This is a genomic window from Streptomyces sp. NPDC056128 (assembly GCF_042263835.1).
GTDB lineage: Bacteria > Actinomycetota > Actinomycetes > Streptomycetales > Streptomycetaceae > Streptomyces.
Genome location: NZ_JBHJVQ010000026.1, coordinates 54,921 through 107,060, shown reverse-complemented (window position 1 = coordinate 107,060; position 52,140 = coordinate 54,921). Strand labels below are relative to the sequence as shown.

51 protein-coding genes, 1 pseudogene and 1 riboswitch are annotated in these 52,140 nt (G+C 72.9%); of the genes and pseudogenes, 24 read left to right on the top strand and 28 right to left on the bottom strand.

The genetic code is table 11. The features are described from left to right. The coding region (locus ACFC1X_RS32020) for an RICIN domain-containing protein (protein WP_376360432.1) at positions 1–879 on the top strand (879 nt) is incomplete at its 5' end. Between the two features lie 18 nt (positions 880–897). On the opposite strand, the gene ACFC1X_RS32015 is transcribed toward ACFC1X_RS32020, so the two are convergent. The 3 genes from ACFC1X_RS32015 to ACFC1X_RS32005 form a co-directional block, all read right to left on the bottom strand. Further along, positions 898–2,946 (bottom strand): ATP-binding protein, encoded by a 2,049-nt coding sequence (locus ACFC1X_RS32015; RefSeq protein WP_376360429.1) that lies wholly within the window; start codon positions 2,944–2,946, stop codon positions 898–900. Beyond that, complete coding sequence (locus ACFC1X_RS32010) at positions 2,943–3,638, bottom strand: DUF4255 domain-containing protein (RefSeq protein WP_376360426.1); 696 nt, start codon at positions 3,636–3,638, stop codon at positions 2,943–2,945. Before ACFC1X_RS32010 ends, ACFC1X_RS32015 begins: the two co-directional genes overlap by 4 nt. 169 nt (positions 3,639–3,807) lie before the next feature. Next, positions 3,808–4,494: a LuxR C-terminal-related transcriptional regulator gene (locus tag ACFC1X_RS32005; RefSeq protein WP_376360423.1), complete on the bottom strand. Its 687-nt coding sequence runs from the start codon at positions 4,492–4,494 to the stop codon at positions 3,808–3,810. Between the two features lie 354 nt (positions 4,495–4,848). Here ACFC1X_RS32005 and ACFC1X_RS32000 point away from each other — a divergent pair, with 354 nt between their 5' ends. Then, the gene (locus ACFC1X_RS32000) at positions 4,849–8,190 is read left to right on the top strand and encodes an AAA family ATPase (protein WP_376360421.1); all 3,342 of its coding nucleotides are present in this window, start codon (positions 4,849–4,851) and stop codon (positions 8,188–8,190) included. Positions 8,191–8,209: 19 nt separating this feature from the next. Here the strand turns inward: ACFC1X_RS32000 and ACFC1X_RS31995 are convergent, their stop codons facing one another. The 5 genes and pseudogenes from ACFC1X_RS31995 to ACFC1X_RS31975 form a co-directional block, all read right to left on the bottom strand. Beyond that, positions 8,210–9,091, bottom strand: a complete 882-nt coding sequence (locus ACFC1X_RS31995) for an aminoglycoside phosphotransferase family protein (RefSeq protein ID WP_376360419.1) — start codon at positions 9,089–9,091, stop codon at positions 8,210–8,212. Between the two features lie 67 nt (positions 9,092–9,158). Then, positions 9,159–10,661 (bottom strand): MFS transporter, encoded by a 1,503-nt coding sequence (locus ACFC1X_RS31990; RefSeq protein ID WP_376360416.1) that lies wholly within the window; start codon positions 10,659–10,661, stop codon positions 9,159–9,161. A 64-nt stretch (positions 10,662–10,725) separates the two neighbouring features. After that, on the bottom strand, positions 10,726–11,706 hold the full coding sequence (locus tag ACFC1X_RS31985) for a zinc-binding dehydrogenase (RefSeq protein WP_376360413.1): 981 nt from the start codon (positions 11,704–11,706) through the stop codon (positions 10,726–10,728). A gap of 69 nt (positions 11,707–11,775) precedes the next feature. Continuing rightward, positions 11,776–12,252, bottom strand: a pseudogene (locus tag ACFC1X_RS31980) (FAD-dependent oxidoreductase); the annotation flags it as partial. Further along, the gene (locus ACFC1X_RS31975) at positions 12,230–13,714 is read right to left on the bottom strand and encodes an RNA-guided endonuclease InsQ/TnpB family protein (protein WP_376360411.1); all 1,485 of its coding nucleotides are present in this window, start codon (positions 13,712–13,714) and stop codon (positions 12,230–12,232) included. The pseudogene ACFC1X_RS31980 and the gene ACFC1X_RS31975, both read right to left, overlap by 23 nt. A gap of 6 nt (positions 13,715–13,720) precedes the next feature. On the opposite strand from ACFC1X_RS31975, the gene ACFC1X_RS31970 reads away from it, so the two are divergent. Further along, entirely contained in the window at positions 13,721–14,413 is a 693-nt protein-coding gene (locus tag ACFC1X_RS31970) for a pentapeptide repeat-containing protein (RefSeq protein WP_376360408.1), read from the top strand. 22 nt (positions 14,414–14,435) lie between these two features. On the opposite strand, the gene ACFC1X_RS31965 is transcribed toward ACFC1X_RS31970, so the two are convergent. Next, positions 14,436–14,936 (bottom strand): hypothetical protein, encoded by a 501-nt coding sequence (locus ACFC1X_RS31965; RefSeq protein ID WP_376360447.1) that lies wholly within the window; start codon positions 14,934–14,936, stop codon positions 14,436–14,438. Between the two features lie 40 nt (positions 14,937–14,976). On the opposite strand from ACFC1X_RS31965, the gene ACFC1X_RS31960 reads away from it, so the two are divergent. Continuing rightward, entirely contained in the window at positions 14,977–15,948 is a 972-nt protein-coding gene (locus ACFC1X_RS31960; RefSeq protein WP_376360405.1) for a GNAT family N-acetyltransferase, read from the top strand. A 21-nt stretch (positions 15,949–15,969) separates the two neighbouring features. On the opposite strand, the gene ACFC1X_RS31955 is transcribed toward ACFC1X_RS31960, so the two are convergent. Beyond that, positions 15,970–17,373, bottom strand: a complete 1,404-nt coding sequence (locus tag ACFC1X_RS31955; RefSeq protein ID WP_376360402.1) for a M1 family metallopeptidase — start codon at positions 17,371–17,373, stop codon at positions 15,970–15,972. Between the two features lie 92 nt (positions 17,374–17,465). Beyond that, the gene (locus ACFC1X_RS31950; protein ID WP_376360399.1) at positions 17,466–18,032 is read right to left on the bottom strand and encodes a heme-binding protein; all 567 of its coding nucleotides are present in this window, start codon (positions 18,030–18,032) and stop codon (positions 17,466–17,468) included. 245 nt (positions 18,033–18,277) lie between these two features. On the opposite strand from ACFC1X_RS31950, the gene ACFC1X_RS31945 reads away from it, so the two are divergent. Together ACFC1X_RS31945 and ACFC1X_RS31940 are read left to right on the top strand one after the other, a co-directional pair. After that, a complete protein-coding gene (locus ACFC1X_RS31945; RefSeq protein ID WP_376360396.1) occupies positions 18,278–19,504 on the top strand; it encodes a sensor histidine kinase in 1,227 nt (408 codons plus the stop codon). Beyond that, on the top strand, positions 19,501–20,169 hold the full coding sequence (locus tag ACFC1X_RS31940; RefSeq protein ID WP_376360393.1) for a response regulator: 669 nt from the start codon (positions 19,501–19,503) through the stop codon (positions 20,167–20,169). Before ACFC1X_RS31945 ends, ACFC1X_RS31940 begins: the two co-directional genes overlap by 4 nt. A gap of 70 nt (positions 20,170–20,239) precedes the next feature. On the opposite strand, the gene ACFC1X_RS31935 is transcribed toward ACFC1X_RS31940, so the two are convergent. Continuing rightward, entirely contained in the window at positions 20,240–20,815 is a 576-nt protein-coding gene (locus ACFC1X_RS31935) for a TerD family protein (RefSeq protein ID WP_361735019.1), read from the bottom strand. Positions 20,816–20,973: 158 nt separating this feature from the next. On the opposite strand from ACFC1X_RS31935, the gene arfB reads away from it, so the two are divergent. Beyond that, positions 20,974–21,411 (top strand): alternative ribosome rescue aminoacyl-tRNA hydrolase ArfB, encoded by a 438-nt coding sequence (gene arfB, locus ACFC1X_RS31930; RefSeq protein ID WP_376360389.1) that lies wholly within the window; start codon positions 20,974–20,976, stop codon positions 21,409–21,411. 93 nt (positions 21,412–21,504) lie between these two features. On the opposite strand, the gene ACFC1X_RS31925 is transcribed toward arfB, so the two are convergent. Continuing rightward, positions 21,505–21,975: a GNAT family N-acetyltransferase gene (locus ACFC1X_RS31925; protein WP_376360386.1), complete on the bottom strand. Its 471-nt coding sequence runs from the start codon at positions 21,973–21,975 to the stop codon at positions 21,505–21,507. 223 nt (positions 21,976–22,198) lie between these two features. Beyond that, positions 22,199–22,798: a flavin reductase family protein gene (locus ACFC1X_RS31920; RefSeq protein ID WP_376360383.1), complete on the bottom strand. Its 600-nt coding sequence runs from the start codon at positions 22,796–22,798 to the stop codon at positions 22,199–22,201. Between the two features lie 313 nt (positions 22,799–23,111). On the opposite strand from ACFC1X_RS31920, the gene cdgB reads away from it, so the two are divergent. Both cdgB and ACFC1X_RS31910 read left to right on the top strand, forming a co-directional pair. Next, a complete protein-coding gene (gene cdgB / locus ACFC1X_RS31915) occupies positions 23,112–24,776 on the top strand; it encodes a diguanylate cyclase CdgB (RefSeq protein WP_376360380.1) in 1,665 nt (554 codons plus the stop codon). Between the two features lie 117 nt (positions 24,777–24,893). Further along, positions 24,894–25,871, top strand: coding sequence for a CBM35 domain-containing protein (locus tag ACFC1X_RS31910; protein ID WP_376360377.1), 978 nt, complete (start codon positions 24,894–24,896; stop codon positions 25,869–25,871). A 16-nt stretch (positions 25,872–25,887) separates the two neighbouring features. Here ACFC1X_RS31910 and ACFC1X_RS31905 read toward each other — a convergent pair whose 3' ends face one another. The 3 genes from ACFC1X_RS31905 to ACFC1X_RS31895 form a co-directional block, all read right to left on the bottom strand. Beyond that, on the bottom strand, positions 25,888–26,820 hold the full coding sequence (locus ACFC1X_RS31905; RefSeq protein WP_376360374.1) for a 1-phosphofructokinase family hexose kinase: 933 nt from the start codon (positions 26,818–26,820) through the stop codon (positions 25,888–25,890). A gap of 105 nt (positions 26,821–26,925) precedes the next feature. Further along, a complete protein-coding gene (gene nagA / locus ACFC1X_RS31900; protein WP_376360371.1) occupies positions 26,926–28,071 on the bottom strand; it encodes an N-acetylglucosamine-6-phosphate deacetylase in 1,146 nt (381 codons plus the stop codon). After that, complete coding sequence (locus tag ACFC1X_RS31895) at positions 28,071–29,003, bottom strand: ROK family protein (protein ID WP_376360444.1); 933 nt, start codon at positions 29,001–29,003, stop codon at positions 28,071–28,073. Before ACFC1X_RS31895 ends, nagA begins: the two co-directional genes overlap by 1 nt. A 185-nt stretch (positions 29,004–29,188) precedes the next feature. Between ACFC1X_RS31895 and ACFC1X_RS31890 the strand changes: the two genes are divergently transcribed. From ACFC1X_RS31890 to otsB, 3 genes are read left to right on the top strand one after another with little or no spacing between them, the layout of a single operon-like run. Continuing rightward, positions 29,189–30,406, top strand: a complete 1,218-nt coding sequence (locus ACFC1X_RS31890) for an extracellular solute-binding protein (RefSeq protein WP_376360441.1) — start codon at positions 29,189–29,191, stop codon at positions 30,404–30,406. A gap of 38 nt (positions 30,407–30,444) precedes the next feature. After that, positions 30,445–30,678: a DUF3263 domain-containing protein gene (locus tag ACFC1X_RS31885; protein WP_125494788.1), complete on the top strand. Its 234-nt coding sequence runs from the start codon at positions 30,445–30,447 to the stop codon at positions 30,676–30,678. A 46-nt stretch (positions 30,679–30,724) separates the two neighbouring features. Next, positions 30,725–31,594 carry a trehalose-phosphatase gene (otsB, locus tag ACFC1X_RS31880; protein WP_376360367.1) on the top strand — a complete coding sequence of 290 codons (870 nt, stop codon included), beginning with the start codon at positions 30,725–30,727 and terminating at the stop codon, positions 31,592–31,594. 160 nt (positions 31,595–31,754) lie between these two features. Here the strand turns inward: otsB and ACFC1X_RS31875 are convergent, their stop codons facing one another. Continuing rightward, entirely contained in the window at positions 31,755–33,143 is a 1,389-nt protein-coding gene (locus ACFC1X_RS31875; RefSeq protein WP_376360365.1) for a trehalose-6-phosphate synthase, read from the bottom strand. Positions 33,144–33,289: 146 nt separating this feature from the next. Between ACFC1X_RS31875 and ACFC1X_RS31870 the strand changes: the two genes are divergently transcribed. Next, positions 33,290–33,970, top strand: a complete 681-nt coding sequence (locus tag ACFC1X_RS31870) for a hypothetical protein (RefSeq protein ID WP_376360362.1) — start codon at positions 33,290–33,292, stop codon at positions 33,968–33,970. Between the two features lie 3 nt (positions 33,971–33,973). Here ACFC1X_RS31870 and ACFC1X_RS31865 read toward each other — a convergent pair whose 3' ends face one another. After that, complete coding sequence (locus ACFC1X_RS31865) at positions 33,974–34,918, bottom strand: glucosyl-3-phosphoglycerate synthase (protein ID WP_376360360.1); 945 nt, start codon at positions 34,916–34,918, stop codon at positions 33,974–33,976. Between the two features lie 152 nt (positions 34,919–35,070). After that, a riboswitch (SAM riboswitch) is annotated at positions 35,071–35,218 on the top strand. A gap of 17 nt (positions 35,219–35,235) precedes the next feature. Between ACFC1X_RS31865 and thrC the strand changes: the two genes are divergently transcribed. The 7 genes from thrC to ACFC1X_RS31830 all read left to right on the top strand — a co-directional run bounded on the left by thrC (position 35,236) and on the right by ACFC1X_RS31830 (position 43,181). Beyond that, complete coding sequence (gene thrC, locus ACFC1X_RS31860; RefSeq protein ID WP_376360357.1) at positions 35,236–36,537, top strand: threonine synthase; 1,302 nt, start codon at positions 35,236–35,238, stop codon at positions 36,535–36,537. Between the two features lie 88 nt (positions 36,538–36,625). Beyond that, positions 36,626–36,901, top strand: a complete 276-nt coding sequence (locus tag ACFC1X_RS31855) for a MoaD/ThiS family protein (RefSeq protein ID WP_122619603.1) — start codon at positions 36,626–36,628, stop codon at positions 36,899–36,901. A 438-nt stretch (positions 36,902–37,339) separates the two neighbouring features. Next, positions 37,340–37,543, top strand: coding sequence for a cold-shock protein (locus ACFC1X_RS31850; protein WP_004929928.1), 204 nt, complete (start codon positions 37,340–37,342; stop codon positions 37,541–37,543). Between the two features lie 331 nt (positions 37,544–37,874). Next, a complete protein-coding gene (gene groL, locus ACFC1X_RS31845; protein ID WP_376360353.1) occupies positions 37,875–39,500 on the top strand; it encodes a chaperonin GroEL in 1,626 nt (541 codons plus the stop codon). A gap of 222 nt (positions 39,501–39,722) precedes the next feature. Next, the gene (locus tag ACFC1X_RS31840; protein ID WP_376360351.1) at positions 39,723–40,853 is read left to right on the top strand and encodes an NADH:flavin oxidoreductase; all 1,131 of its coding nucleotides are present in this window, start codon (positions 39,723–39,725) and stop codon (positions 40,851–40,853) included. A 43-nt stretch (positions 40,854–40,896) separates the two neighbouring features. Next, positions 40,897–42,432, top strand: a complete 1,536-nt coding sequence (locus ACFC1X_RS31835; RefSeq protein ID WP_376360349.1) for a carboxylesterase/lipase family protein — start codon at positions 40,897–40,899, stop codon at positions 42,430–42,432. Continuing rightward, positions 42,429–43,181: a translation initiation factor IF-2 gene (locus ACFC1X_RS31830; protein WP_376360346.1), complete on the top strand. Its 753-nt coding sequence runs from the start codon at positions 42,429–42,431 to the stop codon at positions 43,179–43,181. Before ACFC1X_RS31835 ends, ACFC1X_RS31830 begins: the two co-directional genes overlap by 4 nt. Positions 43,182–43,196: 15 nt before the next feature. On the opposite strand, the gene ACFC1X_RS31825 is transcribed toward ACFC1X_RS31830, so the two are convergent. Both ACFC1X_RS31825 and ACFC1X_RS31820 read right to left on the bottom strand, forming a co-directional pair. Further along, entirely contained in the window at positions 43,197–43,388 is a 192-nt protein-coding gene (locus ACFC1X_RS31825) for a DUF397 domain-containing protein (RefSeq protein ID WP_376360343.1), read from the bottom strand. After that, a complete protein-coding gene (locus tag ACFC1X_RS31820) occupies positions 43,372–44,211 on the bottom strand; it encodes a Scr1 family TA system antitoxin-like transcriptional regulator (protein WP_376360341.1) in 840 nt (279 codons plus the stop codon). Before ACFC1X_RS31820 ends, ACFC1X_RS31825 begins: the two co-directional genes overlap by 17 nt. 119 nt (positions 44,212–44,330) lie before the next feature. Between ACFC1X_RS31820 and ACFC1X_RS31815 the strand changes: the two genes are divergently transcribed. Then, positions 44,331–44,720 carry a hypothetical protein gene (locus ACFC1X_RS31815; RefSeq protein WP_376360338.1) on the top strand — a complete coding sequence of 130 codons (390 nt, stop codon included), beginning with the start codon at positions 44,331–44,333 and terminating at the stop codon, positions 44,718–44,720. Between the two features lie 252 nt (positions 44,721–44,972). On the opposite strand, the gene ACFC1X_RS31810 is transcribed toward ACFC1X_RS31815, so the two are convergent. Further along, the gene (locus ACFC1X_RS31810) at positions 44,973–45,593 is read right to left on the bottom strand and encodes a TetR/AcrR family transcriptional regulator (RefSeq protein WP_376360335.1); all 621 of its coding nucleotides are present in this window, start codon (positions 45,591–45,593) and stop codon (positions 44,973–44,975) included. Between the two features lie 95 nt (positions 45,594–45,688). Here ACFC1X_RS31810 and ACFC1X_RS31805 point away from each other — a divergent pair, with 95 nt between their 5' ends. After that, entirely contained in the window at positions 45,689–46,441 is a 753-nt protein-coding gene (locus ACFC1X_RS31805; protein WP_376360333.1) for an SDR family NAD(P)-dependent oxidoreductase, read from the top strand. A gap of 9 nt (positions 46,442–46,450) precedes the next feature. Here ACFC1X_RS31805 and ACFC1X_RS31800 read toward each other — a convergent pair whose 3' ends face one another. The 4 genes from ACFC1X_RS31800 to ACFC1X_RS31785 form a co-directional block, all read right to left on the bottom strand. Then, on the bottom strand, positions 46,451–47,035 hold the full coding sequence (locus tag ACFC1X_RS31800; protein WP_376360330.1) for a TetR/AcrR family transcriptional regulator: 585 nt from the start codon (positions 47,033–47,035) through the stop codon (positions 46,451–46,453). 1 nt (position 47,036) lies between these two features. Beyond that, the gene (locus ACFC1X_RS31795; RefSeq protein WP_376360327.1) at positions 47,037–47,606 is read right to left on the bottom strand and encodes a hypothetical protein; all 570 of its coding nucleotides are present in this window, start codon (positions 47,604–47,606) and stop codon (positions 47,037–47,039) included. Positions 47,607–47,662: 56 nt separating this feature from the next. Beyond that, the gene (gene murQ / locus ACFC1X_RS31790) at positions 47,663–48,598 is read right to left on the bottom strand and encodes an N-acetylmuramic acid 6-phosphate etherase (RefSeq protein ID WP_376360324.1); all 936 of its coding nucleotides are present in this window, start codon (positions 48,596–48,598) and stop codon (positions 47,663–47,665) included. 103 nt (positions 48,599–48,701) lie between these two features. Then, complete coding sequence (locus ACFC1X_RS31785) at positions 48,702–49,658, bottom strand: MurR/RpiR family transcriptional regulator (RefSeq protein WP_376360321.1); 957 nt, start codon at positions 49,656–49,658, stop codon at positions 48,702–48,704. Between the two features lie 55 nt (positions 49,659–49,713). On the opposite strand from ACFC1X_RS31785, the gene ACFC1X_RS31780 reads away from it, so the two are divergent. Together ACFC1X_RS31780 and ACFC1X_RS31775 are read left to right on the top strand one after the other, a co-directional pair. Next, a complete protein-coding gene (locus ACFC1X_RS31780) occupies positions 49,714–50,094 on the top strand; it encodes a hypothetical protein (RefSeq protein WP_307013266.1) in 381 nt (126 codons plus the stop codon). Between the two features lie 10 nt (positions 50,095–50,104). Next, positions 50,105–50,407, top strand: coding sequence for a DUF4031 domain-containing protein (locus tag ACFC1X_RS31775; protein ID WP_376360318.1), 303 nt, complete (start codon positions 50,105–50,107; stop codon positions 50,405–50,407). Here the strand turns inward: ACFC1X_RS31775 and ACFC1X_RS31770 are convergent. Further along, the gene (locus ACFC1X_RS31770) at positions 50,389–51,456 is read right to left on the bottom strand and encodes a GNAT family N-acetyltransferase (RefSeq protein ID WP_376360315.1); all 1,068 of its coding nucleotides are present in this window, start codon (positions 51,454–51,456) and stop codon (positions 50,389–50,391) included. The two genes, ACFC1X_RS31775 and ACFC1X_RS31770, sit on opposite strands and share 19 nt — an antisense overlap. Before the next feature lie 10 nt (positions 51,457–51,466). Further along, positions 51,467–52,129: a hypothetical protein gene (locus ACFC1X_RS31765; protein ID WP_376360312.1), complete on the bottom strand. Its 663-nt coding sequence runs from the start codon at positions 52,127–52,129 to the stop codon at positions 51,467–51,469. Positions 52,130–52,140: the final 11 nt, after the last annotated feature.

The window sequence follows — 52,140 nt, the reverse complement described above, 5'->3', positions numbered from 1 at the left end:
CGTCCCTACACGCTGTCGGTGAAGCGGTCCGGGACGGATCCGACGGACGTCGAGGGGACGTACGTCCAGCGTGGGTTTCTGCCGCGCTGGCTGGCGACCTTCTTCGGTATCTTCCTGGCGCTGGCGATCGCGTTCGTGATGATCTGGATCGCCTACAAGCCGCAGGTCCGCACGAGTGCCACCGAGCAGACGGAGCAGGCCGGCGCCGCTCTCGCGCCCAGTCCCAGCGCGTCCCCGGAAACCCTGCCCAGCCAGGCCGAATCACCCGCGGCCGCCGAGCAGCCGCAGCCGCAGCAGTCGGTCACCCAGGAGCCGAAGGGCGATGGCGGAGGCGGCGACAAGGGCGGCGGCGAGTCCAAGGAGCCCGAGAAGCCCAAGAAGCCGACGGTGAAGCCGCTGGTGCCCGCCAAGAACGTCATGCTGCGCAACGCCACCACCAAGATGTGCGCCGAGCTCCCGGGCCGCGAGAAGGGCGAGCTCAACGGCCGGGTCCAGCAGTCGGACTGCAACGAGGTCGGCGACAATCAGATCTGGGACCTTGAAGTGAAGTACGCGAAGGGCGGACCCAACGGGGTGCCGCTCTTCCAGATCGTGAACGTCAAGGACCGGCTCTGCATGGACCTGGCGGGCTACGGCGCCGCGCCCGTCACCACCGACATCACCGAGTTCACCTGCGACGGCACGAAGGCCGACAACCAGCTCTGGTGGGCCGACAAGCAGGAGAGCGGTGACTACTGGATCCGTAACTTCGCCAGCGAGAACAAGTGCCTGGACGTGAGTGGCTACAGCACCGGTGAGGCGTGGGAGAAGCTGACGCTCTACCACTGCAGCAACAGTGACGACCAGGAGTGGAAGATCATCAAGCTGACGGAGAAGTGACGGCCGGGGGAGGCGGGATCACCAGTCGCCTTCCCCCGGGACCAGCCGTCCGGCCTTGCGGTACTCACGGCGGGCGCCCTCCAGGAGGTCGTCCGCCGTCACCGTTCCCGCGCGTCCGGCGGCGAGATAGGCGGCGGTGACCACCGCGCTGCGGATCGAACCGCCCGCCAGCTCGAAGTCCCGGGCGAGGTCGGCCGGGTCGATGCCGTCGACGGACGGGACGTGCGACAGGCCGTGCCGCCACAGCGCGAGGCGCTGATCGGCGTCCGGGAACGGGAAGTCGACCACCAGGTCCAGGCGCCGGGTGAACGCCTCGTCGATGTTGGCGCGCAGGTTGGTGGTGAGCAGGGCGATGCCGTCGAAGGACTCCAGCCGCTGGAGCAGGTAGGCGCTCTCCATGTTGGCGTACTTGTCGTGCGCGTCCTTGACCTCGGAGCGCTTGCCGAAGACGGCGTCGGCCTCGTCGAAGAGCAGTACGGCGTCGGTGCGGTCGGCCTCCGTGAAGATCCGTTCGAGGTTCTTCTCGGTCTCGCCGACGTACTTGTCCACGACCGACGACAGCTGGACCACGTAGAGGTCGAGGCCCAGGTCGGCCGCGACCACCTCGGCCGACAGGGTCTTGCCGGTGCCGGACTCGCCGGCGAACAGGCCGAGCACGCCCCGGCCGCGTCCGCCGCCCGCGCTGAGCCGCCATTCCCCCAGGACCTGGTCGCGGTGGCGGGCGCGCAGGGCGAGTTCGCGCAGCTGGGTGAGGGGCTTGTCGGGCAGGACCAGGTCCGTCCAGTCCACGTCGGGCCGGATCCGCCGGGCATGGCTCTCCAGGCCGGAGGCGGACTGACGGCGGGCGGCGAGCCGGACGTGCTCGGCGGTGAGCGGGGTGCCGTCGAAGGCGGCGAGGGAGCGGGCGGTGAGCGCGGCCCGCTGGATGCGGTCCCCGCCGAGCCGGTACGGGGCGACGGCGGTGGCCAGGTCGAACCCGTCGGCGTCGGCGCCCAGCGCGGCCCGCCAGGCGGCCGCGCCCCCGGCCCGGCGGCCCGGGGCGTCCAGGACCAGCGGGTCGGCCGGGGACCACTGCGGGTCGTAGGGGCGGGGGTCGGTCATCAGCACGGTGACGTCCGTCGCCGCGGTCAGCTCCCGCACCAGGGGCCCCGGCTTCTCGGGCAGGCCCGACACCACGACCGCCCGGCCGCTGAGGCGGGCCTCGCGCAGCAGCTCGGGGACGTGGTTCTCGGGCGAGGAGCAGCGCAGCGCGTCGGTCTTCGCGGCCTCCAGCACCGAGGCCAGGGCGGCCAGGCCGTCGCCCTCGCGCGGTTCGCGCAGGTAGGCGGTGAGCGGGCCGTCGTGCAGCCGGGCGGTGAGGCGGCTCACGAAGTCGTCGCTGCCGGCGGCCGTCGAGGGCAGCGGCCGCGGCATCGGCTGGAGCAGCCCGAGCAGGGCGGCGTCGGGGGTGTCGTCGCCCAGCAGGTGGCCGATCAGGCGGTCGGGGACCCGCAGCGAACGGGTGAGGAAGGGCCGCTCGGGCTCCTCCACCTCCAGCAGGCCCAGGGCGCACAGCGGTGCCGAGGCGTGGAACCGGGCCCGGGCCGCGGGCAGGTGCGCGGGCACCCCGCACAGTTCGAGGGCGAGGCTCACGGTGGCGCGGCGGCGGCTCACGTCGTTGTTGAGGTAGCCGTAGAGCGGCTCGAAGGTGCGGTCGACGTCGGGTGCCAGGGCGATGAGCAGGACCGAGCTGTCCAGTTCGGTCAGCCTGGTGCGCCCGGCCAGCCACGCCAGCCGGTCCCCGGGGCCCGTGGGACCGCCCACGGCGACCGGTTCGCCGGTCCCGGGCTCCTGCTCGCCGGACGGCCAGGTGCGCAGCAGGTGGTCGACCGCCTCGTCCGACAGGTACAGGCCGCGCAGCGGGTCGTCGGCCGTCGGGTCGGCGGCGGCGCGGTGCTCGACCAGCGCGGTCACCCGCTCCCGCAGCGCGGCCAGGCGGACCGTCAGCACCTCGGCGGGATGGTCGTACGGGTCGGTCGCGGAGCCGGTACGGGCGGTCTCCGGGGCGTCGGTGTAAGGGGCGTTCATCGCCTGCCCGTACGGGTGTCCGTCGGGTCCTTGCGTTCCAGGGCGTCCTTGCGGGCGGCACGGGCCGCGGCCACCTGGTGCGGCCGGTGGGAGCGCCCGGTGGACATCGGCGGGTCGCCGTCGATGCCGCCGACCAGGACCGTCGCGCCCTCGGTGACCGGGGGCCCGGCGTCGTACTCGGGGAACGCCGGGAACGGCACGGTCACCACCAGGTCGAGGGACGGCTTCAGTTCGCCGCCCAGGGCGGACCAGATCTCGGCGAGGGAGCGGGACTCGGTCTGCACGCCGGCCACCGTTAGCGGCACCGACAGGTCGAGCGCGGCCAGGGAAGGGGGGAGTTCACCGGGCGCCAGGAGTTCGCGCGGCAGCAGGGTCGCCAGTACGGCGGACAGCAGCCGGTGTTCGTCCTGCGGGGTCTTCGTCCAGGCCGTCACCAGGTACGACAGCTTGAACCAGCGCGGCGGGCGGCGGCGCCGCACCACGATGTTCCGGTCGTCGTGGACGGGCATCTTCCCGCTCTGGCGCCGGGCCGTGTCCTCCCGGATGTCGTACAGATACGCGTTGACCACGGGGCCGTTGCGCCGCGCCGCCCAGTCACGGGTGGGCGCCTCGAAGGCCACGTCGATGCCCGAGCCGGCCAACGCCCCACTTTTGATGAGGCCCTTGAGGACCTCGTCCACCTCGTGGATCACGCCAGCACTCCCGCCCTGCCCGTACTTGAGTCCGGCCGGCCCTGCCGCTGCCGCCTGTCACCGATCGTGTCCCGGCCGCCGTCCCGCCCGCAGGCGCGTCGGGGACGACGACGGGGCAGGGCATGCTGCCCGCGCGGCCCCGAGGGTCCGCTCTCGATTGCCCGTTCGGTCAGATGTAGCCTTCCCGGAGGGCATAGGCCACGGCGTGCGCGCGGTTGCGCAGGTGCAGTCGCGTGGTGAGTCCGTGCATGACGTTCTTGACGGTCCGTTCGGAGTAGGACAACTTGCCTGCGATCTCTCCGGTGTCGAGACCCTCGGCGACCAGGCGCAGGACGTCCACCTCACGGGGTGCGAGGCCCAGCGAGGGGGCGCCGGGGCGGCCCGCCGCGCCCCGGTGCAGCGTGCCCACCTGGCTGATGAGCCGGCCGAGCAGGTCCGCGGGCAGGTCTCCGTCGCCGCGCGCCGCGGCCAGCACCGCCTGCACCAGCCGGTGCGCGGTGGCCTCGTGCCGCCAGACGATGGCGCCGACGCCGCACTCGACGACGTCGAGCAGTTCGCTCTCGCGGATCGCGCCGACCACGAGCACGGCACGCGCGCCCTCGCTGCGCACGATCCGGCGCAGCCGGGTGAGCGCCGCCTCGTCCAGCGTGTCCTCGATGAGCAGGGCCACCGTGCCGGGCCCCGAGTCCTCGCGCAGGTCGATCTCCGGATGCCGCCGCAGCTGGCTGACCGCGCCCTCGCGGCTGATCGGGTCCGGAGCGGTCACCGCCACCGGCACGCGCCGGTCGGTGACGCCGACGGCTCCGCCGGAGCCGCGGGTGGACGTGGTGATGGTGGTCCGGGGTGAGTTGAGCAACCGTTTCCCCCCTGTTCACGAGCCCGTTACGCGGCGCAAGCCGGTAGCGGATGAGCGTGTTCCACACTTCTGTGACAAGTGGGACTTCGCAATCGTGGAGCACCACGAGGCACACCACGAGACCAGCGCGGCCACCACCACGAACCGCCGACGCCAGGACGTTTCAGCAGGTCACAAGGGTGCACGCAAGGAAGCGTGGGCCCGTGGGGGTGGCCGCGGACCACCGTGAGCCCCGACACAGCCACCGCCGGGTCCGAGGACGCGGCGCGGCGATATCGGCGAGTTCATGCCACCCATCAGCCCATTCAGACGTCTCACACACCGGGGGAGCACCATCCACCACAGGAGGCACCGATGACCGGACCGCTGCGCGAACGCGATGACGCCCACGCGCTGCTCGCGGCCGAGATCGAGCGCGCGCGGGCCGGCACCGGCCGCCTCGTCCTGCTGCGTGGTGCGAGCGGCACCGGCCGCACCGCCGTCCTGGAGACCGCCGCCCGGCACGCCGCCGACCGCGGCCTGCGGGTGCTGCGCGTGCGGTGCTCGCCCGAGGACACCGCGGTGCCCTTCTCCGCCGTCCTCCATCTCCTCGGCCCGGTCCCCGAGTTCACCGACGTGGCGCCCGGGGACGACGACCGGGGCAGCGCGGCCCGGCTGTGGCGGCTGCTGCGCTCCTACGCGGCGGAGGGCCCGCTGCTGGTCGCCGTGGACGACGTCCACCTCGCCGACGAGCCCTCGAGGCGCTGGCTGGCGGAGGCGGCCCGGCACGTCGACCGATTACCGCTACTGCTGGTCGCCACCGAGCGCAGCCAGTACGACATCGAACCGCGGCCCGCCGGACTCACCCAGGCGCTGTCGCCCTCCCTCGTGCGCACCCACACCCTCGCCCCGCTCAGTGACGCGGCGGCGGCCGGGCTGGTCCGCGCCGCCTTCCCCGGCGCCTCGGCACGGTGGACGGCGGACTGCGTACGGGCCGGTGCGGGCAGCCCGCTGCTGCTGCACGCCCTGCTGGACGACCTGGGCGGCACCCGGCACCCCGAGGGCCTGCCACGGGTGCCCGAGACGTCCGCGGAGCTGTACCCCGGGTCCTACCCGGCGGCCGTCTCCTGGTGGCTGAACAGCGCGGGCCCCGCGACGGCCGACGTCGCCCGCAGCCTCGCGGCCCTGGAACAGGCCTGGCCCCCGGGCCGGCCGCCGCGCCGGGCCGAGCTTCGCCATGCCCTCGACCAGCCGGCCCCGCGGACGCCCACGGGCCATGCGGAGCCGGAGCACGACCGGCCCGCCGAGTACGGGGACGGCGGTCCGTACCCGCAGCCCGTGCGGTACGGCCGGACCGAGACCCGGCGAGCGGCCTGCGCGGACCCCGGCCCCTCCCTGGCCCTCGACCCCCTCATCACGGATCCGGCCCCCCTCACCACCGCCCCCGGTCCGCACACCGACGCCTGGTCCGGCGGCTTCGGGCCCGGGTCCGGCGGCGCCGGCCGTACCGGGCGCGGGCCGTACGGGGAGACGACGGTGCCCGCGCAGGGCGGCGCGGCCGTCGGGCATCCGGCGCACGGGCCGTACGCGCGGTCCGGCCGCGACGTGCCGGGGAGGGAGGGCGGCCCGCCGTACGCACTCCACGAGGAGTACGAGGCGTTCCCGGGGGACACGCCCGCCTCCTGCTACGGCCCTGACGACCCGTCCGCCCACGCTCAGCACCGCACGCCCGGCCGCTGGCGTCCGCCCACTCCCCAGGAGGGACCCGCGGGCGCGGCCGGTGCCGGGGACCCCGTCGACGTGCTCGCCGAGGCCGCCGGGGCCGATCCCGCGCGGGTCGCCGGCTGGCTCGCCGCCATGACGCGGCTCGGTCTGCTGCGCACCGACGCGGGCGGCCGCCCCCGCTACGCCCACCCGCTGCTGCGCGACGCCGTGCTCACCGGCTGGCCCCGGCCCCGCCGGGAGGCCGTGCACCGGGCGGCGGCGGAGGCCATGCTGCGCCGCGGCGACCGGGTCGAGGCGGTCGCCCGGCACCTGCTGCGCACCCCGGTCGTCGGCCTGCCCTGGGCGCTGCGGGTGCTGCGGGACGCCGTGACGGTCGCGGTGCACGACGGCCGCCCGGACGACGCCGTCGCCTACCTGCGCCGGGCCCTGGACGAGCGGTTGACCGACGACCTCCGCCAGCGGCTGCTGACCGAACTGGGCTCCCTGGAGTACGCCTCCGCCGACACCCCCGCCGCCATCGCCCGCCTCGCCGAGGCCCAGCACCTGCCGGCCGAGCCCCGCAACCGGGTGCGTACCGCGGTCGCCCTCGGCACCGCCCTGGCCGGCCGCGGCGAGATCCGTACCGCCATGGAGGTGCTGCGCCGCACGGAGGGCCGGCTCTCCGGCCACCCCGGCCTGGCCCGCACCGTGCAGACCGCCACCGCGATGCTGTCCGACGAGGACCTGGCGACCCGGCAGGAGGTGTACCGCTGGCTGTCCGAGACCGGCCGGCACTCCCCGGAGCTGGTGGGCACCGCCGGACAGGCCCTGCTGGTGCGGTACGCGGCGACGGCCGCGCTGATCTCCGCCGAGGAGGCCATGGCCCGGGTGCGGGACCTGCTCGCGCAGCCCACCGACCCGCTCGCCGAGCCCTTCCTGCTGGGCACCGCCGCCGCGGTCGCCCAGTGGGCCGACGAACTCGACGAGGCGGACCGGCTGGTGGAGCGCGGCCTGGCCGGACAGCACCCCGCCCTGCTGCACCCGATGCAGCACGCGATCCTCAACACCCGCGCCGACATCGCCGCCGCCCGCGGCGACCTGGCCCGGCTGCTCGCCACCGACCCCGGACGCGCCAACGGCCCCACCAACCGGGACGCGCACGCCCTGATGGCCCTCGTCCACACCGGCCGCATCGACGAGGCGCTGCGCTACGCCGACCGCTTCGACCTGCGCGAGGTGCCCGAGAACTGGGAGTTGAACCGCTACCTGTACGCGCGGGGCGTGCTGCGCGCCGCCACCGGCGACCCGGCGGGCGCGCTGCACGACTTCCTGGAGTGCGGGCGGCGCCAGTCGGCCCGCGAGGTGGTCAGCCCGGTCGTCACCCCGTGGCGGACGGCGGTCGCGGAGTGCCGGCTGGCCCTGGGCGGCGGCCCGGAGGCGCTGGCCCTGGCGACGGAGGAACTGCGGCTGGCCAGGGTGTGGAACACCCCGCGCACCGTGGGCCGCGCGCTGAGCGTGCTGGGCACCGCGACCGGCGGGCGCCGCGGTCTGGAGCTGGCCGAGGAGGCCGTACGGACCCTGCGGGACGCGCCCGCCGACACCGACATGGAGCTGATGCCGGCCCTCCTCGCCCAGGGCCGCCAGCTGATCGCGGCCGGTGAGCGCGGACGCGCCCGCGCCCGGCTGCGCGAGGCGGCGGAGCTGGCCGAACGCAAGGGCGCGCTGCGGTGGCTCGCCCTGGCCGGGCAGGCCCTGCGCGAGGGCGGCGCCCGGGGCTCCGTCGCGTCCCACACCGGCGCCGGATCACTGACCGGCAGTGAGCGCCGGATCGCCGAACTCGCCGCCGACGGCCGCACGAACACCGAGATCGCCGACCTGCTGCACCTGGCCCGGCGCACCGTCGAGACCCATCTGACCAGCACCTACCGCAAGCTGCGGATACGGCGCAGGACCGAACTTCCGGCCGCGCTGGACCGGGAACGCGGACGCGACCGGCCCCGCGCGCAGGGCTGACGGGCCGGCCCATCACGGCTCACAGGGCCCGCAGCAACCGCCCGATCTCCAGCTGTTCGGCCTCCAGCGGGTCGCCGTCCTCGACGTTCCACAGGCAGTTCTGGAGTACGCGGGCGAGGGACCAGGCGCGGGCCCGTCGCCGGTCGAGGCCGAGGACGTCGGTCATCGCGTCGAAGCGCCACCGGGTCTCGGCCGGGTCATAGCGGTTGTCCAGCGCGGGCAGCAGATCGAACCCGGGGTCGCCGGCCAGCGGCTTGGGGTCGATGGCCAGCCAGGGGGCGCGCGCGGAGGCGAGGACGTTCTCGAAGTGCAGGTCCCAGTGGAGCAGCCGGTCGCCGGGCTCGTCGGCGACCTCGCGCAGGGCCGCGGCGCAGTCGGCGACCAGCCGCCGGTCCGCCGGGTCCGGGATGTCGCCCAGGGCCTGGGGCGTCTGCTCCAGCATGTCCCGCGCGATCTCCCCGAGACCGCGCACGCCGGGCGGCGCGGGGGTCGCGGTGAGGTGGGCGAGGAGCCGGGCGATGACGAGGACGGCCGCGCGGGAGTCCTCGACGTGGCTGAGCATGCGGTCCGCGTCCAGCCGCTCCAGGAGCATGGTGCCGGTGGCCGGGTCGTGGTCGAGCAGCCGGACCGCTCCGTCCCCGTCCCACGCCCGCAGCGCGAGGGGTTCGCCCTCGGTCTCCTCGTCGAGGATCTGGAGCTTCAGCACGGCCGGGACGCCGTCGTGGCGCACGACCGGCAGCACCAGCGCCGCCCAGCCGTGCATCGAGGGCCCGTCCAGCCGCAGCTCCCAACGCCGCAGGAAGGAGGCGGCCAGCTCCGGCAGTCCGTCGATGAAGGCGCGCCCCGCCTCTCCGTTGTACTTCGCCTGCGCGGTCGCGAGTCCGTCCGGAACGTCGATCACAGGCGACGACGCTACCTGGGCGCGGTGCCGCGGTCACGTGGATATCGGGGGCCTCGCGGGGGCCCTCTCAGGCCACCGGCTCCGGCACCGGGTCGTCGGCCGGGGTGTCGTGTTTCGGCGCCTTGGCCGTCACCATCAGGCCCGCGACCAGGCCGGCCAGCAGCATGATGCCGGCGGCCACCCAGATGGCGACCGTGTAGCCGTGGACGATGCCCTCCCGGACGACCTGTTCCCGCCGCGTCGGGTCGGTGAGGTGGGAGGCGATGTAGGACGCGCCGGTGCTGGTCGCGATGGTGTTGAGCAGCGCGGTGCCGATCGAGCCGCCGACCTGCTGCGAGGTGTTGACGGTCGCCGAGGTCACGCCGGAGTCCCGCGGGGCGACCCCGGCGGTGGCGGTGGAGAAGACCGGCATGAAGGTCAGGCCCATGCCGAGGCCCATCAGGATCAGCGCGGGCAGGATCTCGGTCGTGTACGCGGAGTCCACGGTCATCTGCGTGAGGATCACCATGCCGCCGGAGGCGAGGAGCATGCCCGGCACCATCAGCATGCGCGGGCCCACGTGCGGCAGCAGCCGGGCCGAGATCTGGGTGGAGCCCGTGAGGATCGAGGCGGTCATCGGCAGGAAGGCCAGGCCGGTCTTCAGGGGGGAGTAGGCGAGGATGACCTGGAGGTAGTAGGTCATGAAGAGGAACATCCCGAACATGCCGATGACGGCCAGCATCATCGTCAGCATGCAGCCGGCCCGGTTGCGGTCGCGGATGATGTGCAGGGGCAGCAGCGGCATCGGCGCGCGGGTCTGCCACCACACGAAGCCGGCCAGGAGTACGACGGCCAGGGCGAACAGGGCCAGCACCAGCGGGTCGCTCCAGCCCCGAGGCTGCGCCTCGCCGAAGCCGTAGACGAGGGAGACCAGGCCGCCGCAGCCGAGGAGCACGCCGGGGACGTCGAGGCGGGCGCCGCTGTGGCCGGGACGGTCGCGCAGCAGGGTGTAGGCGCCGATGACGGCGGCGACGGCGAAGGGGATGTTGACGTACAGGCACCAGCGCCAGTTGAGGTACTCCGTGAGCACGCCGCCGACGATGAACCCCGCGGCGGCGCCGCTCGCGGCCAGCGTGCCGTAGATGCCGAAGGCCCTCGCCCGTTCCCGCGGGTCGCTGAACGTGGTGCTCAGCAGGGAGAGCGCGGACGGTGCGAGGAGGGCGGCGAACACGCCCTGGAGCGCGCGGGCGCCGAAGAGCATCGCCGGGGTGGTCGCGGCACCGCCGAGCGCCGAGGCGGCGGCGAAGCCGATCAGCCCGATGACGAAGGTCCGTTTGCGTCCCACCAGGTCGGCGACCCGCCCGCCGAGCAGCAGCAGGCCGCCGAAGGCGAGGGTGTAGGCGGTGATCACCCACTGGCGGTTGCCGTCGGACATGCCCAGGTCGCGCTGCGCGGACGGCAGCGCGATGTTCACGATGGTCGCGTCCAGTACGACCATCAGCTGGGCCAGGGCGATCACCACCAGCCCCCACCAGCGGTGGGGATCGGCATCCGTGGGCGCGGCCGGCTCACCTGACCAGGTGCCACTCATCTGGCCAGAAGACCACGGATCGGGGCGTATCGCATCCCTGTCCGTGTCTGGTCGTGACGGTCGGTCACGGCACCAGGACCACCTTGCCCGTCGTGCCGCGGTTCTCCAGCGCACGGTGCGCGGCGGCGGCAGCGGCGAGCGGGAAGCGGTGCACGGCCGGGACGAGGCGGCCCGCGGCGGCCGCGCCGAGCGCGCGCAGTTCGAGGGTGCGGAGGGGATCGGCGCCGCCGGCCCGCTCCAGCATCACCGGGCCGAGCACCTGCTGGGAGACGCCCTCGACCAGGTAGGGCGTGCCGTCGCGCGGCCCCGAGGCCGACCAGCCGAAGACCACGTGCCGGCCGTCCGGCCCGAGCAGCGCGACGGCCTCGCGGGCCACGTCGCCGCCGACGCCGTCGAGGACGACCGTCGCCGGGCGCCCGCCGAGGTGGGCGCGGACCTTCTCCGGCCATTGGGGGTCCTTGTAGTCGACGGCGAGGTCGGCGCCGTTCGCGGCGACGCGGGCGGTCTTCTCGGGGCCTCCGGCGAGTCCGATCACGGTGGCGCCGGCGTTCTTCGCGTACTGCGTCAGCAGGGTGCCGAGGCCCCCGGCGGCGGCCGGGATCACGGCCACGGTGCCGGGGCCGAGGTCGGCGAACTGGACGATCCCCATCGCCGTACGGCCCGTGCCGATCATGGCGACGGCCTCGGCGAAGTCCAGGCTCTCCGGGATCTCGTGCAGGCGCGCGAGGTCGGCGACGGCGAGTTCGGCGTAGCCTCCGGGGGCGAAGCCGAGGTGGACGACGACGCGCCTGCCGAGCCGGTCCGCCGGGACGCCCTCCCCGACGGACTCGACGACGCCCGCGACCTCGCGGCCGGGGATGGTGGGCAGTTCGGGCGGCGCGGGCAACGGCCCCTGGGCGCCCTCGCGCAGGGCGGTGTCCAGGAGGTGGACGCCCGCCGCGCGGACGGCGATCCGGACCTGGCCGGGGCCGGGCCGCGGATCCTCGACCTCGTCCAGGACGAGGTTCTCCGCCGGACCGAAGGCGTGCAGACGGATGGCGTGCATGAGGGTCCCCCAACGGAAGAGTGGCCGGTACGGGCCAGTGCCGGCCGGTACGGACTCCACTCAACGACCTCAAGCATGCTTGAGGTCAAGTTCCCTGCGGCCCCGGCCGAGGGCGAGGGAGACCGCGGTGAGCGCGCTGTTGAAGGAGACCTCGGAGAGCAGACCCGGCGCGGCCACCTGGTCACCGGCGAGATACACCCCGTCGCCCCGGTCGACGGCGGGCCGGTCCCGCCACGTGGTGCCGGGCGGATCGACGGCGCCGGTGCGGCCGTTCGCGACCGCGTCCCGCCGCCAGGTGAGCCGCTCGCGCCAGCCGGGCATCCCGAGATCCAGCAGCTCCTCGGCACGGGCGGTGCCGTCGGCCTTCGACTCCCGCGGCGCGACGGGGATCTGCCCCTGGATCAGCTGCTCGCCCGCCGGGGCCAGGGTGCGGTCCTGCGCGGTGCTGCGCTGTCTGGGGGACACCCCCAGACCCCCGGGCTCGATCCAGCCCGGCGCGTCCAGGCCGGAGACCGCGAACGCGTCACCGCGCCGGGTCCGCAGAGCGTGTGGTGGGCCTCTTGACATCCTCTCCTTCTCGGAAGACGGAGATTCCAACCTGGTTGGGTTGAGGTTCACGGGCGCTCGAACGGCTGGTGGCCGTCGTCACCCCTCCGGCACCGGCTGCATGCCGGGGGCGGGGAATCCCACCCTGTCCTGCCGCGACGTTGACTGCTGCGTTCTCATCGGCGTTGCACGTGAACCCGCAGGACACGCAGACGAACTCGGCTTGGCTCTTGCGCGAGTTCTTCTCGATCCATCCGCAGGCGCTGCAGCGCAGAGATGTGTATGGGGCGAGTACGTCTTCCACCCGTCCAGGGGCCTTTTCCGCAGTGCGCCTGCGCAGCAGACCCCAGCCCTGGGCGAGGATCGCCCGATTCAGTCCGGCTTTCTGCTTCACCCGTGAGCCGGGCTGTTCGACTGTTCCCTTGGCGGAGGCGGTGATGTTCTTGATGTTCAGCTTCTCGAACCGCACCAATCGATGGTCTCGGGCGAGTATCGTCGAGGTCTTTTCGCACCAGTCCTTGCGCCGGTCCGCCTCGCGTGCCTTGAGCCTGGCGACTTTCGCGTACTCGACCCGCTTGCCTTCGCTGTCCTTTGGAGCCCGAGCCGCACGCCGCTGGTGCTTCCGAATCCGAGCGCGCTCCCGGGTGGTGAGCTGTGGGCAATTGAGTTTTCTGCCGTCTGACAATGCGGCTGTAATCGTTACGCCGCGATCAATGCCGACGACGGAGTTTGTATCGGGTGCCTCGACCGGTTCAGGGGCTACTGCGAACGCAATGTGCCACTGGTTGTTGCGGAAGGTGACCCGGAAGGTTTTCGCCTGTGGCAGCCCCGTACGAGTCAGCCGGAAACGAACCCAGCCGCATCCGGGAATCTTGACCTGAGCCCAGCTCCGGTTCAGCTTCTGCACCGCCACCCAGCGGCCCAGCACCTGACGGCCGGTCTTGGGGCTTCGTCTTGGTGAACCGTCGGCCTCGAACTCCGGGACCCGGTCGGTTCCGATCACACGGAAGCCCTCGTGCTGGTATTTCCTGCGCCAGGTAGGCTCGCCGAACCCAGACATGAATTTGGCGTTCTTGGCCCTGGCGAAATCCTTCAAGGCTTGCTGCTGCACATCCGCGTTCCCCGCGCGTAGCCAATCGTTTTCCCGGCGTGCCACTGTCAGTTGGCGGCACTGTTCCGCGAAACCCGGAGCGGCCTTCTTTCCCGGCAGCCAGTACGCATGCTGCTCGACGGCAAGGTTCCACACGTACCGGGCGTGCGCGCAGTGCCCGAGCATGATGCCCGTCTGCTCGCTCGTCGGGTACATCCGAAATCGAGACATGACGCCAACGTAGCTCCACGACTCGCTCGTCTCTTCGAATTCGGTCACCCTCACCCGAACGAGCGACCGATGCGAGCGATGACGGGACGCGGGAGGCAGCTTCTGCATGTCGCAGCCGTTGTCAGTGGCGGGGTGCAGCATGGGGTCATGGCGAGGAGAGCGGCGGGCGGGCGGGGTACGACGACGGTGCGGGCGGCGCGGCGGCCGGAGCTGCGGCTGCCACCGCTGGCGCCGTTCGAGGACGGGGGGCTGGAGCCGGACGGGGACTACGACGCGCTGGACTTCGCGGAGACGGACCTCACCGGGCAGGACGGCGCGGGCGCCCGCTTCATGGACTGCGCGCTGACGGGGTGCGCGCTGGACGAGGCGTCGCTGCCCCGGGCCCGGCTGCTCGACTCGGTCCTCACCGGCGTCCGGGGCGTGGGCACGAACCTGGCGGAGGCCACCCTGCGCGACGTCGAGCTGCGCGACGCCCGCCTCGGCGGCACCCAGCTGCACGGCGCCGTACTGGAACGGGTCCTGATCCGCGGCGGCAAGATCGACTACCTGAACCTGCGCCGGTCCCGGCTCAAGGACGTCGTCTTCGAGAGCTGCGTCCTGGTCGAACCGGACTTCGGCGGCGCCCGCCTGGAGCGCGTCGAGTTCGTGGACTGCGCCCTGAAGGAGGCGGACCTCAGCGCGGCCACCCTCGTCGACGTCGACCTGCGCGGCGCCGCCCCGCTGGAGCTGGCCCGGGGCGTGGACCGGCTGTCGGGCGCCGTGATCAGCCCGGCCCAGCTCCTCGACCTGGCACCGGTACTGGCGGCGGAGCTGGGGGTGCGGGTGCTGGCGGACGGGTAGGGCCCGTCGCCGGGCCGGGGCGTCAGGTCAGGCGGGGGAAGCGGGCCTGGAGGGTCCAGATCGCCGGGTTGTCCGCCAGGTCCTCGTGCATGTCGGTCAGGTCGGCGAGCAGGTCGTGCAGGAAGTCCCGGGCCTCCCGGCGCAGTTCGGCGTGGGAGAAGGACAGCGGGGGTTCGTCCGCCGGCATCCAGTCCGCCTCGATGTCCACCCAGCCGAAGCGGCGCTCGAAGAGCAGGCGGTCCGTGGACTCGGTGAAGTCCAGCTCCGCCCGCTGCGGCCGGGCCGCCCGGGAGCCCGCCGGGTCCCGGTCGACGCGCTCCACGATGTCGCACAGCGCCCAGGCGAAGTCGAGCACCGGCACCCATCCCCAGGCTGTGGACAGTTCCCGGTCGGCCTTGGTGTCGGCGAGATAGACGTCCCCGCAGAACAGGTCGTGCCGCAGCGCGCTGACGTCCGCGCGCCGGTAGTCCGTCTGCGGCGGGTCCGGGAAGCGGGTGGAGAGGGCGTAACCGATGTCGAGCACGCAGGTGATGGTGTCACGCCCGACCGGATAGGTTGCCCACGTGATCATCACTCCCTTGCGGCCCGGCCCCGACCACGACATCCCCGGGCCCCTCCTCACCGAGCTGACCGCCCTCTACGCCGCCCACCGCGACTTCCACGCGCTCAGCGGCGACTTCCCCGACCCGGACGACATCCGTCCGGAGCAGGTGGCGGCGGCGCTGGCCGACGAGCTGGCCCGGCCGGGCGCCGAGGTGCTGCTCGCCAGGGACGCGGGCCGGCTGACCGGCGTCGCGATCACACTCGCCCGGCATCCCGACCCGGCCTACCCGGACCCCTGGATCGGGCTGCTGATGGTGGACGCGGGGCTGCGGCGCCGGGGCCACGGCAGGCGGCTCGCGTCGCTCGTCGAGGAGCGGCTCCGTGCCACCGGCCGCACCGCCGTACGGCTCGCCGTCCTCGACGCCAACAGCGAGGCCCTCGCCTTCTGGACCGCCCTCGGCTACACGGCCGTCGACCACCGCCCCGACCTGGAGCGCGGCCGTCCCTGCACGGTGCTGCGCAAGGAGTTCGACAGCGGCGTGCCGCGCACCCCGCGCCGCGCCGCCCGGGTCGCCGTGCTCGACCCCGAGGGCGCGGTGTTCCTCCTGCGCTACGACAACATCGAGGTCGGCGTGCACTGGGCGATGCCCGGCGGTGGACTGGACGCGGACGAGAGCCCCCGCGAGGGCGCCCTGCGCGAGGTGCGCGAGGAGACCGGCTGGCGCGACCTGGAGCCCGGCCCGCTGCTCTGCACCTGGGAACACGACTTCACCCACCTGAGCGTCGGCCCCGTCCGCCAGCACGAGCACATCTACGTCACCCACGCCCCGCGCCGGGAGCCCACCGGCCCCCACCTCGCCGCCGCGCACGCCGCGGACGGCATCCTCGACTGGCGCTGGTGGAGCCGCGCCGAGCTGGCCGAGGCCCCCGAACCGCTCTGGCCCCCGGACCTGGCCCTGCTGCTCGACACGTTCGACGCCTTCGAAGGGTGAGGCCGCGGGGACGGCGGTGCCTCACGGGCGGTCCGGCCGGCCGTCCCCGTGGAGCCAGTCGTCCCAGATCTTCGTGAAGTCCTCGTCCGGCGCCGACTTCTCCACGAAGGCCGTGAAGTCCTCGGTGTCCGCGTTGCCGTGGCGGTGCGCGGTGGCCCAGCCCCGCAGCAGGGCCAGGAAGGCGTCGTCGCCGACCTTCTGGCGGATCTTGTGCAGGACCATCGCGCCGCGCTGGTAGACGGGGCTCGCGGAGATGTGTTCGGCGTCGGGCGGGTCGGCGGGCGGGAACGCCCAGATCGAGTCGCCCTCGTCCTCGTCGTCGTAGTAGGTCCCGTCGTAGAGCGCGTCGAAGGTCTGCTGGGCGGTGTCGCCGCCCTCGTCCTCCTCCCACAGCCACTCGGCGTAGGTGGCGAAGCCCTCGCTGAGCCACATGTCCCGCCAGGTCTTCGGGCTGACCGAGTTCCCGTACCACTGGTGGGCGAGTTCGTGGACGAGCAGGACCGGGTCGGGGGCGCCGGGGAAGTAGGGCCGGTTCTGGGTCTCCAGCGCGTATCCGGCGTCCTCGACCCGGTCGACGATCGCGCCGGTGGAGGAGAAGGGGTACGGGCCGAAGTTCTCCTCGCCCCACTCCACGACCTCGGGAATCCGTGCCAGGACCTTGCGGCTCGCGTCGGACTGCTGCGGGTCGACGGCCGTGTACACCGGCAGACCGGCGTCGGTGGTGGAGCGGTCGGTCTCCCACTCGCCGACGGCGACCGTGGCCACGTGGCTCGACATCGGCTCGGCCGTGTGCCAGGTGAACGTCGTACGGCCGCCACGGGTCCGCTCGTCCCGCAGCTCCCCGTTGGAGACCACGCCGAAGCCCTCCGGCACGGTCACGGCGAGGTCGTACGTCGCCTTGTCCGAGGGGTGGTGGCTGCCGGGGAACCACGCCATCGAGCCGACCGGCTGGCCGAGCGCCACCGCGCCGTCGGCGGTGGGCAGCCAGCCCTCCTCGGAGTCGTCGGGGTCGGTCACCGTCTGAGGTTCGCCGGAGTAGCGGACGCTCACCCGGAACGTCTCCCCGTCGTGCAGCTCGTCCGCCGGGCGGACGGTCAGCTCCTGCCCGGCCCGGTTGAAGCGGGCCTCCCGGCCCTCGACCGTGATCTCCTCGACGTCCAGGCCCTTGAGGTCGAGGTCGAAGGCCGACAGGTTCCGGGTGGCGCGGGCGGTGATCGTCGCGGTGCCGGCGAGATGCTCGTCGTCGGGCTCGTAGGCCAGCCTCAGGTCGTAGTGGCCGATGTCGTAGCCGCCGTTGCCCGCCTTCGGGAAGTACGGATCGCGTACGCCCGAGCCACCGGGACCGCCGTCCACGGCGCCGCCACCGCTGCACGCCGCGAGGGCGGTGACGGTGGCGGCGGCTATGAGGGGACGGGAGATGCGCACGTCGTGATCCTATGCGGCGTTTCACGTGAAACGCCCGTTGGGACCGGGTGTCGGGGCCCTATGGGCAGCCCCGCTGCCCCTGGGTCCTGGGCCTAGTTCAGCGCCTCGGCGCCCGCCCGCGCGAACTTCTCGTCCAGGGTGCCGGACGGGGCGCCCGCGACACCGATCCCGGCGATCGGCGCCTTGCCGGCGGTGACCGGGACGCCGCCGCCCAGGAACAGGGTGCCCGGGATGTCCTTCAGGTTCGGGGCGTTCTCCAGGCGGCCCTCCAGCTCGCTGGTCGGGGCGTTCCAGGAGACCGCGGTGAACGCCTTCTTCTCGGCCGACTCGTAGGACTGCGGGCCGGCGCCGTCACCGCGCATGGTGAGGATCGTGTTGCCGTTGCGGTCGACGACCGCCACCGTGATCCGCTGACCCTCCTTCTTCGCGGCCTTCAGCGCGGCCTGCGCCGCCTCGGTGGCGGCGTCGATCGTCAGGTGCGTGGAGGTCGTGGTGTCGCGCTGGCCGGCCGAGGCGGGGACGGCGGACGCGGCGGAGTCCCGGCCGCTCTCCGGAGCGGAGGCGTTCGCGGCCACCGTGCCGAAGGTGCCGGCGGCGACGGCGGCGAGCACGGCGCCTCCGGTGGCGATGCGGGCGCGTCGGGAGAGGGTCTTCTTCATGGCGGTCTGCTCCTCGGGGTCGGGCCGGATCGGGCGCTGTGCTGCGTCCGCTCTCCACCCTCCGTCCCGCCGCCCCGCTGCCCGGTCGCCGTTCCGGCTGCTCCCGGACGACGGAACGGGCGAGGCCGGGGTCGTCCGATCGGCTGACCCGGACACCCCCCGCACAGGGCACCATGGGTGTGTTCGGGCAGCTCAGCGCCCTCCTGCGGCACGTTGGGGGCACGAACCGGAAAGGAGGCGCGCGGATGCCGAAGCCGTACGACCCCGACACCCGGTGGCTCGGCGCCGTCATGCACGCGGCGTTCTTCCTGCTGCTCGGCGGCGCCCTCGCCCGCTTCCTGCTGCGCCACCCCGGCGAGCCCCGCACCCCGTGGATCCTCGCCCTGTCCCTCGCGCTGGCCCTGCTGCACCTGCTCGGGCCGGTCCTGAGCGGGCCCGGGGAGCGGCCCACCGGGCGGCGCGTGGCCTGGCTGGGCCTGGTGGTCGTGGTGTGGATGGTGCTGGTCGTCCTCGCGCCCAGCTTCTCCTGGTGCGCGGTGCCCCTCTTCTACACCGGCCTGCGCACCCTGCCGCCCCGGGCGGCGCTCGTGCTGGTCGGCGTCCTGACGGTGTTCGTGGTCGCCGCGCAGTTCCGGCTCGCCGGGCGCTTCGACCCGAACCTGCTGCTGGCCCCGCCCGCCGTCGCCGCCATCGCCACCGCCGTGTTCCTGCACACCGAACGGCAGACGGCCCGGCAGCGCGCCCTGATCGACGACCTGATCCGCACCCGCCGCGAACTCGCCGCCTCCGAGCGCCGCGAGGGCACCCTCGCCGAACGCCAGCGGCTGTCCATGGAGATCCACGACAGTCTCGCGCAGGGCCTGTCCAGCCAGCGGATGCTGCTCCAGGCGGCCGAGCGGGTCTGGGGGGCCGACCCGGACAAGGCCCGCGCCCATGTCCGGGGCGCCGCCTCCGTCGCCGAGCACAACCTCGCCGAGGCCCGCCGCTTCGTCCACGACCTCGCCCCGGCCGACCTCGCCCGGGGCGGCGGCCTGGCGGCGGCGCTGCGCGCACTGGCCGCGCGGGAGTCCGGCGACGACCTCACCGTGCGCGTCCACGTCGACGACGGCGCCCGCGTCCCGCCGCTGCCCGACCGCGTCCAGTCGGCCCTGCTGCGCATCGCGCAGGGCGCCCTGGCCAACGTCCGGGAGCACGCGGGCGCGTCCACCGCCGCGCTCAGCCTCACCCTCCTCGACGACCAGGTCGTGCTGGACGTCACCGACGACGGGCACGGCTTCGACCCGGCCGCCCTGCCCGACGCCCCCGCCGGCGTGCGGGGCCACGGACTGCCCGCGATGCGCGCCCGGCTGCGCCAGCTCGGTGGCACCCTGACCGTCGAGTCCGCCCCCGGCGAGGGCACCGCCCTGTCCGCCGCCGTCCCCCTGGACCCGCCCCGCACCGACCCGGCCGACGCCCAGGAGGCACCCCGATGACCGACCCGGCAGCCGGCGCTCCCGCCCCCGTGCGCATCCTGGTCTGCGACGACCACGTCGTCGTACGGGCCGGGCTGCTCGCCCTGCTCGACAGCGCCCCCGGCATCGAGGTGGTCGGCGAGGCCGGCACCGGCGAGGAGGCGCTCGCGCTCGCCGGGCGGCTGGCGCCGGACGTGGTGCTGATGGACCTCCAGCTCGGCGAGGGCATCGACGGCGTGGAGACCACCCGCCGCCTCACCGCGGCCCCGGCGACGGGCTCCGGCGGCCGCACACCGCACGTACTGGTCCTGACCACGTACGACACGGATGCCGACATCACCCGCGCCATCGAGGCCGGCGCCACCGGCTACCTGCTGAAGGCGGAGCGCCCCGAGGAACTGTTCGCCGCGATCCACGCCGCCGCCCAGGGCCGTACGGCGCTGTCGGGGCCGGTCGCCAGCCGGGTGATGGCCAACATGCGGCGCCCGCGGCCCTCCCTCACCGACCGCGAGCGCGACATCCTGGCGCAGCTCGCCACCGGGCTCGGCAACCGGGAGATCGCCCGCGCCCTGTTCATCAGCGAGGCCACGGTCAAGACCCATCTGCGCCGGATCTACGACAAACTCGGCGTCGACACCCGCGCGGGCGCGGTCGCCGTGGCCAAGGAGCAGCGCCTGCTGCCGTGACGGAGACGCCGAAGGCCCCCCGGCCGGACGTCCGGGGGGCCTTCGTACGGAATTGCTCGGCGGGCGAACGTCAGACGCTCACGCCGAAGTCCTGGGCGATGCCGACCAGGCCCGAGGCGTAGCCCTGGCCGACGGCGCGGAACTTCCACTCGGCGCCGTTGCGGTACAGCTCGCCGAAGACCATGGCGGTCTCGGTGGCGGCGTCCTCGGACAGGTCGTAGCGGGCGATCTCGGCGCCGCCGGCCTGGTTGAGGATGCGGATGTAGGCGTTGCGCACCTGGCCGAAGTTCTGCGAGCGGTTCTCGGCGTCGTAGATCGAGACCGGGAAGACGATCTTCTCGATGTCGGCCGGCAGACCCGCCAGGTTGACGTTGATCGCCTCGTCGTCGCCGGCGCCCTCGCCGGTGCGGTTGTCACCGGTGTGGACGATGGTGTTGTCCGGCGTCTGCTTGTTGTTGAAGAAGACGAAGTGACCGTCCGAGTAGACCTTGCCCTGCGTGTTGACCGCGATGGCCGACGCGTCGAGGTCGAAGTCGGTGCCGGTGGTGGTACGGACGTCCCAGCCGAGGCCCACGGTGACTTCGGTCAGGCCCGGAGCCTCCTTGGTGAGCGAGACGTTGCCACCCTTGGACAGGCTTACAGCCATTGTTGGGAGTCCCTTCCCTCGTTTACGTACGGCAAGAAAGCTACAGCTACCCCCATGAACGTCGAGGGGGGTACGTAAGGTTCCAGCTCTCTTTACTTTCTTTACCGAGTCCGGAACCGAGGATATTCGGGTGACGTGACCCGTACGGGGACGGGAACATGGACGGCATGTCCGGTCCCCATGTCATCCGCGGTTCCGTCTCCCTGCCCGAGGCCGAGCTGGTCTGGCGCTTCTCGCGCTCCTCTGGGCCGGGCGGTCAGCACGTCAACACCACCGACACGGCGGTCGAGCTGCGCTTCGACCTGGCGCGGACCCAGGCGCTGCCCGAGGTGTGGAAGCAGCGGGCGCTGGAACGGCTGGCCGGGCGCCTGACCGACGGCGTCGTCAGCGTCCGCGCCTCCGAGCACCGCTCCCAGTGGCGCAACCGCGAGACCGCCGCGGTGCGCCTGGCGGCGCTGCTCGCCGAGGCCACCGCGCCCCCGCCGAAGCAGCGTCGCCCCACCCGCATCCCGCGCGGCATCAACGAACGCCGCCTGCGCGAGAAGAAGCAGCGCTCCCAGACCAAGCGGGGGCGCTCCGCGCGGGACTGGGGGTGACCGACGCGGGGGTTCCCGTTGTGCCTGTCCGCGGGTCCGTCGTGGCTGGGCGCGCAGTTCCCCGCGCCCCTTTCGGGGCGCGTTCCGCGGTGTTCAGCCCAGCTCCAGCACGCCCACCGTCTCGCCCTCGCTCGTCTCCCCGTCGGTGCGGAAGCCCAGGCCCAGGTAGAAGCCCTCGGGACCGTTCGGGCCCGGATGCCACGTCACCCAGCACTCCTTGCCGCCGCGGCGGCGGACCTCCTCCGCCACCGACTCCATGGCGAAGCGGCCGTAGCCGCGGCCCTGTTCGCCGGCCGCGATGTTCAGCCGCCACAGGCCCGAGCGCAGGACGCTGCCGTCCTCGTACCAGTCGATGTCGAAGAAGGCCATCAGGAAGCCGACCGGACGGTCGCCGTCCACGATCAGCCGGGGCCAGGCGACGCCGTGATGGACGTACGCCTCGGCGAGGGACTTCACCACCGGGTCCACGGCGAACTCCTGCTCCGGGCGCACCCGGATGCCGGTGGCGGCCTCGAAGTTCGCGGAAGTGATCGTCTCCAGGCGGAGACCGGCGTTCGTCGTCATGCGCGCACCCTAGGGCCTGTCGGACCATTCCCGTCTGCCTCGCGACGCCATGCACGCACTCTCGCCGCACCGGGCGCAGAGCCAAGTACGTCCAGTAAGAGGCTCTACGCCCGGCACGGCGAGAGCACGCACCTGACGCCGCGAGGCCGCCCTCCGGGCGACGACGGGAATGGTCCGACAGGCCCTAGGCAGGCGGCGCGAGGACGGGCGAGTGAATTGCGGCTCAGCCCAACTGGCGGTACCGGCCCCGGAAGTACGTCAGCGGCCCCCCGTCCGCGCTCGGCAGCGAGGCGGTCAGCACCCGGCCGATGACCAGCACGTGGTCCCCGGCCGGCACCCGCTGCTCGGTGCGGCACTCCAGGGTGGCCAGGGCGCCCCCGGCCAGCGGCGCCCCGGTCGCTTCGCCGCGCACGTAGGGGATGTCCGCGAAGAGGAGGCGGTCGCTGATCCGGCCCTTCATCGCGAAGCGGCCCGCGATGTGCCGCTGGCTCTCGGAGAGCACGGAGACCGCCCACAGGGGCTGCTCGTCGAGCAGGTCGTCCATGCGGGAGCCCGTCCGCAGGCTGACCAGGACCAGCGGCGGGTCCAGGGAGACCGACATGAACGCCGTGGCCGTCATCCCGACGTCCTCGCCGCCCGGCGCCAGCGGGTCGTCGGCGTCGAGCGGCGGCTCCTGGGCGGTCACCAGGACCACGCCCGAGGCCAGCCGGGACATGGCGGCACGGAATTCCTCGTTGCTCACCCCCTCAGCATGCCCGGCGGCGGGCGACGGCAACGGGAACGCGGGGGACGCGTGGGACGTGAGAGAAGGAGTATTCGGCACCCCGCCACGCTAATCTCCGGGCCGTTCGCCGGACATCGGGCCCCGGTCCGAACCGGGACCTAGGACCACGGACGGAGACGTGCGCATACCTACAAAATTTGCGTTCAGTAAACGCACAGGGAAAACGCAGAAACCCCACTCAATTGTTCATCTTTTGCTGTGACTTGAGTCACAAGGGGCGGTAATTGTTGACCCTGTGTACCGAGTGGGGAGCGCGCTGTGATTCAGTGGCGGGGAACCTGCAAGGGCACCATCAGTAAGGGCGCCGGAGAGATCCCTTGATTCGCTGCGAGGTCTCGGGGGGAGGGCGAGCATGGAGACCGAGTCGGAGCCCTACGTCCGTCTTGCGTCCCTGCGGCAACTGCACCAGGCCATGGCCGACATGAACAAGGCCCGCAGCCTGGCCGACACCCTGCAGGCCGTCGCCGACGGCGTCGTCCAGGCCCTGGGGTACGAGCTGGCCTGCGTCAACCTGGTCCGTCCCGACGGCGACCTCGTCGTCGCCGCCTTCGCCGGCAACCCGGCCGCCGAGGCCCTCATCACCGGCCGCTCGGGCTCCCGCGAGTCCTGGGACCGGCGGCTGAACATGGGCGAGCAGTGGGGCGACCTGATCTTCATACCCCACACCGAGGGCTGGATCCTCGACGACGACGACGTCCCGCAGTGGTACACCGACGGACCCGCGCCCCGCTTCGAGGACGAGTGGCACCCCTCGGACCGCCTCTTCGCCCCGATGTACGCGCCGGGCCCGCAGGGCGGCGGCAGCAGCGGCGAGCTGATCGGCGTCCTGTCCGTGGACCGGCCGCGCAACGGCCGCCGCCCCGGCGCCTGGGGCCGCGAGGCCCTGCAGATGTACGCCTTCCAGGCCGCCATCGCCATCAGCAACGCCCGGCTCCGCTCCAACATGCAGCGCGCCCTGGTCCGCCTGGAGCGCGACCAGCAGGCGCTCAGGGCCAGCGAGGAGAGCTTCCGCCAGGCCTTCGAGTACGCCCCCTCGGGCATGGCCATCGCCGAGATGGGCGGCGACCAGCACGGCCGGATCCTGCGCACCAACGACGCGCTCTGCCGCCTCCTGGGCCGCCCCGCCTCCGCGATGCGCCGCTACGCCTTCTCCGACCTCGTCCACCCCGAGGACATCGGCACCCTGCTGCGCACCTCCGCCGAGGGCGGCCGGGCCGAGCTGCGCCTGGGCCGCCGCGACGGCACCTACGTCTGGGTCTCGCTGCGCAACAGCGTCGTCGCCGACGCCGCCGACGGGCCCCGTTTCCTGCTCACCCACGTCGAGGACATAGAGGAACGCAAGCGCCGCGAGCTCCAGCTCGCCCACCGCGCCTCCCACGACTCCCTCACCGGGCTGCCCAACTCCGCCGAACTGCGCTCCCGCCTCGCCGCCCGGCTCTGCCAGCGCCCGCAGTCCTCGCACGCGGCCGTCGCGGACGCCATGGACGCCGCCTACGGGCATCCCGCCGTCTTCGACTCCGGCGGCCACACCTTCGACTTCAGCGCGCCCGCCGAGCCCTACGGGGCCTACGACCACCATGTGCACGCGGTCGCCCCCGAGGACGGCCGGGACGACGGCACCAAGGGCCTCGCGGTCCTCTTCTGCGACCTGGACGGCTTCAAGTCGATCAACGACCGGTTCGGGCACAACGCGGGCGACGCCGTGCTCATCGAGGTCGCCCGCCGGCTCGGCGGCGGCGTCCGCGACGGCGACACGGTGGCCCGGCTCGGCGGCGACGAGTTCGTGATCCTCGCCAACGGACTCGGCCGCGCCGACGCCCAGGACCTCGCCGTACGCCTGCGCAACGAGATCATCCAGCCGATCCGGGCCGAGGGCCGGGCCGTCCGCGTGGGCGCCAGTTTCGGCATCGGATGGGCACACTGCGGCATGACGGCGGACGAGGTGTTGAAGTCAGCTGACGAACGGATGTACGTCGAGAAACGATCTCGTCCCAAACAGCACCGCCGGGCCGGATGATCAGCAGGTCAGCGCGCTGATGCGGTCTGAGTCACCCGTTTGGGTCAGCCCGAGCGGGTAGGCTCGCCATCTCACACCTGTACCGCAACGCACCGCATCTGGTTAGGAGACCAAGGGATGACGCCCGGCAACAACGGCGCGAGCACGCCCGAGGACGACGACCCCTTCGGCTATCTCTACGCCGACGGGCAGGCCAACGGGGCCCAGCCGCCGTCGGGTGGCTACGGCTACCCCAACTCCGTCAACCGGGTGCGCCCCGTCGGTACACGGCAGTACGGGGCACCGCAGCACCAGGGCGCCCAGACCGCCGCCCACGGCCAGGCCGCCCCGCCGCAGCAGGGCGCCTACGGTCAGCCGCAGGGCGCCTACGGGCAGCCGAACGCGCACTACGCCGCGCCGGAGATGTTCCCCGGCGGCGGTGGCGGTTCTCACACCGGCGCGCAGCAGTCCGGGCACGGCGGGGGCGGCGGACGCCGCGGCCCCAACACCAAGGGCCTGCTGATCGGCGCGGTCGCCGTGGTCGCCGCCGTGGTGATCGGCATCGCCGTCGCCATGACGAGCAGCGGCTCGGACGACGACAAGGGCGGCAACGAGGCGGGCGGCGACCCCACCACCGGCCAGTCCCAGACCACCGAACCGAGCGCGTCCGCGAGCGACGGGGCGGAGGAGGAGGTCGACCTGCCCGCGGCCGATGCCAAGACCCTGCGGCTGTCGCCCGGTATGACCACGGCCTCGGACGTCAAGGGCGCCGAGGCGGACGGCGGCGTCTACGTCACGGGCTTCAACCAGGTCGGCGCCAAGGTCACCTGGACCGTCAACGGCATCGAGAAGGCCGGCAGCTACCGGCTGAACGTGCGCTACGGCATCCCGGGCGTCGACGCCAACGCCACCCTGGTGATCAACGGCAAGGCCGAGTCCCGTCCGCTGAACATGAAGAACTTCGGCGGCACACCCCAGGGCGACTGGGAAAAGGGCTGGCAGACCACCTGGGCCAACGTGAACCTCACCGAGGGCACCAACACCATCGAGCTCGCCTGCAACGCGGGCAACAAGTGCGACGCGGTCCTCGACCAGTTCTCGCTCTCGACCGAGTAACCGCCCCCTTGGGGGCTCAGGCCGCCCCGGCCTCCGCCGTCACCGCGACCCCCCGCCCGATCAGCTCCTCGTACGCCGCCCGGTCGAACTCGCCGGCCACCGGTGCGAGGACCGTCGCCGCGGACAGGGCGACCGCGCGGGCCAGCCGGTCCGGCCAGGGCAGGTGCTCGACCAGGCCGGAGAGCAGGCCCGCGACCGCCGAGTCGCCCGCGCCGGTCGGGTTGCCGTGCACGTGGGCGGGGGGCGCGGCACGCCAGCGGCCCTCCGGGGTCACCGCGAGCAGCCCCTCCGCGCCCAGCGAGGCGATCACCGAGCGGGCGCCGCGGCGCCGGGCCGCCTGGGTGGCCCGCAGCGGCTCGTGCGAGCCGGTCAGCTCGGCCAGCTCGTCGGCGTTCGGCTTGATCAGGTCCGGGCGGGCGGCGACGCCCCGCCGCAACGGCTCCCCGCTGGTGTCGAGCAGCACCGGCACGCCCGCGGCGCGCGCGGACCGCACCAGACCGGCGTAGGCGCCCACCGGGACGCCCGGCGGCAGGCTGCCGCACAGCGCCACCGCGGAGGCACCGGCGAGCAGCTCCTCGTACGTGTCCTGGAAGGCGTTCCACTCGGCGGGTGCGACGGCCGGGCCCGGTTCGTTGAGCTGGGTGGTGTCGCCGGTGCGTTCGTCGACGACGGCGATGGTGCGCCGGGTGGCCCCGGCGACCGGCACCAGCGCGTCGGCCACCCCGCGCACGCCGGCCAGTCCCTCGCGTACGACGCCGCCGGTGGTGCCGCCCGCGAAACCGGTGACCGTCACCTCGTGCCCGAGGGCCGCCAGCACCCGGGCCACGTTCAGCCCCTTGCCGCCGGCCCGCTCCGTCACGTCGGTGACCCGGTGGGACGCGTGCGGCCGCAGGGACCGGACCCGGTAGGTGATGTCGAGAGCGGTGTTGAGCGTGACGGTGAGGATCACCGGTACCGACCTCCCCCGATCGCCTCCGGCCGTCTGTCCCGGAGATGTTTTCCGAAGACACGATCATGCCAAACGGACGGCGGTCGGCCCAGTCCCCCCGTCGGATCAGCCCAGTTGGGGCTCGACCACCCAGGCGCCGTGGCGCATCACGCCCCGCACGTCGAAGGCGTCGTCCAGCACCACCAGGTCGGCGTCCTTGCCGGGCTCCAGTGAGCCGATCCGGTCGCCGAGGCCGAGCAGCCGGGCCGGGTTGGCGGAGATCGCCGTGACGACGTCCCCGACGGGCAGCCCGTCGACCGTCACCGCCCGCTTGAAGGCGCGGTCCAGGGTCAGCGTGGAGCCCGCGATCGAGCCGCCCTCCACCAGCCGGGCCACCCCGTCCGCGACCTCGACCTCCATCGGGCCGAGCAGATAGCGGCCGTCGCCGAAGCCGGCCGCGTCCATCGCGTCCGTGATGAGCGCGACCCGGTCCGCGCCCGCGTGGTGGAAGGCCAGCTGGAGCGAGGCCGGGTGCAGATGCGTGCCGTCGTTGATCAGCTCGACGGTGATCCGCTCGTCCTCGAGGAGCGCGGCGATCGGGCCGGGGGAGCGGTGGCCGAGCGGCGGCATCGCGTTGAAGAGGTGCGTGGCGACCGTGGCGCCCGCGTCGATGGCCTGGAGCGTCTGCTCGTACGTCGCGTCCGTGTGCCCGACCGCCGCGATCACGCCGTGCTCCGCGAGCAGCCGTACGGAGTCCAGGCCGCCCGGCAGCTCGGTCGCCAGCGTGACCATCTTCGCGTGCCCGTGCGCGGCGTCGACCAGCTTGCGGACCTCGGCCGGATCGGGGTCGCGCAGCAGTTGCTCGTCGTGCGCGCCCTTGCGGCACGGGGAGATGAAGGGCCCCTCGAAGTGGATGCCGGCGATGTCGCCCTGCTGGGCCAGTTCGGCGAGCATCCCCGCGTGCCGGGCGAGGAAGTCCAGGTCGCCGGTGACGGCGGAGGCGACCGTCGTGGTGGTGCCGTGCCGGCGGTGGGTGTCGACGCCCTTGAGGATCTCCTCGGGGGTGCCGCCGGCGAAGGAGGCGCCGCCGCCGCCGTGGTTGTGGATGTCGACGAAGCCGGGCACCACCCAGTGGCCCGACAGGTCGAGGACTTCCGCGCCGGGGGGTGCCGTGTCCGCGATCCGGGTGCCGTCGACGATCACGCGGCCGTCGTCCACGGTCCCGGTGGGCAGTACCACCCGGGCACCGGCGAGAACCTTGCTTGGGGCCATCAGGTGGTTACCTCCGGGGGAGTCGCGGTCGTGGGGGTGGTGCCGGTCGGTTCGGTGCCGAGCAGGTCCCAGGCGAGCAGCCCGGCACCCAGGCAGCCGGCGGTGTCCCCCAGCGCCGCGGGGACGATCTCCGGCAGCTTCTGGAAGGTGACGCGCCGCCGCACGGCGTCCCGCAGCGGTGTGAACAAGGTTTCCCCCGCCTCGGCGAGGCCGCCACCGATGATCAGGACGCGCGGGTCCAGCAGAGTGAGCGCGGTGACCAGTCCGTCGGCCAGCGCGTCCACGGCGTCCTGCCAGACCGCGAGCGCGCGGGCGTCGCCCGACTCGACGGCCTTGGCGCAGTCGGCGGCGTCCGCGGCCGGGTCGCCCGAGGCTTCGGCCCACGCCTGGCTGACCGCCGACGCGGACGCGAACCGCTCCAGACAGCCGCGCTGCCCGCACGGGCACGGGATGCCGCCGGGCCGCACGACGACGTGGCCGATCTCGCCCGCGAAGCCGTGGGCGCCCGACTCCACCCGGCCGTCGATGCCGATGGCGCCCGCGATGCCGGTGCCCAGCGGCACGAACAGGAACCGGTCGGCGCCCTGTCCGGCCCCGATCCGCCCCTCGGCGAGCCCGCCGGCGCGCACGTCGTGGCCGAGGGCGACGGGGACGGCGCCGAGCCGGTCGCCGAGCAGGGCCCGCAGGGGTACGTCGCGCCAGCCGAGGTTGGCCGCGTACACGGCGGTGCCGTGCTCCTCGTCGATGATGCCGGGGACGGCCACGCCGGCCGCGCGGGCGGGCTCGCCGAACCGGTCGGCACCGTGGGCGCGCAGTTCGGCGGCGAAGTCGAGGATGCCCGCGACCACCGCCTCGGGCCCGCGCTCGCGGCCGGTGGCCCGGCGGGCCCGGTGCAGCAGCTCGCCCCCGGACCCGACGAGGGCGGCCTTCATCCCGGTGCCGCCCACATCGAGGGCGATGACATGTCTCACGGGGACAGTGTGGCCCGTTGACCCGGGAGAGGTCTAGTCCACTGCCGTGGTGTAGACCTTAATCCGTTAAACGAACAGGCACAGGGTTGGGGATTCAGGTGCAGCGGCGTAGGACAGGAACGATCGCGGTGGTGTCCGCACTGGGCATGACGGCGGTCCTCGGCGGCTGCGGCCTCACCGGCGACTCCGGCGAGGTGACCCTGAAGCTGGTCGCCGCCGACTACGGCGACAGCAAGGACAACAGCTCCCAGAACTACTGGGACGAGCTGGTCAAGTCCTACGAGGCCAAGAACCCCGACGTGCACGTCGAGGTGGACGTCTACTCCTGGAACGACGTCGACCGGAAGGTCCGGGAGATGGTCGAGGCCGGTGAGGCGCCCGACATGGCGCAGATCGGCGCGTACTCCGACTACGCGGACAAGGACCTGCTCTACGCGGCCGACGACGTGCTCTCGATCCCGGTCCAGGCCGACTTCGTCTCCCAGCTCGCGGGCGCCGGCCAGGTCAACGGGGTCCAGTACGGGCTGCCCTTCGCGGCCTCCACCCGCGTGCTCTTCTACAACAAGACCCTCTTCGCCGAGGCCGGCCTCACCCCGCCCAAGTCCTGGGACGACCTCGCGGAGGCGGCCGAGGCGCTCGACGAGAAGGGCGTGGAGTACCCGTACGCCCTGCCGCTGGGCGCCGAGGAGGCGCAGGCGGAGACCATGCAGTGGATGCTCAGCGGCGGGGGCGGCTACACCGACGACGTCGGCACGTACTCCGTCGACTCGCCGCAGAACGTCACCACCTTCACCTGGCTCCGGGACGAGCTGGTCGGCAAGGGCCTCACCGGCCCGATCGCCCCCGGCAAGTTCAACCGCGCCGACGCCTTCGCCGCCTTCGCCAACGGCGACGTCGGCATGCTCAACGGCCACCCCTCGCTGATGAAGATGGCCTCCGACAAGGGCGTGAAGTACGGCATGGTGACGACCCCCGGCGTCGACGGCGAGAGCCAGAACACGCTGGGTGTCTCCGACTGGATGACGGCCTTCAAGAAGAACGGCCACCAGGAGGAGATCGGCGACTTCCTCGACTTCGTCTACAGCGACGAGAACGTCCTCGACTTCTCCCGCCAGTACGACCTGCTGCCGGTGACCACCTCCGCGTCCCAGGTCATGAGCACCGCGGCGGAGGACAAGAACCTCAAGCCCTTCCTGGACGAACTGCTGCTCTCCCAGCTGTACCCGGTCGGCAAGACCTCCTGGGCCTCGGTCAGCGCGGACGTCAAGAAGCGCATCGGCCAGGCGGTCGCCCCCGGCGGCAGCCCCCAGGAGGTGCTCGCCCAGATACAGGCGACCGCGATGCGGGTGGGCAGCGCGGAGTAGCGGCCGCGCTGTCGGTGGCGGGCGCTACGGTGCCGTACATGGACCTGGGAGAGCTGGCCGAGCGGGAGCGCGGCATCCTCGCGCTGGAGCGCCGCGGCTTCCCCGGCCCCGGCGCGAAGGAACGCGCGATCCGCGAGGAGCTGGGCCTGGCCCCCGTCCGCTACTACCAGCTCCTCAACGCCCTCCTGGACGACCCCCGCGCCCTGGCCACCGACCCGGTCACGGTCAATCGCCTCCGCCGGATACGGGAGTCGCGCCGCACGGAGCGGTGAGGCGGCGATGAGGTTGCCGTCCGCGTCGGCGGGATAGGTTCGCGGTATGGGCAGCCACCAGGACTCCACCCGTGCCGACTCCCCGGACCACCTGCCGACCCCCTCGACGGCGGCCGGACGCGCGGGGCTCGACGCGCTCCTCGCCGACCCCGGCCGTGCGGTGATCGCGCTGGACTTCGACGGCACGCTGGCCCCGATCGTCGCCGACCCCGACCGGGCGCGGGCCCACCCGGAGGCCGTACCGGCGCTCGCGGCCCTCGCCCCGAAGGTCGCCGCCGTCGCGGTGATCACCGGCCGCCCGGCCGAGGTCGCCGTCCGGCACGGCGGCTTCGCGGACGTCCCGGGCCTCGACCACCTCGTCGTCCTCGGCCACTACGGCGCCGAGCGCTGGGACGCCGCCACCGGCACCCTCACCACGCCCGAACCGCATCCCGGCGTCGCCGCCGTCCGCGCGGAGCTGCCGGGCCTGCTGGAGCGGTCCGGGGCCGGGCAGGGCACCTGGACCGAGGAGAAGGGCCACGCGGTCGCCGTCCACACCCGCCGCGCCCCCGACCCGCAGGCCGCCTTCGACGTCCTGCGCGTCCCCCTCACCGACCTGGCCTCCCGGCACGGCCTGATCGTCGAACCGGGCCGCATGGTCCTCGAACTGCGCCCACCCGGCATGGACAAGGGCGCGGCGCTACGGGCGTACGTCCGCGACACGGACGCCGCGTCCGTCCTCTACGCCGGCGACGACCTCGGCGACCTCCCCGCCTTCGCGGCGGTCGACGTCCTGCGCGCCGAGGGCACCCCGGGCCTCCTCGTCTGCAGCGGCAGCGACGAGGTCCCGGACCTCAGAAAGGGCGCCGACGTGGTGGTCGACGGCCCGACGGGGGTGGTGCGACTACTGCGCGCCCTGGCCACGCGCCTCGCCTAGCCGCCCCCGCCGCCGCCTGCAGGCAGTCGTGCTGCCTAGGGCGCCCCCGCCGCAGCCTGCGGGCATGCGTGCCGCCTGGGGCGGCACGGGTGGGCGCAGGCGGCACCCCGCTACGCCGGGCCACGGACACCCACCCAGCCCCAACGCCGGGCACCCGCCATCAAGCCCTCAGCGCATCCAACTGCTCAAGAAACCACCGCGCCGGAGGCAGCGCCGTCCCCGCCGCGGCCAGCCGCTTCGAGCGCTCGGCACGCTCCGCCGGGGCCACGGACAGCGCGGTGTGCAGCGCCTCCGCCGTCCCGGACACGTCGTACGGGTTCACCACCACCGCGTCCTCGCCCAGCTCCTCGTACGCCCCCGCCTCCCGCGACAGCACCAGCACGCACCCCTCGTCGGAGACGACCGGCACCTCCTTCGCGACCAGGTTCATCCCGTCCCGCACGGGGTTGACGAGGGCCACGTCGGCCAGCCGGTACGCCGCCAGCGACCGCGCGAAGTCGTCCTTCACGTGCAGCACGACCGGCGTCCAGTCCGCCGTACCGAACTCCTCGTTGACGGAGTCGGCGACCCGCCGCACCTCGCCCGTGTAGTCCCGGTACACGGCGAGATCCTGCCGCGACGGGTAGGCGAACGCGACGTGCACCACCCGCTCCCGCCACTCCGGCCGCGCCACCAGCAGCTCGCGGTAGGCCAGCAGCCCCCGCACGATGTTCTTGGACAGCTCGGTGCGGTCCACCCGCACGATCGTGCGGCGGCCCTCCCCGATCTCCTCCCGCAGCGCCGCCATCCGCTCGTCCACGTCGGCCTCATGCGACCGCGCGCGCAGGAAGTCCGCGTCCGCGCCGAGCCCGTGCACGCCGGTCTCCGTACCGCCGAGCCCGCCCACCAGGGCGTCGCAGCACGCGGTGAACGCGTCGGCCCAGCGCCGGGTGAGGAACCCGAGCCGGTCGGCGCCGAGCATGCCGCGCAGCACCTGCTCGGCGATGTCGTCCGGCAGCAGCCGGAAGTAGTCGACCGGCGCCCACGGCGTGTGCGAGAAGTGACCGATCCTGAGGTCCGGCCGCAGCTCGCGCAGCATCCCCGGCACCAGCGTCAGGTGGTAGTCCTGCACGATCGCGACCGCGCCCTCGGCGGCCTCCTCGGCCAGCGCCTCCGCGAAGCTCCGGTTGTACGCCTCGTAGGAGGCCCACTGCCGCCGGAACTCCGCGTCGAAGACCGGCTCCAGGGGCGTCTGGTAGAGCATGTGGTGCACGAACCACAGCACGGAGTTGGCGACCCCGTTGTACGCGTCCGCGTGCACGTCCGCCGGCACGTCCAGCATCCGCACGCCGTCCTCGCCGACCCCGCGCCGCACCGCCTCGCGGTCACCCTCGCCCAGCGCGGAGCACACCCACAGCGCCCCCGCGTCCGGCCCGATGGCCGACAGCCCCGAGACCAGCCCGCCACCACCCCGTTTCGCGCGCAGCGCCCCGTCCTCACCCACCTCGTACGAGACCGGCCCCCGATTGGAGGCGACCAGCACCTGAGCAGCACCGAAGCTTGAAGCCATACGCCTCAACCTAGCCCGGCCCCGAAATACTCAAACGTGGTCGCGCGTCACCTCAATGGTGATTCAGTCACGCGTCTTGTGCAGAAAGTGTGAACAGGAAGAGGATGTGCAGTGCACATTTCAACTTTCTGGGGGGTGGGCGCATCATGCCCATACGTACGCGACACCCGCGCACGCGCAGACTCGCCGGCACGGCGGCACTGATCACGGCCTCCGCACTGGCCCTGGCCGGCTGCGGCGACGGGGACATCGGTGCGAAGGAGGACAGCCGGCCCGCGTCGGCCACCGCCACTGCCACTCCGAGCAGCAGCCCCACCCCCGAGGCCGCCCTCAGCACCGAGACCCCGACGCCCACGCCGACCCCGACGCCCACCGCCGTCACGTTGCCGGACCTCACCGGCCGCGGCATCGGGGCGGCCGTCCTCGCCGCCGAGAAGGCGGACGTCGACTACACCGTGCGCCTCCAGGGCACCGGGCAGCGGGCCTCCTCCTGGGGCAGCGGTGAGAAGGCCTGCGGGCAGAGCGGTGGCTCCGGCGCCGTGACCTTCACCGTCCCCCGCGACGGCCGCGACTGCGCCGGGCGTCTGCTGCACACCCCCAAGCCGACCCCGAAGCCGTCGAAGACGCGGGACAGCGGCACGGGCGGTACCGGCGGCGGTACCGGCGTGTGCGAACTGATGAGCCCCGCGGGCAACTGCTACGCCGACGGCCAGTTCTGCGCCAAGAAGCACCGCGGCCTGAGCACCCACGGCCGCGGCGGCGAGTACCTGACCTGCGAGCAGGACTCGGGCGGCGTCTGGCGCTGGTCGGACGGCGTCTCCGGCTGACGCCTACGCCACCCGCCGCGCCGCGTACTCCGCGATCTCCGTCATCGGTGGCCGTTCCTCCGTGTCCACGGCGTGGGTGCGGGGCTCGAAGCCCGTGGGGCCGCGTTCGAACTGGGTGAGGGTCGGGCGGACCAGGTGGCCGCGGGCGAGGCGGAGCTGGGCGGTGCGGTAGATGGCGGCGGACATGCGGCCCAGGGCCTGGCCGTCCTGGTGGTGGTGGCGGCGGACGCCGACGTCGACCTGGGCGAGGGCGTCCAGGCCGACCAGGTGCAGGGCGTCGACCAGCATGCCCAGCTCGACGCCGTAGCCGACGGGGAAGGGGAGCCGTTCCAGCAGGGAGCGGCGGGCCGCGTACTCGCCGCCGAGCGGCTGTACGAAGCCGGCCAGCAGCGGCCAGTGCAGGTTGAGCAGCGGGCGGGCCACCAGCTCGGTGACCCGGCCGCCCTGGCCCGGAGTGGTGCCGAGGGGGCGGTCGTACATCGCCTTGACGAGCTGGACGTCCGGTTCGGTGAGCAGCGGGCCGACGATCCCGGAGACGAAGTCGGCGGAGAACTCGCGCAGGTCGGCGTCGACGAAGCAGACGATGTCGCCGCCGGTGACCAGCAGCGAACGCCACAGCACCTCGCCCTTGCCCGGCACCGCCGGGACACGCGGCAGGATCGCGTCGCGGTGCACGACCCGCGCGCCCGCCGCCGCGGCCACCGCCGACGTACGGTCGCTCGACCCGGAGTCCACCACCACGATCTCGTCGACGAGCGGAGCCCGGACCATCAGCTCGCGGCGGATCACCGTGACGATCTCGCCGACCGTCGCCTCCTCGTCGAGGGCCGGGAGCACCACGCTGACCGTCTGCCCGGTGGCCTGTTTGGCGGCCAGCAGCTGCCGGATCGGCCGGTCCCCGGCGGACCAGGAACGCGCGCTCAGCCAGCGCTCGACTTCTTCCAGCACGGTCCCAGGGCTCCTTCGTGATCAGTTGTGATCCATCTCGCGGTACGGACGACTATCTCAACCGTCCTGGCCTTCGGTTACAGTCTTGAACAACGCGCAGGACCACCGCATGCCGGGGTCGCCGCGCGTACCAGCGAAAAACAACTTCATACCGCTCATCCAGAGGGGCAGAGGGATACGGCCCGTTGAAGCCCCGGCAACCCTCCAGTCGGTTCTTGTCACACAGACGTGGCGAGGCTCCCGACTAGGGAAGGTGCCAAATCCGTCTCACGGCGAGATGCGTCGTGAGGAAGATGAGGAGAAAGGGCCTCGCCTCCATGGCTGTGCAGACTGCCGAAACCTCCACGAACACCCCGGGCGCCACCGACACCACCGTCGACCTCGGCCCCGCCGCCGCCCTGAGCTGCCGGGAGTGCGGCCACCGGGTCCCGCTCGGCCCGCTCTTCGCCTGCCAGGAGTGTTTCGGCCCGCTGGAGATCGCCTACGACTTCTCGGCCTACGACACCGAGGAACTCCGCAAGCGGATCGAAGCGGGCCCCGCCAACATCTGGCGCTACGCCCCCCTGCTGCCCGTCCCCGCCGACGTGGCCGACAAGCCGAACATCAACCCGGGCTGGACCAAGCTGGTCAAGGCCGACAACCTGGCCCGCGAGCTGGGCGTCACCGGCGGTCTCTACGTCAAGGACGACTCCGGCAACCCGACGCACTCCTTCAAGGACCGCGTCGTCGCCCAGGCCCTGGAGGCCGCCCGCGCCTTCGGCTTCACCACCCTCTCCTGCTCCTCCACCGGCAACCTCGCCGGTGCCGTCGGCGCCGCCGCCGCCCGGGCCGGCTTCCGCTCCTGCGTGTTCATCCCGCACGACCTGGAGCAGGGCAAGGTCGTCATGGCCGCCGTCTACGGCGGCGAGCTGGTCGGCATCCAGGGCAACTACGACGACGTGAACCGCTTCTGCTCCGAGCTGATCGGCGACCCGGCCGGCGAGGGCTGGGGCTTCGTCAACGTCAACCTGCGGCCGTACTACGCCGAGGGCTCCAAGACCCTCGCGTACGAGATCTGCGAGCAGCTCGGCTGGCGGCTGCCCGACCAGATCGTCGTCCCGATCGCCTCCGGCTCCCAGCTCACGAAGATCGACAAGGGGCTGCAGGAGCTGATCAAGCTCGGGCTGGTCGAGGACAAGCCGTACAAGATCTTCGGCGCCCAGGCCGAGGGCTGCTCGCCGGTGTCCACGGCGTACAAGGCCGGCCACGACGTCGTACGCCCGCAGAAGCCGGACACCATCGCCAAGTCGCTGGCCATCGGCAACCCCGCCGACGGGCCCTATGTCCTGGACATCGCGCGGCGTACCGGCGGTGCGGTGGAGGACGTGACCGACGCGCAGGTCGTGGACGCGATCAAGCTGCTCGCCCGGACCGAGGGCATCTTCGCGGAGACCGCCGGTGGTGTGACGGTGGGGGTCACCAAGAAGCTGGTCGAGAGTGGCTTGCTGGACCCGTCGCTCACCACGGTCGTCCTCAATACCGGTGACGGTCTGAAGACGTTGGACGCGGTGGCGGACACGGGGCTGACTGCGACCATTCGTCCCAACCTCGACTCGTTCCGTGAGGCCGGCCTCGAGTAAGACAGCTTGTACGTCGTCTGCGGGCTGGTGGGGGCTGGTCGCGCAGTTCCCCGCGCCCCTAGGTAAGTCAACTTGACCGGAGGTTCAAGTGAGCGTCAACGTCCGCATCCCTACCATCCTGCGCACCTACACCGGTGGCCAGGCCGAGGTCAGTGCCGAGGGTGCGAATCTCGGTGAGGTCATCTCCGACCTGGAGAAGAACCACACCGGTATCGCCGCCCGCGTCCTGGACGACCAGGGCAAGCTGCGCCGCTTCGTCAACGTCTACGTCAACGACGACGACGTGCGCTTCGAGCAGGGCCTGGAGACCGCCACCCCGGACGGCGCGGGCGTCTCCATCATCCCGGCGGTCGCCGGCGGCTGATCACGCCGTTGGTTACCGCTGGTAATCGTGGTGACGCAGAGTTCATCGAATTGCCCCCTCCGTAAGAGAAGCGGAGGGGGCAATTCCATTGGATTGAGCGCGGTAGAGTTGGGGAACACGCTCCCGATCAAGGCATCGGGAACCTTGAATTCCTGCCGCCCGCCCGACAAGAAACAGCCAAAGTGTGGGTGTGTTTCGCGGCTTTTGTGACTTTTGTGTGCCCCGACTTGACCCACATTCAGGGGAAAGCTCGTCATATTCCGGACCGGGTACGTCCAGATTTCTCGTCCGATTGACCTGTTGCAGACGGCAGTTGGACAGATACATTCAGCCGCGGTCGACGCGTTCCGGCGCACGCCCCCAGTCGTGGGGGGTGAGGTCTGACCCGGGTCCGCGAAGTGCGGATCTGTGCAAGGGCCAGTAATAGGGGAGTTAGGCATGGCTCAGGGCACCGTCAAGTGGTTCAACGCGGAGAAGGGGTACGGCTTCATCGCGGTCGACGGTGGTGCGGATGTTTTCGTCCACTACAGCGCGATTCAGATGGACGGCTACCGCACCCTCGAAGAAGGCCAGCGGGTCGAGTTCGAGATCTCGCAGGGTCAGAAGGGCCCGCAGGCCGACATGGTTCGCCTCAGCGCCTGAGACGTTCGGCCACCGCAAGTAAACGGTTCTTCTCCGAAGGGCCCGCACCTCCCCGGAGGTGCGGGCCCTTCGGGCTGCCCGGACCCGGGGCGCGCCCGGTGTTCGCGGGTGGCTGAGCGGGCGGCCGGATCCCCCGGAGGCGCTTGCACTCGATGGGGTCGAGTGCTAATCATTGGCGTTAGCACTCTGAAGGTGAGAGTGACAACGAAGGACCGGGTCGGTGAGGCCCGCAGGCCGGGTGGGGAAGGAACCACGAGGTCGGCGAGCCGTCCGTCGCGGGCGCGGGCGCGGTCCGAAGGAATCACCCCCAGTCCTGGAGGGACCACTTCACATGGCCAAGATCATCGCGTTCGACGAGGAGGCACGGCGCGGCCTCGAGCGCGGCATGAACCAGCTCGCGGACGCCGTCAAGGTGACGCTCGGCCCCAAGGGCCGCAACGTCGTCCTCGAGAAGAAGTGGGGCGCCCCCACGATCACCAACGATGGTGTCTCCATCGCCAAGGAGATCGAGCTCGAGGACCCGTACGAGAAGATCGGCGCCGAGCTGGTCAAGGAAGTCGCCAAGAAGACGGACGACGTCGCCGGTGACGGTACGACCACCGCGACCGTTCTCGCCCAGGCCCTGGTCAAGGAAGGCCTGCGCAACGTCGCGGCCGGCGCCAACCCGATGGCCCTGAAGCGCGGCATCGAGAAGGCCGTCGAGGCCGTCTCCGCCGCCCTGCTCGAGCAGGCGAAGGACGTCGAGACCAAGGAGCAGATCGCCTCCACGGCCTCCATCTCCGCCGCCGACACCCAGATCGGCGAGCTGATCGCCGAGGCCATGGACAAGGTCGGCAAGGAAGGCGTCATCACCGTCGAGGAGTCCCAGACCTTCGGTCTGGAGCTGGAGCTCACCGAGGGTATGCGCTTCGACAAGGGCTACATCTCGGCGTACTTCGCCACCGACATGGAGCGTATGGAGGCGTCGCTCGACGACCCGTACATCCTGATCGCCAACTCCAAGATCGGCAACGTCAAGGACCTGCTGCCGCTCCTGGAGAAGGTCATGCAGTCGGGCAAGCCGCTGCTGATCATCGCCGAGGACGTCGAGGGCGAGGCCCTGTCGACCCTGGTCGTCAACAAGATCCGCGGCACCTTCAAGTCCGTCGCCGTCAAGGCCCCGGGCTTCGGTGACCGCCGCAAGGCCATGCTCGGCGACATCGCCATCCTCACGGGCGGCGAGGTCATCTCCGAGGAGGTCGGCCTCAAGCTGGAGAACGCGTCCCTGGACCTCCTGGGCCGCGCCCGCAAGGTCGTCATCACCAAGGACGAGACCACCATCGTCGACGGCGCCGGCTCGACCGACCAGGTCAACGGCCGCGTCAACCAGATCCGCGCCGAGATCGAGAACAGCGACTCGGACTACGACCGCGAGAAGCTCCAGGAGCGCCTGGCGAAGCTGGCCGGCGGCGTGGCCGTCATCAAGGCCGGTGCCGCCACCGAGGTCGAGCTCAAGGAGCGCAAGCACCGCATCGAGGACGCCGTTCGCAACGCGAAGGCGGCCGTCGAGGAGGGCATCGTCGCCGGTGGTGGCGTGGCCCTGCTCCAGGCCTCCCAGGTCTTCGAGAAGCTGGAGCTGTCGGGTGACGAGGCGACCGGCGCCAACGCCGTGAAGCTCGCCCTGGAGGCCCCGCTGAAGCAGATCGCCGTCAACGGTGGTCTCGAGGGCGGCGTCGTCGTGGAGAAGGTCCGCAACCTCCAGGTCGGCCACGGCCTGAACGCCGCGACCGGTGACTACGTCGACATGATCGCCGAGGGCATCATCGACCCGGCGAAGGTGACCCGTTCCGCGCTGCAGAACGCCGCCTCCATCGCCGCGCTGTTCCTCACCACCGAGGCCGTCATCGCCGACAAGCCGGAGAAGGCCGCCGCGGCCGGTGCTCCGGGCGGCATGCCGGGCGGTGACATGGACTTCTGATCGACCGGTTCCGGTTGATCGAGCGTCCCGCACGAACCGAGGGCGGCACTCCCCGAGCGGGGGGTGCCGCCCTCGGCGTTGTCCCGGACCGGGGCTGTGGGCCGGATCACGCCCCGGCGGGTGCGGTGGGCGGAATGAGGGCTGGTGGATGCGGGGTTCACGCTGGAGAGTGTCCATGCGCACGCACATACCACCTGGTACCCCCCACCAAGGAGCCCCCACGTGACCGTCACCCCCGTCGAGGCCGCCTCCCGCGCCGCCCAGATCCTCGCCCGCCCGGCCACCATCAACGGACTCACCGTGCCGAACCGCATCGCGATGGCGCCGATGACCCGGATGTTCTCCCCGGGCGGCGTCCCCGGTGAGGACGTGGTGTCGTACTACTCCCGCCGGGCCGCCGCCGGAGTCGGCCTGATCGTCACCGAGGGGACGTACGTCGGTCACGACTCCGCCGGGCAGAGCAGCCGAGTGCCCCGGTTCCACGGCGAGGAGCAGCTCGCCGGATGGGCGAAGGCCGCCGACGCGGTGCACGCGGCGGGCGGCACGATCGTGCCCCAGCTGTGGCACATCGGCATGGTGCGCAAGGCCGGCCAGCCGCCGTTCGCGGACGCCCCCGCCGTCGGCCCCTCCGGGCTGCGCATCGGCGAGGACGAGGTCACCGGCACGGCCATGACCCGGCGCGACCTGGACGACGTCATCGGCGCCTTCGCCCAGGCCGCCGCGGACGCCGAGCGCATCGGCTTCGACGGCGTGGAGATCCACGGCGCCCACGGCTACCTCGTCGACCAGTTCCTGTGGTCCGGCACCAACCGCCGCACCGACGCCTACGGCGGCGACCCCGTGGCCCGCACCCGGTTCGCCGCCGAGATCGTGGCCGCCGTACGGGAGAGGGTCTCGCCGGAGTTCCCCGTGATCTTCCGCTACTCGCAGTGGAAGCAGGAGGCCTACGACGCCCGCCTCGCCGAGACCCCCGAGGAGCTGGAGGCGATCCTCGCCCCGCTCGCCTCGGCCGGCGTCGACGCCTTCCACGCCTCCACCCGCCGCTACTGGCTCCCCGAGTTCGACGGCTCCGACCTCAACCTCGCCGGCTGGACCAAGAAGCTGACCGGCCGCACCACCATCACCGTCGGCTCGGTCGGCCTCGACGGCGACTTCACCAAGGCGTTCCTGGGCGAGGGCGCCCCCGTCGGCAGCCTCGACAACCTCCTCGACCGCCTGGAGCGCGACGAGTTCGACCTCGTCGCCGTCGGCCGCGCGCTGCTCCAGGACCCGCTGTGGGCCGAGAAGGTCCTCGCCGGACGCTTCGACAGCCTCGCCCCCTACGACGCGGCGTCGCTGAAGACCCTGAGCTGACCCCGCCCGCTCGCGGTGCGCACCACGGCGTACTGTCCGTGGGATGACGATCCCTGGACCCGTGGAGTCAGTGGAACCCGTGGTGCGCACGGCCGCCGGTGCGGTGCGCGGGCGAGGGGAGGACGGGCTGACCGTCTTCCGCGGCATCCCCTTCGCCGAACCCCCGGTGGGCGCGGGCCGGTTCGCCGCCCCGCGCCCCGTCCGCCCCTGGGACGGCATACGCGACGCGTACGCGTTCGGCCCGCCGCCCCCGCAGGACCTCGGCATCGCGCCCCCGGCCGGTGCGCTCCCCCAGGGTGACGACTGGCTGACGGTCAACGTCTGGACGCCGGAGCCCGATCCGGCCGCCCGCCGCCCGGTGATGGTGTGGATTTACGGCGGCGCCTACAAACTCGGCCACTCCGGCAGCCCCGGCTACGACGCCCGCCGCATCGCCGTCGACGGCGACCTCGTCGTCGTCACCTTCAACTACCGCCTCGGCATGGAGGGTTTCGCCCACATCGAGGGCGCCCCCGCCAACCGGGGTCTGCTCGACCAGGTGGCCGCGCTGGAGTGGGTACGGGACAACATCGCGGCGTTCGGCGGCGATCCGGGTCGGGTCACCGTCTTCGGGGAGTCCGCGGGCGCCGGTTCCGTGGCCGCGCTGCTCGCCATGCCGAGCGCCGCCGGACTCTTCGGGCGGGCCATCGCGCAGAGCGTGCCGGGCACCTTCTTCTCGCCGGAACTCGCCCGGGACCTCGGTACCGCCCTCGCCGCCGAGGCCGGTCTGCGCCCCACCGTCGCCGACCTCGGCGCCCTCGCTCCCGAGCAGCTCGTCAAGGCCGGTCAGGCCCTCGCCCCGAAGATGCCCGGCCGCGTCGACCGCTGGGGACAGGCCGCGCCCACCGTCACGCCGTACGCCCCGGTCGTCGACGGCGAGGTCCTGCCGGTCACACCCTGGCGGGCGCTGACTTCCGGCGCCTCCCGCGACGTCGACCTGGTCGTCGGTCACAACCGCGACGAGAACCGCCTGTTCACCGCGATGGCCGGAAAGCTCGGCGAGATCGGCGAGGAACGGGCGGGGGCCGCCCTGCGCCTGTACGCGCCGGGCGGCGAGGCGGCCTACCGGGCGGCGTTCCCGGGCGCCTCCGCGAACGACCTCTACGAACGCGTCCAGACCGACTGGCTGTTCGGCATGCCCTCCCTGCACCTGGCCGAGGCGCATGTGGCGGGCGGGGGCCACGCCCACGTCTACGAGCTGACCTGGGCGGCCCCGGCCGACGGCGGCGCCCTCGGCGCCTGTCACGCCCTGGACGTCCCGCTGCTCTTCGGCACGTTCGGGGCCGACCTCGGCCTCCTCGTCTTCGCCGGTGCGGAGCCGTCCCCGGAGGCGCTGGCCCTGTCCTCCCGTTTCCGGTCCTCCTGGACGGCGTTCGCGCGCACGGGCGACCCGGGCTGGCCCGCGTACGACACGGAACGCCGCCTCGTCCAGGTCCTGGACGCCGAGCCGGTCGTCGCGCCGTACCCGGAGGAGAGGTCCCGACGCCTGTGGGAGGGCTACGAGTTCCCGCCGCTGCCCCTCGTGGGACGGGGCGCGTGAGCGCCGGACGCTCACTGCGGCCGCTGCTGCTGCTCGCGCCCCTGGCGCTGCTCGTCGCGGGCTGCGGGGTGGCCGAGCCGTCCGAGGAGAAGGCGACGGACGCGGCCCGCGAGGTGGCCAGGACGGTGGGCGAGCGACTCTACGGCCAGCGTCCGCGCACGGCGGACGAGGCGGGGCGCGAGGCCGCCGGTATGGACGGGGTGGAGGTGATGCGGGTCGACGGCACCTCGTCCCACGACGGGGACGGCCTCGAACTGGTCGTCCGCACGTCCGGCACGGCGTTCAACTCGACCTTCGACATCGAGGAGGTCACCGTACGGCGGTGTTTCGCGGTCCGCGTGTCATCCCGGTCCGAGTGGCGCGAGAAGCCCCGTGACGTGGACTGCCCGGACAGCCTTCCCCTGGTCTTCGGCCCGCCGCCCGAGCCGCCCCAGCTGCCCGAAAAGGAACTGCGCGCGAAGCTGCCCCGGGTGCCGGAGGGCGGCCGTGCCGACGAGGCGGAGGTGCGGCGCGTGATCGCCGGGCTGGACATGGACCCGGCGATCCGCAGCGAGGTGAAGGCGGACGGCGGACGGGTCGGCGTGCTCCTGCTGGTGCCGGGCGACGGCTTCGGCCCGCAGGACTGCGTCCTCGCCCGGGTGGACCCCGGCGCGACCGAGGTGTGGGTACCGCCCCGGGTCCAGCGGATGCGGGGGGAGGCCGGCTGCACGGTGTCCAACGCCCTGCACCCGGCGCCGCCGCCGCACTGAACGCCCGACGCCGGGTCAGGACGCCTTGAGGGCGCCTATGAAGGCGGTCCAGGCGGCGGCTTGGAAGCGGAGGGTTGGTCCGTCGGGGTTCTTGGAGTCGCGGACGGGGGTGGTGGTGGGGTTGCCGACGGCTACTTCGAGGCAGTCGCCGCCACTCCCGCCGCTGTAGCTGGACTTGTGCCAAGTCGCCTCAGGGGTACTCCTCATGGGCGTAATCCTGCGCCATCGCCTCGATCAGGGCCAGGGACTTCTGTGGGGAGAGGGCTTCGGCGGTCAGAAGCTCGTAGGTGTGACGTTGGTACCTGACGGTGGTGGGATCGTCCTCCAACCGTCCGGTGCCGACTCCCTCGAAGTAGAGCAGAGGAGGCGCGTCCTTGAAGTCCATCAGCTTGATGGAGCCCTCCATCGACGCATGGGCACCGGCTTTGAGCGGCAGGACCTGCACGATGGCCCGGCTTCGCCGGATGATGCCGATCAAGTGGTGCAGAGCTTCTGCCATCACTTGGCGCCCGCCCGTCTCCCGGCGCAGTGCGGCCTCGTCGAGCACCACCCACAACAACGGATTCGTTGGATCGTCGAGGATGCGGGCCCGCTCCATTCGAGCCGCCACCAGCTCGTCCACCTTCTCATTCGGCCCCGTGGGTCGATAGGCGCGGAAAACTGCCCGCGCGTACGCGGGGGTCTGAAGCAGGCCTGGGATCAGCAGTGGAGCGTACTGCCTGATTGCGGTTGCCTGCGCTTCCGCCTCCGCGGCCTCGGCGAAGTGCTCGGGATGTCTGGACTTCGCCGAAGCCGCGCAGTTGCGCCGGAAGAAGTCCTCCGTCCCGAGGGCGTCGTCCAGCAGACCCGCGTACTCGCGCTGCATCCTCCTCGTCCCGGACTCCAGCTGGCCGATGAACGAGCCGCTGACGAACAACCGTCCGCCCAACTCCTCCTGGCTCAGCCCGGCCTTCTCCCGCGCGTGGCGCAACTCCGCACCCAGCAGGGCGCGGGGGGACGACGAGGGGTCGAGGTCTTTCGGTCCAGGCATGGCAACGGAACTCCCGGTCGTACAGCAGGGGTTGTTGGGCCTCCCTCTCTGGCCAGGTTAGAGGCGGACCGGACACGCTGTGTCGCGAATCACGAACTCAGCGTGGAGGTGGAGGAAAGGTGCGGTCGACCGAGGAAATCGTCGAGTCCCTGCGGCAGGCACTCCTGGGCGCGGGCGTCGTCCTGCCGTCCCTGTGCGTCGATCCGGTGACCGGCGCGAGTGACGAGCCGTTCGCCCTGGTCGAGCTGGGGCGCTGCAACGTCCGGGTGGCCGAGCGGCTGGCGTCGGTGGTGCGGGGTGAGCGGCCGGCGGTCGGCACGCACGCCGTGGACGCGCGGGACGGCCGGGTGGGGGAGGTGATGGGGCACGTCGGCGGCAGCGTGCAACTGCGGCCGGTCGGCGGGGGCCGGGAGTGGGACTGCCCGCACGGGTCGGTGACGGCGGCGGGGACGGACGAGGTGATGCGGGCCAGACTGCGGCACACGAACCACGAGAGCGCGCGGGGCTAGACCGGTCATGGTCACCGGGCCTCGCGTCAGGCCGCCGCGCTCCCTGGACGAGCTGGTGTCGGCAAGACGACGGTCTGGGCGCTGCTGCGCTCCGCGGTGCATCCCGCACCGGAGGGAGACCCGCACCGCCGCGCGGAGATCACCGAGAGTAACCTGACCGCCGTATGGGCCAACTTCGCCCAGCGCGGATACCGGCGTCTCCTCTACACGAACACCCTGAGCGCGCTGCCGCAGGCGACGGACGGGCGGCCGTCACCTCTCCGTGAGAGGCGGCCAGCCGCGCAGCGCCAGGTCGGCCACCTGCCGGAGGTCGTCCCGGGTGGCGCCGCCGGCCGCCTGGACGGCGATGCCGTTACCGACGGTCATGAGGTAGCGGGCCAGGAGGGCCGGGTCGGTGCCGGGGGGCAGGTCGCCCTCGTCGACGGCACGTTGGAAACGGTCCTGGAGCCGGTCGACGCCCCCGTTGCGCCAGTCGGCGAGCAGGTCCCGGGCGGCCCGGCCCGACTCGCCGGCGGCGAGGGAGCCCTGGACGCCGAGACAGCCGCTCGGGCAGCCCGGGCTGGTGGTGGTCCGCACCGAGCCGTTCAGGAAGGCGGTGGCGACCTCGCGGGCGGTCGGCTCCTTCAGGGCCCGGGCCAGGTAGGCGGCGGGGCCCTCCTCGTAGCGCTCCAGGGACCTGCGGAACAGGTCCTCCTTGTTGCCGAAGGCCGCGTACATGCTGGTGCGCGTGATGCCCATGGCGTCGGTGAGGTCGGTGAGGCTGGCGCCCTCGTAGCCGTGCTCCCAGAAGACCCGCATCGCGCGCTCCAGCGCCTCGTCGGCGTCGAAACCCCGCGGCCGGCCGACCGGCGCCTTCTTCCGTCCCGTCTCCATGGCACCGAGCATACCTCTTCTGTACCGATCGGTTCTGAAGTGCTACGGTCGTTGTTCGGTACCGATCGATACTTAAATCGACGGAGGTCATTCCCATGGGACAGTTCGACGGCAAGACCGCGGTGATCACCGGCGGCAGCAGCGGGATCGGCCTGGCGACCGCCGTGCGGCTGGCGGCCGACGGGGCGCACGTGTTCATCACCGGGCGGCGCAAGACCGAGCTGGACGCCGCCGTGGAGACCATCGGCGCGGAGCGGGCGACCGCGGTGGCGGGGGACATCGCCGACCAGGCCGACCTGGACCGGCTCTACAACGCGGTCCGCGCCCGCGGCCGGGGGCTCGACGTGCTCTTCGCGAACGCGGCGACCGGCTCCTTCGCCACCCTGGAGCAGACCACCGAGGAGCACTACGACCAGACCTTCGGGGTCAACGTGCGCGGCACCGTGTTCACCGTGCAGAAGGCGCTGCCGCTGCTCAACGACGGCGCCTCTGTCATCGTCAACACCTCGGTCCGCGCCGACGACGGGGTCGAGGCCTTCGGCACGTACGCGGCGACCAAGGCGGCGGTTCGTTCGTATGTCCGGACCTGGGCGAACGAGCTGAAGGGCCGGGGCGTGCGGGTCAACGCCGTCTCTCCGGGGACCATCGCCACTCCCGCGCTCGACGCGGTGGCCGCCACCTCACCGGACCCGGAGGCGACCAAGGCGCGGTTCGCCGCGGGAGTCCCCCTCGGCCGGACGGGGCGCCCCGAGGAGGTCGCGGAGGTGGTGGCCTTCCTGGCCTCCGGGCAGAGCAGCTTCGTGCTCGGCGTCAACTGGCACGTGGACGGCGGCGAGAACCAGCTCTGAGCCGCCGGGTCACTCCCGGTCCGGCACCACGATCCGTTCGACCGCCGCCGTCACCAGCCGGTCGCGCTCCTCCTCGGTGAACACGTCCGGGAGGGTGAGCTGTTCGACGATCAGCCAGTTCAGGGCGAGGTAGAGCAACTTGACGGCCATGGCGTCGCCCGGGAGCCCCGACCCCTCGTGGTACGCGACGTTGGCGTCCACGTCCTCGCGGATGCGCTCGGTCAGGACCGCGCGCAGGCCGGGGCGCCGGGTGGCCTCCAGCCGCAGTTCGAGCAGGGCGAGGTAGCCGGAGCGGAAGGAGGAGACGCGGTCCACGAGTTCGCGCATCAGCCGGACGTAGGTGTCGCGGTTGTCGCCGCCCGCGCGCTGGCGGGCGATCGTCGCCTCGTCCGGGTGGAGGCGCTCGTAGACGCGGGCGCCGGTCTGGGTGAGCAGGTCGTCGCGGTTGGCGAAGTAGTTGGACGCGGTGCCGGCCGGGACGGCGGCCTCGGCGTCCACCGCCCGGAAGGTCAGCCCCCGGGCGCCCTGCGCCGCCAGCACCTCGATGGCGGCGTCCACGAGGGCGGCGCGCCGCAGGTCGTTCCGTCTGACCACCTCAGAGGCCGCCCATCGGTTCGATGTCGACCCGCACCGGTGTGCCCCACACCCGCAGCACCTCGTAGTCCGTGAACTCGTGGACCAGCCGGTACGCCATGGCCGCGCGCGGGGCGCGCAGTTGGGCCGCGATGTACAGCTCGGCCTCGCGGCGGTCGCGGCGCGGGGTGCCGCACAGCTGCCACGCCTGCCCGTTCCACAGCTCGGGCAGCCAGCGCTGCTGGGGCTGCGGACGGTCGCCCCGCACCCCGTAACGGGACTGGACCGGCTCGGCGGGCCGGGCCGGGAGGGGGCCGCCGTTGTACTCGGCGCGGCGGGCGCTGCGGCGGCGGGTCTCGCACAGCAGGCAGCGGTCGGGGGCGGCCTCGTCGACCGGTCCCGTCGGGTGCTCCGGGCAGCGGGTGGTGGGGGCCGCCGTCGCGACGCTCTCCTCCAGCAGGTCCAGCGCGCGCTTCACGTCCGCGCGGACCTCGTGCAGCTTGGCGTCGGGGGTGTCACCGGTCAGGGCCTCGCCGTGCTCACCGAGGAGACGCAGGGCGCGGCCCAGGGCGGTCAGCTGGGCGTGGTTCATGTTCTTCAGAATCGCACACGCCGCCGACGGCCCCGGGCCACCGGCCCTGGCGCGGGTCAGCCGTCCGCCGCCGCCAGCGCGGCCCGCAGGTGGCCGTCGGAGTCCGCCAGGAGGCGGGCCGCGGTCGGGCCGTCCACGTCGGCGAGGAGGACCAGGATCGCGTGCTTGACCTCGCCGTCGGTGGCGGTCAGCGCGCGCTCGATGTCGGCGTCGGCGGCGCCGGTGGCGAGCGCGACGATCCGGCGTGAGCGGGCGCGCAGCTTCTCGTTGGACGCGCGCACGTCCACCATCAGGTTCCCGTACGTCTTGCCGAGCCGGACCATGGTGATCGTCGACAGCATGTTGAGGACCAGCTTCTGCGCGGTGCCGGCCTTCAGGCGGGTCGACCCGGTGATCAGCTCGGGCCCGGTGACGACCTCGATGCCGTGCTCGGCGGCGGCGGCCAGCGCGCTGCCCTCGTTGCAGGCCAGCCCCACGGTCAGGGCGCCGACCGCGCGGGCGTGCTCGACGGCGCCGACGGCGTACGGGGTGCGGCCGGAGGCGGAGACGCCGACCACCGCGTCGTCGGCGGTGAGCCCGAGGGCCTCCAGGTCGGCACGGGCCAGCTCGGGCGAGTCCTCGGCGCCCTCGATCGAGGTGACCATGGCGTCCGGGCCGCCCGCGATCAGGCCGACGACCTGCCCCGGGGCGGTGTTGAAGGTGGGCGGGCACTCCGAGGCGTCCAGCACCCCGAGCCGTCCGGCGGTCCCGGCGCCCGCGTAGACCAGCCGCCCGCCGCGCGCCATCCGGGCGGCCACGGCGTCGATGGCACCGGCGATCTCCGGCAACCGCGCGGCGACGGCGGCGGCGACGGCGGCATCCTCACCGTTCATCGTCCGCGCGATGTCGAGAGTGTCCAACTGATCGATCTCGGCCAGCTCGGGCCGAAACGCCTCAGTGGCAAGGCTCTCCAACTGGGAACGGAGATCGGGGTGATGGGGGGTTGCAGTCATCAGGAAACGGCTCTTTCCAAGGTCGGTCTCTTTATTACCCCAGGGGCGCGGGGAACTGCGCGACCAGCCACGACGGGCTCGCGGCCGCGAACGGCGATCACCCCTACGGTCTCCCGCGGAGCGCTCCATGCCGATGGGCCAGCGCCTCATAGGACGCCGCCAGCGCCGGCGCCGCCGCCTCATACGTCCGCTGCGCCACCCCCACGAACAGACAGTCCACCACCAGCAGCTGACTCGTCCGAGAGGACATCGCCGCCGGCCGCAGCTCACTCTCCCGCGACGTGGACGTGGTCAGCACGTGGTCGGCGTACTGCGTGACGGGGCTGTCGGGACGCCCGGTGATGGCGACGGTCGTAGCGCCGCGTTCGAAGGCGGCCCGCAGCGGTTCGATGACGTCCCCGGTCGACCCGGAGTGGGTGATCGCGAGGGCGACGTCCCCGGCGCGCAGCTGCACCGCGTTGGTCACGGCGAGGTGCGGGTCGTTGGGGGCGTGGGCTATCAGCCCTATGCGCAGGAGTTTCTGGGTGAGATCCTGGGCGACCAGCCCGGACGCGCCGATGCCGTACACGTCGGTGCGGCGGGCGGCCGCCAGCGCGGCGACGGCCGCGCCGAGCTGGCCGGTGTCCAGCCCGGCGGCGGTGTCGGCGAGGGTCTGCTGCTCGTCGTAGGCCAGCTTGGCGACGACGTCGGCGATCGGGTCGTCCACCGCGATGTCCGTCGTGATGGCGGGCGCGCGGCCGGACTGCTGCTGGGCGGCGAGCCCGGCCAGCGCGAGGCGCAGATCGCGGTAGCCGGGGTAGCCGAGCAGCCGGGCGGTGCGTACGACGGTCGCCTCGCTGGTGCCGGTCAGCTCGGCGAGACCGGTGACCGTGAGGGCGGCGCAGCCGGCCGGGTCGCCGGCGACGGCCTCGGCGACCCGCTGCATGGAGCGGGTCATCGACGGCGCCAGCGTGCGCACCTTGGCCGCGAGGGCGGCGGGCGCGGGCGGCGCGGTCCCGCCGCCGGTGGCGCGACGGCCCCCGGAGGCGTGCGCGAAAGTTTCCTTCACTTCATCGGTCACTCATGAAAGATATTTTCGTTTCGGTCCGCGGGTCAAGAGTGCGCACAATGGGTGCATGGACCCCATCAGCCCCCTGGAGCAGACGCTGCACGCCGCGCGCGCTCTCGTACTCGCCGATCTGGTGGCGGGCCAGGTCGCCGAGCCGGACGTCGTGTCGCTGGTCGAGGAGTCCGTCGTACAACGGCGTTGGTGGGTCGAGCAGTGGCCCGAGGGCGCGGAGTTCGTGGCCGGGCTGGTCGCGCAGGACGTGCAGGACGCCCTGCTGGAGCGGTACGGCCGCTGGCCGCTCTGCCCGGTCTGCGGCTCCGGCGACCCGCACGCGCTGGACGTCGAGCCGGAACTGGGTCCCGACCCGCACTGGGTGTGCGGCAAGGCGGGCGTGAAGGTCGCCGCGGTCGGTTCGCTGGGCGGCGCCACCGGCGGCTCCGCCCCGTGAGGACGCCCCGGTGACCGTCTACATCGACCCGCCGACCTGGCCGGGCCACGGCCGCATGTGGTCGCACCTGGTCAGCGACGTCTCCTACGCCGAGCTGCACGCGTTCGCCGCGACGCTGGGCGTGCCGCGCCGCGCCTTCGAACGCGACCACTACGACGTCCCCGCCCAGCGGTACGCGGACGCGGTGTCCGCCGGTGCGCTGGAGGTCAGCAGCCGCGAGGTGGTGCGGCTGCTGCACGGGGCGGGGCTGCGGCGCCGCAAGGGCTTCTCCGGAGCCGCAGCAGGTTCCGGCGCTCAGCCGCGCAGCTCGTAGGCGAGTTGCCCCTCGTCGCCGGCGACCCGGGTGAAGCCGGCGCGGGTGATCACGGCCTGGGAGGCGACGTTGGCGGGCTCGGTCGTCGCGAACACGGACGTCACCTCGTCCCGCGCCAGCGCCCACGCGGACAGCGCGCGCAGCGCCTCGGTGGCGTAGCCGTGGCCGCGGGCCGCCTCGGCGAGGTCGTAGCCGATCTCCACCCGCCCGTCCTCGTCCGGCGGGCCGTGGAAGCCCATACCGCCGACCGCGCGCCCGTCCTCCGCGCGCACGAGCACGAAGACACCCCACTCCGGCCGGTGCACGCCCCCCTCGTACGCCTTGAGCAGCATGCCGGCGGCGTCCCGGGTGCCCTGGAAGGGCCCGCCGTCGACCCACTCGAACCCGCCGTCGCCGCCCGCGGCGAGGTCGGTGGCGGCGGCCGGGGTGACGCCCTGGAGGGTGAGCCGTGCGGCCGGGATCACCAGGTTGTTGCGCCAGCGCCACTCGGTGACCGGGGCGCGTCCGGGCAGGTCGCCGCGGCCGGTGGCCCACAGCAGGGTGCGCCAGGGGTCGGTGCCGGGCTGGACGTGCGGGAAGATCCGGGCCAGGACGTCCGCGCACAGCTGGGCAGGCGGCTCGTAGGTCAGCCCGAGGACCTCGGCGATGTCGTGCGTGTGCAGGAACACCTCGGCGAGCCCCATCGCGGCGAAGCCCTCGCGGTTCGCGCTGCGGTACGGGTACGGGTGGAAGACGCGGACCTCGCGCGGGGTGGTGCGCACGGTCGCGGCGAGCAGTGCGCCGCTCGTCTCGATCACCTGGAGCACGTCCTCGGTGCCGGTGCCCTCGTCCAGGGTGATCTCGAAGGGAACCCACGCCTCGGTGGCGCGTCCGGCCAGCTGGCCCGCGTAGGCGATGAGGACGCCCGCGATGTGCTCCGCCGTGTACCGGCAGCTCCACTCCAGCCGGCCCGCCCGCGCCGTCTCCCAGTCCCGGCCGGCCGCCGTCCGCAGCAGCGCGACGGCGCCCGCGACGGCTTCCTCCACCTGTTCCCCACCCATGGTCCGCATGCCGGGCAGGCTAAGCGTCCGGGGCGTCTCCGAGCGACAGCATTTCCAGCTCGCCGGTGATGTTGTGGCGGGCGGTCGCCTCCCACTCCCGGCGGCCGTGCGGGGTGTGGAACAGCCGGGGCAGGCCGAGCAGCTGCCGAAGGACCGCGGCCCGGCCCTCGCGGAAGGCGTCGTTCGGCACGAAGTGGTACTCCTCGCGCACGGCGACCGTGTACGCCGCGTAGGCCGACGGCGGCGAGGCGAGGACCGCCAGGTCCGCGTCGCACAGCACCTGTCCGTCGCGGTCGTCGTCGGCCGGGGCGTGGGTGACGGTGAGGCGGACCAGCCGGGCCACCTCGGCGGTGCGCTCCGCCGGGACCCCGGCCTCGGCCAGGGCGCGCTCGGCGAGCCGGGCCGAGCGTTCCTCGTTCTCGGAGCGCTCGGGGAGGTAGACCGCGTCGTGGAACCAGGAGGCGAGCCGGACGGCGGCCAAGTCGTCGGCGTACTCGGCCAGTACGTCGACGTGGTCCAGTACGGCGGTCAGGTGCGCGAGCGTGTGGTACCGCCGGTGCGGCTCCTGCCAGCGGGCGAGCAGGCGGTCGGCGTACGGCGCCGGGTCGGGGCCGGAACCGGGGGCGGCGGCTTGCTCCAGGGCACGGGCGAAACGGGAGCGCAGGGCGTCGAGGTCGGCCATGCGCCCATTCT

Bases quoted from the DNA above. Each gene is read 5' to 3' on its own strand.
- groL (WP_376360353.1), top strand. From the start codon at position 37,875: ATGGCCAAGATCATCGCGTTCGACGAGGAGGCACGGCGCGGCCTCGAG.
- ACFC1X_RS31765 (WP_376360312.1), bottom strand. From the start codon at position 52,129: ATGGCCGACCTCGACGCCCTGCGCTCCCGTTTCGCCCGTGCCCTGGAG.
- ACFC1X_RS31820 (WP_376360341.1), bottom strand. From the start codon at position 44,211: ATGCCTGGACCGAAAGACCTCGACCCCTCGTCGTCCCCCCGCGCCCTG.
- ACFC1X_RS31875 (WP_376360365.1), bottom strand. From the start codon at position 33,143: ATGGCTTCAAGCTTCGGTGCTGCTCAGGTGCTGGTCGCCTCCAATCGG.
- ACFC1X_RS31975 (WP_376360411.1), bottom strand. From the start codon at position 13,714: ATGCTGCACCCCGCCACTGACAACGGCTGCGACATGCAGAAGCTGCCT.
- arfB (WP_376360389.1), top strand. From the start codon at position 20,974: ATGGACGGCATGTCCGGTCCCCATGTCATCCGCGGTTCCGTCTCCCTG.
- ACFC1X_RS31990 (WP_376360416.1), bottom strand. From the start codon at position 10,661: ATGAGTGGCACCTGGTCAGGTGAGCCGGCCGCGCCCACGGATGCCGAT.
- ACFC1X_RS31780 (WP_307013266.1), top strand. From the start codon at position 49,714: ATGGACCCCATCAGCCCCCTGGAGCAGACGCTGCACGCCGCGCGCGCT.
- ACFC1X_RS31950 (WP_376360399.1), bottom strand. From the start codon at position 18,032: ATGAAGAAGACCCTCTCCCGACGCGCCCGCATCGCCACCGGAGGCGCC.
- ACFC1X_RS31970 (WP_376360408.1), top strand. From the start codon at position 13,721: ATGGCGAGGAGAGCGGCGGGCGGGCGGGGTACGACGACGGTGCGGGCG.
- ACFC1X_RS31810 (WP_376360335.1), bottom strand. From the start codon at position 45,593: ATGGAGACGGGACGGAAGAAGGCGCCGGTCGGCCGGCCGCGGGGTTTC.
- ACFC1X_RS31945 (WP_376360396.1), top strand. From the start codon at position 18,278: ATGCCGAAGCCGTACGACCCCGACACCCGGTGGCTCGGCGCCGTCATG.
- thrC (WP_376360357.1), top strand. From the start codon at position 35,236: ATGGCTGTGCAGACTGCCGAAACCTCCACGAACACCCCGGGCGCCACC.
- ACFC1X_RS32015 (WP_376360429.1), bottom strand. From the start codon at position 2,946: ATGAACGCCCCTTACACCGACGCCCCGGAGACCGCCCGTACCGGCTCC.
- ACFC1X_RS31895 (WP_376360444.1), bottom strand. From the start codon at position 29,003: ATGAAGGCCGCCCTCGTCGGGTCCGGGGGCGAGCTGCTGCACCGGGCC.
- murQ (WP_376360324.1), bottom strand. From the start codon at position 48,598: ATGACTGCAACCCCCCATCACCCCGATCTCCGTTCCCAGTTGGAGAGC.
- ACFC1X_RS31870 (WP_376360362.1), top strand. From the start codon at position 33,290: ATGCCCATACGTACGCGACACCCGCGCACGCGCAGACTCGCCGGCACG.
- ACFC1X_RS31885 (WP_125494788.1), top strand. From the start codon at position 30,445: ATGGACCTGGGAGAGCTGGCCGAGCGGGAGCGCGGCATCCTCGCGCTG.
- ACFC1X_RS31835 (WP_376360349.1), top strand. From the start codon at position 40,897: ATGACGATCCCTGGACCCGTGGAGTCAGTGGAACCCGTGGTGCGCACG.
- ACFC1X_RS31850 (WP_004929928.1), top strand. From the start codon at position 37,340: ATGGCTCAGGGCACCGTCAAGTGGTTCAACGCGGAGAAGGGGTACGGC.
- ACFC1X_RS31985 (WP_376360413.1), bottom strand. From the start codon at position 11,706: ATGCACGCCATCCGTCTGCACGCCTTCGGTCCGGCGGAGAACCTCGTC.
- cdgB (WP_376360380.1), top strand. From the start codon at position 23,112: ATGGAGACCGAGTCGGAGCCCTACGTCCGTCTTGCGTCCCTGCGGCAA.
- ACFC1X_RS31935 (WP_361735019.1), bottom strand. From the start codon at position 20,815: ATGGCTGTAAGCCTGTCCAAGGGTGGCAACGTCTCGCTCACCAAGGAG.
- ACFC1X_RS31805 (WP_376360333.1), top strand. From the start codon at position 45,689: ATGGGACAGTTCGACGGCAAGACCGCGGTGATCACCGGCGGCAGCAGC.
- ACFC1X_RS31770 (WP_376360315.1), bottom strand. From the start codon at position 51,456: ATGCGGACCATGGGTGGGGAACAGGTGGAGGAAGCCGTCGCGGGCGCC.
- ACFC1X_RS31890 (WP_376360441.1), top strand. From the start codon at position 29,189: ATGACGGCGGTCCTCGGCGGCTGCGGCCTCACCGGCGACTCCGGCGAG.
- nagA (WP_376360371.1), bottom strand. From the start codon at position 28,071: ATGGCCCCAAGCAAGGTTCTCGCCGGTGCCCGGGTGGTACTGCCCACC.
- ACFC1X_RS31940 (WP_376360393.1), top strand. From the start codon at position 19,501: ATGACCGACCCGGCAGCCGGCGCTCCCGCCCCCGTGCGCATCCTGGTC.
- ACFC1X_RS31825 (WP_376360343.1), bottom strand. From the start codon at position 43,388: ATGAGGAGTACCCCTGAGGCGACTTGGCACAAGTCCAGCTACAGCGGC.
- ACFC1X_RS31925 (WP_376360386.1), bottom strand. From the start codon at position 21,975: ATGACGACGAACGCCGGTCTCCGCCTGGAGACGATCACTTCCGCGAAC.
- ACFC1X_RS32000 (WP_376360421.1), top strand. From the start codon at position 4,849: ATGACCGGACCGCTGCGCGAACGCGATGACGCCCACGCGCTGCTCGCG.
- ACFC1X_RS31910 (WP_376360377.1), top strand. From the start codon at position 24,894: ATGACGCCCGGCAACAACGGCGCGAGCACGCCCGAGGACGACGACCCC.
- otsB (WP_376360367.1), top strand. From the start codon at position 30,725: ATGGGCAGCCACCAGGACTCCACCCGTGCCGACTCCCCGGACCACCTG.
- ACFC1X_RS31795 (WP_376360327.1), bottom strand. From the start codon at position 47,606: ATGAACCACGCCCAGCTGACCGCCCTGGGCCGCGCCCTGCGTCTCCTC.